Here is a 57,671-nt window from a genome sequence, read left to right as displayed (position 1 = left end):
GAATTAAGGGATGGAAATTTCGTACTGAATCCGAACACCATTATGGATGACGAAACCTCAGAATATAAGGACTCGGACATAGAACGTTTTTCCGAAATAACATTCGAAAATCTGATTGCCGACCCGGGCGGTGAATATTTTAGGCAATGGCGCCCCGAAATCAATTCTCCCGATGATATTTGGAACGAAATCGTAAGCGTAACCCGATTGCCGGGGGTAACGTCCGCACCCAAACTACAGCCTATCGAGACCCGCTTGGTCATGCTCCAGACGGGAATGCGGGCACCCATGGGCATCAAGGTCAAAGGACAGGATCTACGTCAAATCGAGGCTTTTGGAATCCAACTGGAAAATATTCTAAAGGAAGCGGAAGGGGTAAAAGATGAGGCCGTATTTGCGGATAGAATAGTTGGCAAACCGTATCTCCTCATCGATATCGATAGGGAAGCTTTAGCAAGATATGGCATCCTCATCGAGGACGTGCAACGGATTTTGGAGGTGGCCGTTGGCGGGATGACCCTTACCCAGACCGTTGAGGGAAGGGAACGCTACGGCGTTCGGGTTCGCTATCCAAGGGAACTTCGGGAAAATCCGACAGACATCAAGAACATCTATGTTCCGGTATCAAAAGGAAGTCCCGTCCCGTTGAGTGAATTGGTCTCGATACGCTATGAAAAAGGCCCTCAGGTCATCAAAAGTGAGGATACGTTTTTAGTCGGGTATGTACTGTTCGATAAATTGGATGGTTTTGCAGAAGTGAACGTGGTTGAAAACGCCCAAGCCCTGATTCAAGAAAAAATCAATGAAGGCGAGTTGGTCGTACCCAAAGGTATTAACTACCAATTTACGGGTACTTATGAAAACCAGTTACGGGCGGAAAAAACATTATCGGTGGTTGTGCCTTTAGCCTTGTTCATTATCTTTTTGATTCTATATTTCCAATTTCGTTCCGTATCCACTTCGTTGATGGTCTTTACGGGAATAGCGGTAGCCTTTGCGGGGGGATTCCTAATGATATGGCTCTATGGTCAAGATTGGTTCCTGAATTTTAATTTTTTCGGAGAGAACCTTCGTGACCTATTTCAAATGCACACTATCAATTTAAGTGTAGCCGTATGGGTAGGATTCATAGCGCTCTTTGGTATTGCAACGGATGATGGCGTGGTCATGGCCACCTATCTGACGCAAACTTTTGACCGGAACCAACCAAATACTTTGGAAAAGATTAGGGCTTCGGTTGTTGAAGCTGGGGAAAAACGGATTCGTCCATGTTTGATGACAACGGCCACAACCATACTGGCCCTGTTGCCCATTTTGACCTCCACGGGAAGGGGAAGCGACATTATGATTCCCATGGCCATTCCGTCTTTTGGGGGAATGTTGATTGCGCTGATCACCTTGTTTGTGGTTCCCGTACTGTACAGTTGGAAAAGCGAATGGCAACTTAAAAGGATAAATCAATGAAGAAAATAGGAAGCATACTAATTGGGCTGATGATGGGCATTGTAAATGCCCAGGATTTGGAATCGTATATCCTAGAAGCGGAAGCTAATAATCCAGAGGTGCAGGCATTTGAAATACGCTACAACATTTCCAAAGAAAGAGTGGGCGAAGCGAATGCATTGCCCAATACAGAAGTAAGTGCTGGGGTCTTTGTTAGCGAACCTGAAACCCGTACAGGGGCACAGAAGGCACGGTTTTCGGTCAAGCAAATGCTTCCTTGGTTCGGCACGATAACCGCTAGGGAAAACTATGCCAATGCTGTGGCCGAGGTCGATTATTTAGATATCGCTATTGCGAAACGAAAACTACGGTTATCTGTTTCCCAATCATACTACAGACTATACGCTATCAAGGAAAAGCAGAAGGTTCTGGACGAAAATATCCAATTGCTGGAAACCTATGAACGCTTGGCTTTAACCTCGGTGGAAGTGGGCGACGCCTCCGCAGTGGATGTATTGCGATTGCAAATCCGTCAAAATGAACTGCAAGAGCAAAAGGAGGTATTGATGCAGGAATATTTATCGGAGCAAAGTGTTTTTAACAACCTTTTGAACCGAAAGGAAACACTTGCCATTGACCTTATTGATAGCCTGGCGATTACCAATGAAATGGAACAAATAACCATGGAATTGGAACCGCATCCCGAACTGGAAAAGTACGATAGACTCTACGAATCCGTAGCTGAATCGGAAATACTGAACCAAAGGGAGGCCAATCCCAATCTAGGTTTCGGCCTCGACTATATCCCTGTGGCGGAAAGGGCCGGAATGGATTTTAGCGATAACGGTAAGGACATTTTGATGCCGATGGTATCGCTCTCGATTCCCATTTTCAGCAATAGATACAAATCCCGTTCGGTGCAAAATGAATTACGTCAAGAGGAAATCAATGCGCAAAAGACCAATCGAAAAAACCGATTGGAAACTGTTTTGAATACCTCCATCAACAAGAAGGAAGCGGCCAAAATCAAATTCAACACACAAAAGAAGAATTTAAAACAAGCTAGGAACGCAGAGGAAATCCTGATTAAAAATTATGAAACGGGAACCATCGACTTTAACGATGTGCTCGACATTCAGGAACTACAACTGAAGTTTCAGACGACTCAAATCGAGGCCGTAAAAAGCTACTATTCGCAAATGGCGGTCATCAACTACTTAACGAGTCAATAAAAAAGAAAATGTAATTAATAGAAAATCAATGTTTAATCTAATATCTAGAAAAATGAAAATCAGTGAAACAAACAGTTTGAATCAAAACAAGATGCTAGTGGTAACCGCAGCAGTCATTATGACCTTGTCATCCTGTGGAGAAAATAAAAACAAACAAGATGCGAAAATCGGCACACAACAGGAGATAGAACAAGCAAAAAATCAAATGGCGGATATCGCAGACGCCTCCTTCTCCGATGAAATGACCGGAAAGGTCTTCCATAACTACCAACAAGTACGGACGGCACTGGTCAATTCCGATTCTGAGGAAGTACGAACCGCCGCTGGAAACCTTGCGGAAAGTTTTTCCGAAGAACGGGAAGACATGAAAGCAACGGCTATGGCCATGGCCGAAGCGACGGATATTGAAAAACAGCGCGAACTCTTCTCCGGCTTCACGGAAAAGGTCGAACCCATGTTGAAGGAATCCATATCCGAAGGAACGATTTATAAACAATTCTGCCCAATGGCCTTTGATGGTAAGGGTGGATATTGGATTTCCAATGTGGATGAAATTCGAAATCCCTATTACGGCGAGAAGATGCTCAAGTGTGGTAAGGTGGTAGCGACAATTGAAAAATAATGAGATTTAAAAAGTATTTGATTTTAATTGGCTTTATAACTGCACTCCTATTCAGTTCTTGTGAAGGCACATCTGATTACGAAGTGAGGCATTCGGGTGCATTACGGCAGATGATGTTTGGAGATTTAAAGGCTACGATATCATTGGATACATTAAAGCGCAGACAAAACCTATATGCGATTGGGGCTGTGGAGGACTTAAAAGGCGAGATACAAATATTTAAAGGTGACCCACTGAATACAAGTGTAGATTCAGACGAAATTGTACTGGACCGAACATTCAACAAAAATGCCGCTCTGTTAGTATATGCTGAAGTGGAGAACTGGCAAATCGTCGAAATACCTAAAAAAATGACCATGTCGAAAGAGTTGGAGGATTTCATAGAAACGAAAGCTAAAGAGAAGGGTTTGAATATGGAAAAACCATTTCCCTTTTTGATTACAGGAGAGGCCAAGTCTTTGAAATGGCATGTTATCGATTGGGTTGAAGGGGATTCGGTTCATACACATCAAAAACATCAGCAATCGGGGATAAGCGGTATTTTGAAAGATAAGGATGTAGAGATTATTGGCTTCTATTCTAAGTCACATAAGGCCGTTTTTACCCATCATACAACATTTGTTCATATGCACTTCAAGGATACAGAAGAAGAAAAAGCAGGGCATGTAGATGAACTACGCTTAGGCCCAAATATGAAATTGAAGTTGCCTAAAATCTAGGAGATGAAACACACCTATCACATACACGGAATGACCTGCGACGGCTGCCGAAAGCATGTAGCCGAGACACTTTCAAAAGTGGAAGGTGTGACCGCGGTTTCCGTTGATTTGGAAAAAGCCGAGGCGACCGTTCAAATGGAGAAGCACGTTCCTATCGAAAAGCTCAAGGAGGCACTGCAGAATGATGGAGGCACATACAGCATTCGTATGCCTGGGGAACATTATGACCATGAAAAGAAAGAAGAAAAACCAAAGAGCACCGTAACAGGCACTTTCTATTGCCCGATGCGGTGCGAAGGCGACAAGACCTACGACCAACCCGGCGATTGTCCTGTATGCGGAATGGATTTGGTCGAGGAACAAAATCTTTCAAAAAGCTCGGAGACACAATATACCTGTCCTATGCATTCCGAGATCGTCGAAGACGAACCGGGAAGCTGTCCTATTTGTGGGATGGATTTGGTACCCATGGAACCGGACGTTTCCGCAGAGGAGAAGACCTATAAGAAACTCCTCAACAAGTTTTGGATCGCTTTGGTGTTTACGCTGCCCATCTTTCTGGTTGCGATGTCCGAAATGTTGTCCGATAATCCACTCTACGATCTCATGGAGCAGAAAAACTGGAACTGGATCCAGTTCGTACTTTCCATTCCGGTCGTCTTTTATGCTACTTGGATGTTCTTTGAAAGGGCGTACAGAAGTATCAAAACATGGAACCTGAATATGTTTACGCTTATCGGAATCGGGGCGGGCGTGGCATGGCTTTTTAGCGTTTTTGGAATGTTCTTCCCGGATTTTTTCCCCACCCAATTCAAATCGGAATCAGGAAGTGTCCATGTCTATTTTGAAGCGGCAACGGTCATCTTGACCCTTGTGTTATTAGGGCAGGTCTTGGAAGCACGGGCACATAGCAAAACAAATTCCGCCGTAAAGGAACTGTTAAAGCTTGCGCCCAATAAGGCTGTCCGCGTAAAGGATGGGGTAGAGGAAGAGATCTCTATCGACAAAATCGAATTGGGCGATATACTTCGTGTAAAGCCTGGGGATAAAATTCCCGTGGATGGCATATTGACGCAAGGACATACTTCTATTGATGAATCGATGATTACCGGTGAACCCATCCCGATATATAAATCTGAAGGGGACAAAATCAGCAGTGGCACCATCAACGGCAATCAGTCCTTTTTGATGAAGGCCGAAAAGGTAGGTTCCGATACGCTGCTATCACAGATTATTTGTATGGTCAATGATGCCAGCCGCAGCAAGGCTCCCATACAAAATCTGGCAGATAAGGTTTCCGGGTATTTTGTTCCCGCAGTGGTACTGATCGCCATTGTCACTTTCGGTGTCTGGGCTATTCTGGGACCGGAACCGGCCTACGTCTATGCCCTGGTCAATGCGATTGCCGTATTGATCATCGCTTGCCCCTGTGCGTTAGGTCTGGCAACTCCCATGTCTGTCATGGTCGGTGTGGGCAAAGGCGCACAAAACGGAGTGCTCATCAAGAATGCAGAGGCCTTGGAGAAGATGGAGAAAGTAGACACGCTTATCGTCGATAAGACAGGAACCATTACCGAAGGAAAACCAACCGTTGAAAAAGTAGGTGCTTCCGGAGGAGCGTATTCAGAAATGCAAGTGTTACAATATATAGTTTCGTTGAACCAAATGAGCGAGCATCCTTTGGCCGTAGCTACCGTCAACTATGGAAAGGAACAGGGAACCGAATTGTTAAAGGCCGATGGGTTCAATGCGGTAACCGGAAAGGGAGTGGAGGGCACCGTGAACGGGGAGGCGATCGCCCTTGGTAATATAAAAATGATGGAATATGCCAAGGCCATGGTGTCAACCAACCTGAAGAGTGAAGCACAGACCTTTCAAAAGCAGGGTAAAACGGTCTCTTATCTTGCTGTTGGCAATGAGGTGATCGGCTACGTTGTCATTGGGGACAAAATCAAGGAGACCAGTAAAAGAGCCATTAATACGCTACAGGGCAAAGGCATCGCCGTGATCATGTTGACAGGCGATAATTATGATACCGCACAGTCCGTGGCCAATGAACTCAATCTGGCCGATTTTAAGGCCGGAATGTTGCCCGAGGATAAATTAAAGGAAGTGGAACAACTTCAGAAAAACGGAAAAACGGTGGCTATGGCAGGCGACGGCATCAACGACGCTCCCGCTCTGGCAAAAAGTGATGTCGGAATCGCCATGGGCACCGGAACCGATGTCGCCATCGAAAGTGCGGCGATAACCCTGGTGAAAGGTGATCTGCACGGCATTGTCAAAGCACGTAACCTTAGTGATAAAGTAATGGCGAATATTAAGCAAAACCTGTTTTTTGCCCTTGTTTACAATACCCTAGGCGTACCTATCGCCGCGGGTGTGCTATTTCCATTTTTTGGAATATTGCTTTCCCCGATGATCGCTGCGACCGCTATGAGCTTTAGTTCCGTTTCGGTCATTGCGAATGCCTTGAGATTAAGGACCACGAAAATAGATTGACAAAGAATTACTTATCTGAAAACATAGGATAATGGGAAATAAAAACGAAACGGATGATGATAAAATGAAAAAAGGCAGTTATGTGAAATTCGGCCTTATGTTGGCAACGTCCATTGTCATTATGTATGGGGTCCTGTTTCTAAACGCGGACGTTTCTGACCACGTAATGTCAAGCCATATACGAACCTATATGACCATTTTGATGATAGCACCCATGGCCTTTACGATGCTACTCTTCATCTGGGGTATGTACAAGAACAAGAAAACGAATTTCATCATTCTTGGTGTTTCGGTTCTTGTATTCATCGCAACCCTTATGGGATTACGTCAACAGACCTTCATGGGAGATACCCAATGGATGAAAGCGATGATACCGCAGCATTTGTCCGCCATCATGACAAACTGGAAAGGACATCTAAAGGACCCCGAAGCGATCAAGCTTGTAGAAGATACTATTGAGGCACAGGAACGAGAAATTGCCCAAACGAAAAAGATGAGGTATCGGCTTGAGCCGCAAAAGGACTAATTTGTAACCGTAATGGACAAAACGATTTTCAAAATAGCAAAGATGGATTGCCCTTCCGAAGAATCCATGATACGGTTGAAACTGGACGGATTATCGGGAATCAAGAAGATGGTTTTCGATATTCCTAACCGAAAATTAACGGTTTATCATGAAGGGAATCTTGAAAAAATACGTGCGACGATACAAGGGTTGAAATTTAACGACGAACTTATTTCATCGACCAAAGCCGAGGAACCGATAGTGTTCGAGGAGTCAAATCAACGTACATTATTGTGGGCGGTACTACTGATTAATTTTGCATTTTTTGTCTTGGAGATGATTACCGGATGGTTGTCGAAATCAATGGGCTTGGTAGCCGATAGCCTTGATATGTTAGCCGATTCGTTTGTTTACGGCCTCAGCCTTTTTGCCGTTGGAGGTTCCATGGCTAGGAAAAAAAACATTGCCACCATAGCCGGATATTTTCAGATGATATTGGCGGTCATAGGCTTTGTGGAAGTGGTACGACGGTTTTTTGTATCTGACGAAATACCTGATTTCAAAACCATGATCGCAGTTTCAATCCTTGCATTACTAGCCAATTCCATCTGCCTGTATCTACTACAAAAATCCAAGAGCAAGGAAGCCCATATGCAGGCCAGTATGATTTTTACTTCCAACGATGTTGTTATCAACACGGGTGTAATCGTTGCGGGTCTATTGGTTCTTTGGTCGCAATCAAGGATACCCGACCTAATTGTCGGTGCGATTGTGTTCGCCATTGTAATTAGAGGAGCCTTCAGAATATTAAAATTGGGTAATTAACATTTTAAGAATTGAACATGAATAGAAATATCATTTACATCGGATTGGCGGTTATTGCCGGATTATTGGCCGGATACCTAATTTTCGGGAATAACGCTGACGAAAAAATAACCGAGGAGCACGACCATAGCCAAGAAATGGAATCTGCCCAAATGTGGACATGCTCAATGGATCCGCAGATAATGCAGCCCGAACCGGGTGATTGCCCCATCTGCGGTATGGACCTGATTCCCGCCGAATCAACCGATGAAGGCATGGCTACGGGGCAGTTCAAAATGACCAGGAATGCAATGGCATTGGCCGATATTCGAACCACCAAAGTGGGTTCTGGTATTTCGGGAGACAATACCCTAAAACTTTCGGGGACTATTGAGGAAAACGAAAAAGCGGTCGCTACCCAAGCCTCTTATTTTGATGGTCGTATCGAAAAGCTCTTTATCAATTTTGAGGGAGAGGAGGTAAGGGTCGGGCAACAATTGGCAACCATTTATTCCCCAGAACTGATTGCTGCCCAACAGGAACTGATCACGGCCACAAATTTAAAGGAATCGCAACCAGAATTGTATATAGCGGTGCGCAATAAATTGAAGCTTTGGAAACTCTCGGAAAAGGAAGTTGAACAAATCGAAAAATCAGGTAAGGTACAGGAGAACTTTCCGGTATATGCGAACGTTTCCGGTACGGTTTCCGAAATCATGGTCGAAGCCGGGGATTATGTAAAGAAAGGGTCACCTTTATTTAAACTAGCCAATTTGGGAACGGTATGGGCGGTTTTTGATGCTTACGAGAACCAGGTTTCATTACTAAAGGAAGGACAGGAAATCGACATCGTTACCAAATCCTATCCCGATAAAAAATTCAATGCCAAGATATCCTTTATAGACCCCATTCTTAATTCCTCGACAAGAACTATTGAAGTTCGTGCCGTTTTGAATAATCCAAGTGGTCGGTTCAAACCGGGAATGTTCGTGGCAGGTTCCTTGGCAGTGGCGTCAAATAAACGGCACGATACGATGGTCATACCTGAAAGTGCCGTATTATGGACAGGGGAACGCTCCGTAGTATATATCAAGACCGACCCCGATAATCCGACATTTGAGATGCGCGAGATTACTGTTGGCGATGCCGTCAATAGAGGCTACATTGTTCTTTCGGGCCTGGAATATGGGGATGAAATCGTTACCAATGGTACTTTTACCATAGATGCCGCTGCACAGTTGAAGGGTAAAAAGTCTATGATGAACGAAGAGGGAGGAACGACCACTACCGGTCATGAAGGGCATGATGGCATGTAAATGGAATCTGGAGGCCCATGATGTCGCGAATTCAAGTTTCAATTGCTGCGAGGACGAAACCGATGATAGTGTCGGACATTAATAGGCCTTTTCTAAAGGCATCGGCTCCTTACCTTGGAAGCGGCTTTTTTCTTGGAGAACAAAGAAGAACCTTTAAAATAGAATAGATGGTAAAAAGAAAAACAGCTCTTGGAATAAGGAAGGCACACCGCTATTTGGGACTTATTCTTGGAATACAGTTCCTACTATGGACGATTAGCGGACTCTATTTCAGTTGGACGGATATCGATGAAATCCATGGGGATCATTTTCGCAACGAGGAAGTGACTCCCACCGGTTTTAAAGAGTTACGAAGTCCGACAAAGACTGCAACCCAATTAACGATTACCTCTTTGGAATTGAGGGAAATTGCGGGGAAACCTTATTATTGGATCAATGAATCGCAATTAATCGATGCAAAAACGGGCAAAGTGAAAGACGCAATCAGTAAGGAAGAGGCGCTGCTCGTGGCCGAAAAGAATATATTACCCCATTTAAATGTCAGCAAGGTGGAATATATCGAGGAGGTGGGAAGCCATCATGAGTATCGGGGGAAGCCTTTGCCGGCTTACGTGATTTCCTATGACACCCAGGAAAATTTGAAAGCCTATGTTTCGCTTGCAGATGGTTCTTTTCAGACCGTACGGCACCGGGACTGGCGCTGGTTCGATTTCCTGTGGATGACCCATACAATGGACTATCAAGGAAGGGACAACTTTAACACTTTTGTGCTGCGGGCTTTTTCGTTATTCGGATTGATTACCGTACTGAGTGGCTTCACTCTTTGGATAGTAAGTTCTCCTTCGCTGAGAAAAATTTTGAAACGAAGCTAGGGTATTTTCTAAAATCCAATCCCTCATTTTTATCGCATTTGTAAGGGTGGCTATCTTTTTCGCACTAAGGGTATAGCCATAAAAAAGAGAAGTGCGGGTAATCACCATTATATTTCTTTCCTTTTTGACCGGGCAGCATTTGTATTCGCAAACCTGTTGTTCCGGTGGCGTACCTTTATCCAACAATCTGGGTCTGCCCAATGAAGGGAAAGGCTCCCTTATAATCGGGCTCAACTATGATTATAACAATCTAAACACCCTAAACGCCGGAACGGAAAGATTGGAAGATGACTCGAGATTGCGAATTACCAATTCAGTGCTTTTGAATACAGGATATTCCTTTACGGACCGTTTTTCGGTGGAAGCCCTTTTTAGTTGGGTCAACCAAAGCCGAACCATACGTCAGTTTGGAAATGAAAATCTTACGGAAACCACTGGGATTGGCGACGCGGTCATCCTTATAAAATATGCCATGCCTGATATACTCGGACAACAAACGGTATTGAATATAGGTTTGGGAACCAAAGCTCCCTTAGGGCGATCAGATCTTACTACCGAGGAAGGTTTTCAACTGACGGCAGACCTACAACCGGGAAGCGGTGCCTGGGATGCCTTAGGTTGGGTGTCGATATCCAAAGGAGTGGGATTTAGGCCATCGGCCACGATGTCGGCCAGTGCCACCTATCGGTTCACTGGAAAGAACAAGTCGTATTTGAACAATACCTCCGTGTATGAGTTTGGCGATGTTCTACAGGCCAATGTGGGTTACACCGATCAGTTTTTGTTATTCAATACCATCTTCAATCCCGGGGTGGTCTTAAAGTATCGGAAGGCGTTTGTTGACCAGGTAAATGCTTCCGAGTTACCGAATACTGGGGGTCGGTGGATTTTTATCAGGCCAGAGCTAAGTGTAAAAGTAACTCCCGATTTTACACTAAATACAAGAGTGGAAATTCCCGCCTATAGCAATGTTGTAGGCACCCAATTGACCCCCACCGTGCGATTTACGGCAGGTATTTCCTATAATTTGCTTAAAAATCCGTTGAATACCTTAAATTAGAATGCTATGAAGAAGATATTGCTTGTATTAAGTTTTGCCATGGTAGGCTCCTGTAGTTCCTCGAGTACTCAGGAATCTACAGTAAACCCGCAAGAAGTCGAGAACACCTCGACTGAATGGAGCATTCCCGTAACTGAGGTTCTGGACGGTGGCCCGGGAAGGGATGGAATCCCAGCGTTGGAAAACCCGGTGATGGTCGCGGCCGATCAGTCCTCTATTCTTTTGGACGGGGACCTGGTTTTGGGCTACAAGAACGGTAACGACATCCGCGCCTACCAACATATCGTATTGGATTGGCACGAAATTGTAAATGACAAAATCGGTGATGTCTCCTTGGCGGTCACCTATTGCCCCCTTACTGGAACAGGTATCGGTTGGAACCGGATAGTAAATGGTAGGGAAACTACTTTCGGGGTCTCCGGACTGCTATATCAAACGAACCTGATTCCGTTCGACCGGGCTACAAAGAGCAACTGGTCCCAATTATTGAACGAGTCGGTCAATGGCGACAACATTGGGGAAAAAGCGGATTTGATTCCCTTGGTAGAAACCGATTGGAAAACATGGAAAACGATGTTTCCCGAAACCAAGCTACTCAGTTTGAATACCGGCTTTAGTAGAACCTATGGGGTATATCCCTATGTCGACTACAAGACCAATCAGGATAATTTTCTGTTTCCCGTCCCGAAGGATAGTAGGCTTCCCTTAAAGGAAAGGGTTTTTGCAATTATCGATGGGGAGAAGGCCAAGGTCTATCGTTTTAGCAATTTTCGTGCGACCAACGTTTTTAAGGATGCCTTTGAGGGTGGGTCCTATCTCATGGTCGGAAATACGAACTTTATGGTTTCCTTTGCCCTGACGCCCGCGCAGGAAGGCTTGGTATTCGATTACCTTTTCGACGGTACCTCTGTTGCGGTAGTCCGTGATAGCGATGGCAACGGATACAATATTTTCGGAGAGGTGATTTCCGGTGCAGGAAACAACGGACCACTACGACCCGCAGATGGTTTTATGGGCTATTGGTTTTCGATTCCCGCATTTTACGAGACGGAGATTTATAGCAATTAAAAAAGTCTCTTAAAAGAAAAGTAAAAAACCGTCCCGAATCATATTCGGGACGGTTTTTAATTTGTAGGTAATAGGTAAACCGATTGCTTACATCATTCCGGGCATACCGCCGCCGCCCATTGGGGGACCGGCCGGAGCTTCTTCCTTGATGTCGGTCAAAGCACATTCGGTAGTCAGGATCATTCCCGCAACCGAAGCGGCGTTTTCCAATGCCACCCTGGTAACTTTCTTCGGGTCGATGATACCTGCCTTCATCATCTCTACATACTTTTCCGATTTGGCATCAAATCCAAAATCTCCTTTCCCTTCCAAAATTTTGGCGACCACGACAGAACCTTCACCACCTGCATTTTCTACGATAATGCGCAATGGGGACTCAATGGCTCTTGCCACGATGTGCAAACCGGTTTCCTCGTCGGCATTTTCTACACTTACTTTGGAAAGAACCGACTTGGTACGTACCAAAGCAACACCACCGCCTGCAACAATACCTTCCTCAACAGCGGCCCTAGTGGCATGAAGGGCATCGTCGACACGGTCTTTCTTCTCCTTCATCTCGACCTCGGAAGCGGCACCCACGTACAACACGGCTACCCCACCGGCCAGTTTGGCCAAACGCTCCTGCAATTTTTCCTTGTCGTAATCGGAAGTAGTGGTTTCGATTTGCGATTTGATTTGGTTCACGCGGGTCTTGATATCCTTTGCGACCCCACCACCATTAACAATGGTCGTATTGTCTTTGTCGATACTCACTTTTTCACAAGTACCCAACATATCCAAGCTCGCATTTTCCAATGAGAAACCGCGCTCCTCGGCAATAACGGTCCCTTTTGTCAAAATAGCGATATCTTCCAACATCGCTTTTCTACGGTCACCGAAGCCAGGGGCCTTTACCGCGGCAATTTTCAAGGAGCCTCTTAGTTTGTTCACTACCAACGTGGCCAACGCTTCGCCATCGACATCCTCCGCGATGATCAATAAAGGCTTTCCGGATTGTGCTACCGGTTCCAACACAGGGAGCAAATCTTTCATGGAGGAAATCTTTTTGTCGAATAACAAAATGTAAGGGTTCTCCAACTCTGTTACCATTTTCTCCGAGTCGGTAACGAAGTAAGGGGAAAGATAGCCACGGTCGAACTGCATTCCTTCTACCACATCAACGTAGGTATCGGTTCCTTTGGCCTCTTCGACGGTAATAACACCTTCTTTGCCCACCTTTTCGAACGCTTGCGCGATCAAGTCCCCAATGGTTTCGTCATTGTTGGCGGAAATGGATGCTACTTGTTTGATTTTTTCAGAGGAATCCCCGACTTTCTTGGACTGCTTGCCCAAGTTTTCCACGATGGCTTCGACGGCTTTGTCAATTCCTCTTTTCAAGTCCATTGGGTTGGCCCCTGCCGCGACGTTTTTCAAGCCTTCCTTGACAATTGCTTGGGCGAGCACGGTAGCGGTAGTGGTGCCATCACCGGCGAGGTCGTTGGTTTTCGAAGCAACCTCTTTTACCATTTGTGCCCCCATGTTCTCAAGCGGGTCGACCAACTCTATTTCCTTTGCTACGGTAACTCCATCTTTTGTTACTTGTGGCGCCCCGAATGATTTGCTAATAATAACGTTTCTTCCTTTCGGCCCTAGTGTGACTTTCACCGCATTCGCCAGGGCATCGACTCCTTTTTTGAGTCCGTCACGTGCGTCTATATCAAATTTTATATCTTTTGCCATAATGTTGATTTTTATTTTCTTTCCCGTAAAGACGGGAGACTTCTATATTGTTCTCTAAATTATTGATGATGGTTCCCACTTATGAGGGAACGACCTAGGTGGTTTTTAGATGATTGCCAAGATGTCGCTTTCCCGCATCATTAGGTAATCGACACCTTCCAACTTGAGCTCGGTGCCGGCATACTTGCCGTACAAAACCTTGTCACCTACCTTCACCGTGATATTTTCATCTTTGGTGCCTGGCCCTACAGCGACAACTTTTCCCTGTTGTGGTTTTTCTTTTGCAGTGTCTGGGATGATGATTCCCGATGCTGTTTTGGTTTCAGCTTCCATCGGCTCGATAAGTACCCTATCCGCCAATGGTTTAATGTTCACTTTAGCCATATTTTTAAGTTTTTAAAATTGGATTTTATAATTCTGGTTTTAGTAGGCAGAAATTATGCCATGGCATAAAAACTGACACATTGTAAAACAAAAATGCCAGCTTGTCATTTGTGCTGGCATTTTGTGATTTGATATTTGTTTTATTGGGTGCTGTCATTCGGGACCGCATCCTCGGAAACGGGTGTTGGCAGTTCTTCCGGTATTGATTCGGGAACCGTCTCAGGTACCGTGGTTTCAATATCGTCCCCATTTAGCAATTTTGATTCTGCATCCCCGAATCGACCGGGCAATGCGATATTGGATGCCAATATTAAAAGGACCAAGACTCCCGCAAGTGTCCATGTACTCTTATCAAGAAAGTCACCGGTCTTTTTCACTCCACCGACAACCTGGCTTCCGCCACCTCCAAAGGAAGAGGAAAGTCCGCCACCCTTGGGGTTTTGAACCATAACGACCAAAACCAAAAGGAAGCATACTACGATGATTAAAATCAAGAATATGGTAAACGTACTCATGGGGCTTTATCTGTTTTCTTGCTGTATTTTTTTGACTGCTTTTATTCGGTCTGCAAAGAAACCACTTTTTTCCGGATATTTCAAACTTAAAATTTTGTAGGCCTGAATGGCTTTTTTATACTTTTTTTGCTCCAAATATACCCTGGCCAACGTCTCTGTCATCAACTCCTTTCTGTCGATTTTTGTCGATTCTGAAATATTTATTTTCGGGATATCTTTTTTCGGGACAATTTTGGGATTGGAGGCTATGAATTTATCGATCAATTCAGACTTCTTGTTTTTTAGTACGGCTTCTTCCAAAGGGAAATTGATCGGTTCCATGTTCCCTTGGATTGGACGGTCTTCCCGGTTGATTGTTTTCAGGGAAGCTAATTGTAACCATTCCCCGAAGGAGTGTTTTTCCTTTTTAGTGAACGACAGGGGCTCCCCTAGTCCAAGACTGTCGGATTTCTCCTTGGTCTTGTGGATAAGCTTTTCTTCTTCGTCTGTATTTTTGGAAGTAAATAAACGTGGGTCTAAGATAGCGTCAGCATCTTTGATATTCTGTGGCAACGGTTCATCTTCGGAGTCTGCTATCATATTCATTTTTGGCTGTTCGGCCATGGGTATTTCTTCCGATAGGATCTCCAATTCGTTCAAGGGTGTAGATTTTCCCGAAATAGTATCGGCAATGGCATTTTGAAGAAATTCCTTTGAGGTAATGTAATCAAAAAGAACCTCCCTGTCGGCAGTATGGGCCGCAGCGACTTTCAAGGCAGCGTTATATTTAAAACTGTTGAGATTTTTTAATCCTTTAAGGTGTAAGGCTCTGGCTGCCTGGAAATAGGGGTATTCGTCAAGTACCTCCTTTAATTGGTGGGTCTGGACAGGTGTTACGACCTTATTCGGATGTTGAAGTAAATATGTGAAGTCCTGTACGTTCATATTTTTTGCCAAATGGTTTACTGAGCAAGTAAAATCGTTGTTTTAATCCATCCAAAGCGGAAATACGAAATTCTCTGTTTCGAATTTGTGTACAACTCCTATGCATTGTGCTACCAGTCGGCCAATGAGGCATTGAAAATATCTTGGGTAATACGCTCAAAAATCACCTCATGGGCTTCGCTCTTGACTGCGGATAATTGTTGGTTGGCCGGATAATCATAAAAAAAAGAGAATCGTTGATCAAAGTCGGAATCCTCCTTAGTATTGTTATAAAACCGCACCTTTACCGATATGGTCAGACGGTTCTGGGCCGCGGTCGATTGGGCGGTTGCGCTCATAGGCGATATGCGGTATTCCACAATCTCCCCTTCGTAAATTAAATCTCCCCCACTACCTACTAGTTGAAGATTTGACTGGTCCTGTATCCTGTTTTGGAGCGCTTGGGTCAGGTCCCTATCCACCCCCGGTTCAAAGGTAGATCCAGGACTTTGGGTAGCATAGTTCTGAAAGTAGTCTACCTGAAATGTTTCGGCCGTACCGGGATTGCCCCCCGTGAAATTGTAAACGCCGCAAGCACTAAGGCTTAGTGTCATTGCAATAAAGAGAATTTTATATTTCACTGAACTGGTAATTTAAATTTTCGGAAGATAGGGAAAAGAACAAACTTTTAGGACCGGGCTTCAAAAGTCTCCAACACAGGAATCGGTCCTTTCCAATTGTTCTTTGTTCTCTCTTTTTTAAAGGTCATACTGCTTTATCTTACGGTATAAGGTTCGTTCCGAAATACCCAATTCCGCAGCGGCGGCTTTCCGTTTGCCCCGGTTCCTTTCCAAGGATTTTTTTATTAATTCAATCTCCTTTTCCTGTAAGGAGAGGGTTTCCTCCTCTTCAATTTCCTCCGCAAAATGATATTTATCCTCCGCAGGTGGGTGGTATGCCTGTTGTTCTTTTGGAGGCTCCGGCAGCTCCAAAACTTCTAGGGCATCTTCCTCCTCCTTGGAGACCTCTTCGCCATTGGTGCCATAGATTTTCTGGATGAGTGTTTCGTTTTCTTCCTGTACTTTCTTGCTATCGTTGGTTTTTAAAAGTTCCAGGGTAAGCTTCTTAAGGTCGTTGAGATCTCCTTTCATGTCGAACAATACCTTATACAAAATCTCACGCTCGGTACTAAAATCGGATTCTTTTTTACCACCCGCTACCACGGCCGGTAAATTGGAATCCCCAGTGGTAGGAAGATAACCGCTAAGGGTGGCCGATGAGATGTTCCTGCTTTTTTCCAGGACCGAAAGCTGTTCCGCAATGTTTCGAAGCTGCCGTATGTTACCTGGCCATCGGTATCTCAAGAGCAATTGAATGGCGTCATCGTCCAAGCGTATGGTAGGCATTTTATATTTCTGTCCGAAGTCGGAGGCGAATTTTCGGAATAACAGGTGAATGTCGTCCTTGCGTTCCCGCAAGGGAGGAAGATTAATTTCTACCGTGCTGAGTCGGTAGTAAAGGTCTTCCCGGAATCTTTCCTTTTTAATGGCCTCGAACATGTTGATGTTGGTTGCGGCAACGATACGGACGTCGGTTTTCTGAGTCTGGGAGGAACCTACTTTTAAGAACTCCCCATTCTCCAATACCCTAAGCAAACGCACTTGGGTGGTCAAGGGTAGTTCACCGACCTCATCCAAGAATATGGTGCCCCCATCGGCCACCTCGAAATATCCACTTCGTGTTTGGGTAGCTCCGGTAAAGGCCCCTTTTTCATGACCGAAAAGCTCACTGTCTATAGTACCTTCTGGAATGGCGCCGCAGTTGACAGCGATATATTTCGCATGCTTGCGATGTGAAAGGGAGTGGATGATTTTTGGAATCGATTCCTTACCGACCCCACTCTCCCCAGTGACCAATACCGAAATGTCGGTAGGTGCCACTTGAATGGCCTTCTCAATGGCACGATTAAGCTTCACATCGTTCCCGATGATTTCAAAGCGCTGTTTTATCGATTGAATATTTTCCATTTTCTTTTTATCCCCTCAAATTGGGAATTGATGCTTTGTGAGACAATTCCATTTTCGGGGACCGTACGAATTTTCAATTGTTATCCGAATAGCCTACAACCTCGCCGATTAAGGTAGCCGAGGTGCAACTATGCATTTTTACATTGACGAAATCGCCCACTTTATAATGTTCCTTCGGAAAAACGGCCACGGTGTTCTGGGAGTTCCGCCCCATCCAATGGTCTAATGACTTTTTCGAAGTCCCTTCGATCAGTACTTCCTGCACCTTACCGACATACTGTTCTGTTCTTAACCGGCAATGCTCCCGTTGAAGCCCAATAATTTCGTTCAACCTCCTTTTTTTGATGTGAAGGGGAACATCGTCTTCCAATTTTCTGGCTGCCATTGTACCGGGTCGTTCCGAGTAGGCAAACATAAAGCCGTAGTCATACTTAACGTACTCCATCAGCGAGAGGGTGTCCTTATGGTCTTCCTCCGTCTCTGTGGGAAAGCCGGCGATCATATCCTGCGAAATACCACAATCGGGTATGATCGCACGGATGTTGTCTATCAATTCGAAATACTCCTCGCGGGTATGAAGGCGATTCATGGCCTTTAAGATACGGTTGCTTCCACTTTGTACCGGAAGGTGGATATTTTTACAGATGTTGTCATACTTGGACATGGTATGGATGACATCCAAGGTCATGTCCTGAGGATTCGAAGTTGAAAAGCGAATGCGCATTTTCGGTTGGGCCAACGCAACCATTTCCAAAAGTTTGGCGAAGTTGACCGAGGTGGCTCGCTGTATTTCCGAAGCCTTTGCAAAATCCTTTTTCAGTCCGCCGCCATACCATAGATAACTATCCACGTTTTGTCCCAAAAGAGTCACTTCCTTATATCCTTTCTCCCAGAGTTCGTCAACCTCCTGAATAATCGATTGTGGTTCGCGACTTCGTTCCCGGCCACGGGTAAATGGGACCACACAGAAGGTGCACATATTATCGCAACCTCGTGTGATCGACACAAAGGCGGTAACTCCGTTAGAATTCAATCGAACGGGGGCCACATCCCCATAGGTTTCTTCCTTGGAAAGAATAACGTTCACCGCACTACGGCCTTCGTCAATTTCTTGTATAAGATTGGGCAGGTCTTTGTATGCATCGGGCCCTACCACCATATCGACGATCTTCTCCTCCTCGAGCAACTTGCTTTTAAGACGTTCGGCCATGCAACCTAAGACCCCAACTTTCATATGGGGCTTGGTCGCTTTTATAGCATTGAATTTTTCCAAGCGCTTGCGAACGGTAAGTTCCGCTTTCTCTCGGATTGAACAGGTGTTCACCAGCACCAGGTCGGCATCTTCCAAGGTATTGGTCGTATTGAACCCTTCATTTGCCAAAATGGAGGCCACGATTTCGCTGTCCGAAAAATTCATCTGACAACCATAACTCTCAATATACAGTTTTCGGCTATTATCTTTCTTCCCTTCCAACGATAGGGCCTTTCCCTGAACGGATTCATCTATTACTTTTTCCATATATTACCAATCCCCTACTAATAAACAGGAGGGCAAAGATAGTATTAAATCCAGCTTTATGACAAATTGACAGGTATAAAATTATGATAAAACGCAACCAGAATTCGAATTCGGCATCTGAAAGACATAACCAATAAATAGTGCAACAATGAAAAAGATAACGATGGGCCTGCTTTGTCTGGCCATTTTCGCCTTCACTTCCTGTAACGATGACGAAGCACCCGAAGGTTATGCCGATTATGTCATCGCCACGCCCTTAAAAGCGGATTTGGTAACCTTTAAGGCAGAGGCGGTAGATGTGACCGAGCCGATTCCCATTTCTGACTCGGGAAAGATTTATGCCTATAAAGACTACATCTTTGTCAATGATGTGGGCAGGGGCTTTCATGTATTGGATAACAGCGACCCTGCTGCCCCGAGCAACATTGCGTTTATTAAAATGGAGGGTAATTTTGACATTTCAATAAAAAGCGATCGTCTATATGCCGATAGCTATGGGGATTTGGTGATACTGGATATCTCCGATATCAATAATATCGGAAATGCAAAGCGAATCGAAAACGCTATTTATCAGGACTTCTGGTGCACCGTCGGTACCGATGTGGAATGGCCACAAGCCGATTATTACGACTATGCCGATTTCGATTATACCAGAGAGGCCATCATTGGTTGGGAAGTCGAGACCAGACGCATGTTGGTTTCGGAATTTAATGAAAAGTACGGGGGATATTATGCATTGGAAGACGTGGCATCCTTTAATGAGGCTGCGGTACCTACTTCTTCCGATACGGGACAAGGGGGCTCATTGGCACGTTTTAAAATCGTAGGGGATTATTTATATGCGATAGAATCGTTCAGCATCAATGTTTTTGATATATCGAACCTAGATGAGCCAAAGATACTTGATGAGGTATATACCAATGGGGTCATTGAGACGATTTTCAATCAAGGGGATATATTGTTTTTAGGAGGAACACAAGGAATGTACATCTATGATATTACTTCCCCAGAAACTCCTAGTTATGTTTCTGAATTTGTTCATGGCACCGCCTGTGACCCTGTGGTGGTCGATGGCAATTTTGCTTATGTCACCCTACGAGGCGGTAACGCATGCGGCGGGATAGAAAGCGGACTTTACATTATAGATGTTACGAATTTGGCCGATCCCAAGCTTAGGAAGTTCTATGGGTTGAAAGAGCCATATGGCCTCGGTATTAAGGATGAGAAGCTCTTCATTTGTGACGGTTCGGCAGGTTTAAAAGTATACGACAAATCAGATGTGGATAATCTGCGGTTATTGAATCATTTTGAAAACATCATCACGTATGACGTGATACCGTTGCAAAATTCGTTGTTAATGATCGGTGATAATGTATTATACCAGTACGAGTATCTCGAAGATCAAATACAGTTGCTAAGCACGTTTGACCTTAATTAGGGGAGAAATGATCTTAAAAGTTGATGTCTTCAGGTTTTTATATTGTCTGGTTCTTTTTTGTCTATTCGCTTGTAACGGCGATGGGGAATTGCCCTTAAGATGTTCCTTGGCTCCCGAAGTGGGTCCGTGCGACGCATTAATTCCCAGGTATTATTTCGACTCAAAAGAGAATGAATGTAAGCAATTTGATTGGGGCGGATGCGACGGTGTGGTACCCTTCGACACCTTGGAGGAATGTGAGGAATGCGTATCGTCCGGCGGCTAAAAACATAGGGTGCATGGCGCTAGGGTTTATTTAAAAAATGCTTCAAAACGTCCCTTTTGAAAGGGGCGTTTTTTTATACCCTATATATAAGGTGTAAGTCGAAATTAAAAAATTCAACTACTTTTGTTTTTTCAAAAACGACTACATGGCAAAGAATTTGGTAATAGTTGAGTCCCCCGCGAAGGCGAAAACCATCGAGAAATTTCTGGGAAAGGATTTTAAGGTAGAGTCTAGTTTTGGCCATATTGCCGATTTACCGTCAAAAGAGTTGGGCGTAGATGTAGAGAATAACTTTGTTCCTAAATATGTTGTTGATGCAGACAAGAAGGCGTTGGTCAAAAAGCTGAAGGATCTTGCCAAAAAAGCGGAGACCATCTGGCTCGCAAGTGATGAAGATCGCGAAGGGGAGGCCATTTCCTGGCACTTGGCCGAGACCTTGGATTTGGATAAGTCAAAGACGAAGCGCATCGTATTCAACTCGATTACCAAATCGGCCATACAAAAGGCTATTGAAAACCCGCGGGAAATCAACTATGATTTGGTGAATGCCCAGCAGGCGCGTAGGGTGTTAGATCGCCTAGTGGGTTATGAACTCTCTCCGGTTCTTTGGAAGAAGATCAAACCAGGACTTTCCGCAGGGCGGGTACAGTCGGTGGCCGTGCGATTGATCGTAGAGAGAGAAAGGGAAATAGAGGCTTTTACGCCAGTAGCGTCGTTTAAGATTTCTGCGGAATTTAAGACGGCTGGCGGTGGTGTTTTTTCTGCCAAAATGGGAAAAAGTTTCACGTCCCGGCAAGAGGCAGAGGCCTTCCTAGAACAAAACATCGGGGCGAATTTCTCGGTTGGGGAGTTAGACAAGAAACCGGCAAAAAAATCACCACCTGCCCCCTTTACAACTTCCACCCTTCAACAAGAGGCATCCCGAAAACTCTATTTCTCGGTCGGTAGAACCATGCAGGTGGCACAACGTTTGTACGAGGCGGGTCTGATTACCTACATGAGGACGGATAGTGTAAACCTATCGGGAGAGGCAATTGCAGCCGCAAAAGAGGCCATTATCCAAAACTACGGGGAAGCATATAGTACGGTGCGTAACTTTAAAGGAAAATCGAAGGGCGCCCAAGAGGCGCATGAGGCCATCCGTCCGACCAACATATTGAACCAATCCCCCTCTTTGGAGCGCGACCAATCAAAGCTTTATGAGCTAATTTGGAAAAGGGCCATTGCCTCTCAAATGGCCGATGCCCAGTTGGAGCGCACCAACGTAAAAATAAAGGCGAACACCCATAACGAACTGTTTTCGGCCAATGGGGAAGTGATTAAATTCGATGGCTTCCTAAAGGTATATATGGAAGGTTTGGACGAGGAAGACATTTCCGAAGAGCAGGAAGGGATGTTGCCTGCCATGAAAGTAGGCGATTCCCTTGTCAATAATTTCATTACCGCCACCGAACGGTTTACACGACCTCCTTATCGGTTTACGGAAGCCTCGCTGGTCAAAAAATTGGAGGAGTTGGGAATTGGAAGACCTTCTACTTATGCTCCTACCATTTCTACGATTCAAAATCGCGGATACGCCGAAAAGGGGACCATCGAGGGTGAAGAACGAAAGTACGTTCAACTGGTCTTGGAAGCTAATGAATTAAAAGAAAGGAATTTGAGCGAAATGGTGGGTTCCGATAAAGGCAAGTTGGTGCCTACCGACATTGGAATGATCGTCAACGATTTTTTGGTGAGCAACTTTGCGAATATCCTGGATTATAATTTTACCGCCAAGGTAGAGGAAGATTTTGACGAGATAGCCGAAGGTTCCGAAGATTGGCAAAAGGTCATGAAGGACTTTTATAAAGATTTTCATCCTACCGTACTCGATGTGGAGGAAAATGCAGACCGGGCCAGCGGTGAAAGAGTGTTGGGAACCGATCCCAAGACGGGCCGACAGGTATCCGTTCGTTTGGGCCGTTTCGGTCCCATGGTTCAGATAGGAACGGTCGAAGAGGAAGAAAAACCATTGTTCGCAAGCCTTTTACCAGAGCAGTCGTTGAATACGATTACCTATGAAGAGGCCATGGAACTGTTTACCCTTCCCAGAAAGTTGGGAGTCTATAAAGGGGAAGAAGTTGAGGCAAATGTAGGTCGGTTTGGGCCCTATGTACGTTATGGTAAAAAGTTTGTCTCCTTGGGCAAGGGTGAAAGTGCCTTTGATGTTGATATGGATCGGGCCATAGAACTCATCGAGGAAAAGGAAAAGGCCGATGCTCCCATAACCACCTATGAGGGCAAGGATGTGACAAAAGGGAAAGGTCGTTTCGGGCCTTTTATCAAATGGGATGGGATGTTCATCAATGTGAACAAGAGATATGATTTCGACAATCTTTCGGAAGCGGATATTGCCCAACTGATAGAGGATAAAAAGCAGAAGGAAATCGATAAGCTGGTCCAGGAGTGGCCGGAGGAAGGTATCCGTATCGAGAAGGCACGCTGGGGAAGGCATCATATCATAAAAGGAAAGATCAAGGTAGAACTCGCAAAAACCGTTGATGCGACCAAGGTTTCCTTGAAAGAAGCAAAGGACTTGATCGAAAAGAAGGCCCCAAAAAAGAAAAGCAAAAAGTCCAAGGCAAAGAAATAACTGTATTTGGAGAGGGGTACTAATAGCTATTGTCGTCCTCTATTGGCCAACCATAGCTTTCGCCCAAAAGTAAAACCGTTAACGTATAACCGACCCTGAATGGCATTTGATTTTTTGGTCCCTGTTGCGGACAAGGTGCTGGCCCATTGTGAACTACTTCCACCTCAGGCACTTGGAAAGAACATCTATATGCACACCGCACGAAAAGGCCTCCCGGTCCTTGCCAATGCCTCGGTTGCCTTAATAGGGGTGAGGGAATCCAGAAATGCCTTTGAAAAAAAACGCGAAAAGCTCGATGTAACTGCAATTCGATTACAGCTCTACAAACTGATGCTGGGTAATTGGAATACGAGCATTATCGATATGGGCGACATCGAGGAAGGGGAAACGGTAGAGGATACGTATTTTTTGGTGAAGGAAATCGTTGCCGGACTTTTGGAGGAAAAAGTAATTCCTGTCATTATAGGTGCGACCCAAGACATCACATATCCGGTGTACCGTTCTTTCGATGGCATTCAGGATATGATCAATATCGTGGCAATCGATAGTCGGTTCGATTTTGGGGCAGATGACGAGCTGATATCCTCGCATTCCTATATGAGTAAAATCATTACCGATAAACCCAATAATCTCTTCAATTTTTCAAACATTGGTTTTCAAAGCTACTTCAATGCCCAGGAAGAAATAGACCTGATGGAGCGGCTATTCTTCGATGCCTATCGTTTGGGTGAAGTAGCCAACGATCTATCGCTCGCAGAACCTGTATTGCGAAATGCCGATATGGTAAGTCTCGACGCCCGGGCCATCAAGGCAAGTGAATTGGGGCACTCCGATAACTTTTCGCCAAATGGTTTTACCGGAAGGGAGATATGCGCCATCGCACGATACGCCGGAATCAGCGAGAAAGTTACCGCTTTTGGCATCTATGAAATGGAGAATTCCGTGCAGTCATCCCAGTTGATGGCACAAATTATCTGGTACTTCATAGAGGGTCTCAATTTCAGGATGAACGAAATTCCCGATGCCAATAACACAGACTTCACTAAATATACGGTACCGACCGACAGCGAACAATTGGTCTTCTACAAAAGTCATCTGACCTCCAGATGGTGGGTCGAGGTGCCTTCGATTCTTTCCCCGCATACTAAAACAGATTCACAGGCGTTATTACCATGCACCGAAAAGGACTATCTGGACGCATGCGATCAGAACATTCCCGAAAGGTGGTTCAAAGCCTATAAGAAAGGTTTTAATTAATCAATTTTTTTTTACAGGATAATTGCGTTGAATACAATAATTTGCCCAAAACGTAGTTTTAGAGTGTAGAATAAAATAATTGTTTTCGCAGTTAATAACCAGAATCGAAATTTAACCTAAAGTATGAAAAAGCTATTGTTATCATCTATAGCGTTTGTTTTTTTGCTCACGAGTTGTGGGTCGAGGACAAAGGGAGAGCTAGTAGGAGCCCAAGGAAAAAAGTGGTATCCCGAAAAACCCTATGGAATGGAATTGATCCCACGGGGATCTTTCATCATGGGTAAAAGCGAGGAAGACCAAGCCAAAGTGCTCAACGCTCCAACGAAGACAGTGACAGTGCGGTCGTTCTATATGGACGATACCGAAATTACTAATAGTGAATATCGTCAGTTCGTAGAATGGGTCCAAGACTCCATTGTAAGGACCCGCTTGGCCATACTTGCCGATGAACTCGGTTTGGGACCGGATGATGGGGGAATAGGGGAATATGCATTTAAGGATGCCGATACTACCAAAGCCTCCGCCTACCAAAAGTACATGTTGGACAATTACGCCGGGATGGGCGAGACTGGTTATGAAGGACGAGCCTTGAATAAAGACGAAGATTTGGTCTGGGATGTTTCTGAATATCCCGATGAATACTATGTCGAGGTAATGGATTCATTGTACATCCCTGAAGAAGAATCGTACAATGGGCAAAGAACCATCGACGTTACCAAGTTGAAATACAAGTACAGCTGGATGGATATCGAGGCAGCGGCCCGCTCCAAGACCGGTCGAAGGAAAGACTTTATCCGCCAGGAAGAGTTGGAAATCTATCCGGATACCACTGTTTGGATCCGTGATTTCGAATACTCGTACAACGAACCGATGCACAACGATTACTTCTGGCATGACGCCTACAGCGATTATCCCGTGGTCGGCGTGAATTGGAAGCAGGCGAGGGCGTTCTGTAACTGGAGAACCAAGTTCAAGAACGACGACCAGAAAGAACGGGGAAAACAATTCGTGAACAAGTTCCGATTGCCTACCGAGGCTGAATGGGAGTACGCTGCAAGAGGAGGTATCGAAGGTGGTACCTACCCATGGGGTGGCCCTTACGTGATCAGCGATACCGGGTGCTTTATGGCCAACTTCAAGCCACAACGAGGGGATTACGCGGCAGATGCGGCCTTGTATACCGTCGAGGCGAAGTCCTACGAGCCAAATGACTTTAACCTCTACAATATGGCGGGCAACGTGTCGGAATGGACCAATTCAAGTTACGACCCGAGTACCTACGAATATGTTTCTACCATGAACCCTAACGGCGGGGATGGTAACAATGCCCGAAAAGTAATCCGAGGTGGTTCTTGGAAAGATGTTGCCTACTTCCTACAGGTGAGTACCAGGGACTATGAATATGCTGATTCGGCACGTAGCTACGTAGGTTTCAGAACCGTTCAGGATTATATGGGAGAGGAAGATTCGACCAAAGGAAACAACGGATTGTAAGAAACCAGTGGAAAACCAGTAGAAAAGAATAGAACTTTTTGGGTATTTGATGTCAACCTTTAGATACCTAATTTTATAAAAGAATCGAATACACTTTTAAATACCAAAATCCAAATACAAATTTCAAACGTTAAACCAAATACTTATTAACATTAAACCTAAAATTAAATCTTAAATTATGGCACAGTCAAAATCAACAAAGAAATTATTCAACATGGCCTATGGCCTTGGTGCATCGGTAGTAATTATTGGTGCATTGTTCAAGATCCTTCACTGGGAGTTCGGACCCCTTACAGGTGGTTTGCTTCTCGCGATCGGTCTTATTACCGAAGCACTTATTTTCGCGATCAGTGCATTCGAACCAGTAGATGACGAATACGATTGGTCTTTAGTATATCCAGAATTGGCCGGTGGTGCATCTATGGGTAAAAACAATGAGTTGGCCGAAATCAAAGAGGCTGAAACTTCCTTGTCGGCCAAATTGGACGAGATGTTGAAGGAAGCCGGTGTAGATGCCAACTTGATGGAAAGTCTTGGCGATAGCATCAGAAACTTCGAGGGTGCTGCCAAAGGTATCGCTCCTACGGTGGATGCCATGGAATCTACCAAAAAGTATTCTGAGGAAATGGTTCAGGCCGCCGCTCAAATGGAATCCTTGAACAGCCTGTACAAGGTTCAATTGGAGAGCGCTAGCAAGCAGGCTTCCGTAAACGAAGAAGTTGTACAGAACGCATCCGCCCTGAAAGACCAAATGGAATCCTTGGCTACCAACCTTTCTTCATTGAACGGTGTATACGGTGGAATGCTTTCCGCAATGAACAGAAACTAATTAGTTTTAGTGAATACCCCAAATCAAATTATTAATTAAAAAAACTAATTAGAAAACATGGCATCAGGAAAACAAACGCCACGTCAGAAGATGATCAACCTTATGTATTTGATCTTCATCGCGATGTTGGCACTGAACATGAGTAAGGAAGTACTCGCCGCGTTCGGTATTATGAACGAAAAGTTAGAGGCTTCCAACGACAAAACGATAGAAAGCAACGAAGCTTATTTGGCCAATTTGGAGACCAAAGCGTCCGAAGACGCCGCCAAATATGAGAAGTTGTATCAAGATGCTCAGAAGATAAAAGCGTTGTCCAAAGACTATTATGACTATTTGGAGAACCTCAAGACTGAGATGATGGCCGATACCGAAGATCCTAGGGATTATGCGGTAATGGACAAGTCGGACTTTTTAGACCAGAAGTTCTTTCAAGGCGACAATCTTGCCGAGGGTGGCAAGGAATTCATGAAGCGTCTTGTGGATTACCGTAGCCAAGTATCGGCTATTGTTCCCGAAGGAATCAAATCTTCCGTAGAGGCTCGATTCGAGACCGGCGGGGAAGATGGTAAGGTCGAAAAACGCGACGGTACCAAACAAGATTGGATCAACTACCACTATGAAGGTTTCCCACAGGTAGCCTCCTTGGCGAAGTTGACGGCCCTTCAGGCCGATATCAAAGCCACTGAAGAGTCTGCTTTGAAGGCAATGTTGGAAGGAGAATTGAGCAGCCAGGTTTCCTTAAAGAATTTCAAGACGGCCTTGTTTACCGAAAAGTCAGCCTATTACGCTGGTGAGAAATTCGACGGGAAAATCGGTATCAGCAAAACGGATACCTCTTCTAAGCCTGTAAAGGCCGAATTGACCTTGGACGGTAGAAAGCTTTCCGAAGGATCCGATTACCGACTGGAAGAAGGTGGTGTACAATTATTGATCGGTGCCGGTTCTGCCGGTGACCACGAGATCAAAGGTACCCTTTACTTTCAGCAGGATGGTAATGAGATCGAAGTGCCCGTAAGCAACTCGTTCGCGGTCATCAGTAAGCCAAATGCGGCCCTGATCGCTGCCGATAAGATGAACGTAGTTTATCGTGGGGTTGCGAACCCAATGTCGATTTCGATTCCCGGTATCCCGAATAATAAGGTGAGCGCTTCCGCTCCCGGATTAAAGAAGGTAAATGGTAGCAAGTATATCATGAACCCAGGAAAGGGTAGAACCGTAAAGATCGTTGCCTCAGGTGTATTGCCTGACGGACAGCGAATTTCAACGCCGGCCGAGTTCCGTATCAAGGATATTCCACGACCTGCAGGTTCTGTAAGCAAACAGACCGGTAGTGTTAAAATGCCACGGAAAAACTTGGAGATTGCCACCATCGGTGCAATGTTGGAGGATTTCGATTTTGACTTGAACCTTGCCGTTAGCGGATTCAAATTCAAAGTGCCAGGGCAGCCTACGGTTGCTGTTAGTGGCGGACGATTGGATTCAAGGGCTAAATCTGCCTTGAAAAGGGCCAAAAGAGGAGATGCCGTTCAGATATTCGATATCAACGCCTACATCACCAATAACAAAACCTATAAGTTGAAGAAAGTATCTCCAGTAGTTGTGGAGATCACAAACTAATACTAATTAAACCGGGCGGCGCTAATCGTCGCCCGGTATTATTAAATTGACTTAAACATGAATTGGAAGAATGTTTTATTAATCGGAGCAGTAAGCTTACTACCCATTTCTATGGCTGCCCAGGCGAACATTTTGAACGCCAAGAAGCCGGAAGAAATCGGTCAAAAGACCGAGGCCCAAAAAGCCCTGGACAACGATGCTCCCCTTGAGTACGGATACGTCGATGATAGGGATATTCTTTGGTCAAAGACCGTTTGGGAGGTAATCGACCTTGACGAACGTGTGAACTTTCCACTGTACTATCCTACCGATACTATCGATATAGGTGCAGATCGAAGATCATTATACGATGTCTTGTTGAAGAACATCAAAAACGGTAAACTGGAAGATGTGTATGTAGATTCCTATTTCACCGAAAAAAGGAAGTTCAGCGATCTGTCCGCCACGCTACGAAAAGTAGATACCACTGATTATGGATATGAGCAGATAAACGCCGGTGAGGAACTTTCCCCTGAATTCGTGATGGAAAGGGAATTGACCGCTGCCGATATCGAGGAATATCGCATCAAAGGAATCTGGTATTTTGATAAGCGTCAGGGCGAACTAAAGTACCGCCTTTTGGGAATCGCTCCAGTAGCGCCCGATGTGAACTTTATCGACGATGAGTCGATGGACCCTGCCGATTCCAAGGTAGAGTTGTTCTGGGTATGGTACCCAAGTGCTCGACAAATTTTGCACGACGCAAAGGTTTTCAACCAACGCAATTCGGCCCAGCCGATTTCGTTCGACATGCTTTTGAACGCCAGAAGGTTCAATGGTGTTATCTATCGTGAGGACAATGTGCACGGTGACCGCGAAGTAAAGGACTATATCGCGGACAACGCCTTGTTCCAATTACTGGAGGCCAAACGGATCAAAGAGGTCATTCGGGATAGGGAACAGGATATGTGGGCCTATTAGTGAATACATAGCATTCCAATTCAAACCTATAGAAACGTCCCGCTTTGCCGGGACGTTTTTTTTTGTAGCGTAGGCGGTCACATGCAAGATTCCGTTTTCACTTAGAGATCGCTTCTTTGATTCCCGCTCGTAATCCCAGCCGTGATTTACTATTTTTACCCCATGGTAGATTATATCGTAGTCGGGTTGGGTTTGGCAGGCGTCGCCTTTTGTGAGACCTTGGAACGGCACGGCAGGAGCTTCAAGGTCTTTGACGATCGTTCGCAAAAATCATCACGGATCGCCGCGGGCATGTACAATCCGGTTGTTCTAAAACGTTTTACGTTGGCCTGGAATGCCAAGGAACAGCTCGAGGAAGCACTTCCGTTCTACGCCGCTCTTGAGAAGAAATTGGGAGTGTCATTGAACCATCGGTTGCCGGTCTTTCGAAGGTTTGCTTCGGTTGAGGAACAGAATGGCTGGTTCGAAGCTTCGGACAAACCGGGTTTACGCGATTTCCTATCCCCCGAAATCCATCCAAATAAAAATCCATCGATAGATGCCCCATATGGCTATGGAGAGGTTTTAGGTACCGGAAGATTGGATACCCAACAATTGATTCCGGCCTATCAGGAATACCTCGAGAAAATAGATTGTCTGTATGTCGAAACCTTCGATTTTGATAAATTACAACTTGGGGAGGGGATGGTGAGCTATCAATCGATCAAGGCCAAACAGGTTATTTTTGCAGAGGGTTTTGGAATCAAGCGCAATCCGTTTTTCAGCTATTTGCCCCTTAATGGGACCAAAGGGGAATACCTAGTTATCAAAGCTACTAAACTCCAACTTGACCGTGCCATTAAAGCGGGCATTTTTGTAATTCCCATCGGGGAAAACCTTTACTTGGTAGGAGCGACCTATAAATGGAAAGACAAAACAAATGAACCCACCCCGGAAGCGAGGGCGGAACTGCTTCAAAAACTGGAAGCTTTTATCCAATGTGGGTATGAGGTCATTGACCAAACGGCAGGCATACGCCCGACCGTCGTCGATAGGAGGCCCTTGGTTGGCAGGCATCCGCAACACCCCAATCTATATGTACTGAACGGTTTTGGCTCTCGAGGCGTTATGATCGCGCCAATGGCCGCACGGCGACTGTACGGACTCGTGGAGAACCAAGAGCCCCTGCCTCCCGAAATGGATATTCGGCGTTTTATGAGGAAGTACTTTCAAGAGGGGTCCTAGCGGCTTTCGGATCGTAGGATATGAAAAAGTTGATCCAGATATTGCGGGAGAGCCGTATGATCACAGGCATAAATATCACCAGGGTCGCCACAATGGCTATAAAAGTGTTGATCAAGCTAGTACCGACAACTAATTTTGCGATTACAAAAGCTGCTACGGCAAAAGCAATACCGACCGCATAGCTCACATACATCGCCCCGTAAAAAAAGGAAGGTTCAATTTTGTATTTTGTCTGGCAATGGGAACAGCGTTCGTTCATTTTAAAAAGATGTCCCGGTTTGTACGGGTTCTTGGCCACATACATACTTTCTTCGTGGCATTTCGGACAACTTCCTGTTAAAATGCTGTAGAGTTTGTTTCCTTTTTTTAACATTTGCAAAATCTTTCTGTAAAGGTACTGGTTTGGGTGTTTTTCAAGTGTAACGATTGTCACAAAATAATGGTGCAAATCAGGTAAACCTTTAAGTTAGGTTAGTGGGTGGCAATTTTCGATGCTGAACACCCGGTCTTTATAAGTTAGGAAACCCATATGTAAAATACTTGGTACTGAGTACTGTTAAAGATGCTAAACGTTCACAATCTTTCCGTTTCTTTTGGAGGCGAATATTTATTCGAGGAAATATCCTTTCGCTTAAATGCGGGTGATCGGGTAGGGCTGATTGGAAAAAACGGTGCAGGAAAATCGACCTTGCTGAAATTACTCTCCAAAGAGATGTCTTTGGACTCCGGTACCATCGCCATGGAAAAGGACCTAAAAATAGGTTTTCTACGACAGGACATCGATTTTGAACAAGGCCGAACAGTGGTTGAAGAGGCGTATCGGGCATTTACCGAAATCAAGCAGCTGGAGACAAGGCTCGAGGAAATCAATCAACAATTGGCGGAACGAACCGACTACGATAGTGAAGGCTACCACCAATTGATGGTAGATTTGAACGATGTAACACATCATTATGAAATCTTGGGTGGCTATAGCTATCAAGGCGAAACCGAAAAGATTCTTTTGGGATTGGGATTCAAAAGGGAGGATTTCGATAAAAAGACAACTACCTTTTCAGGGGGATGGCGAATGCGGATTGAACTTGCCAAGCTCTTGCTTCAACACAATGATGTACTGTTGCTCGATGAGCCGACCAACCACTTGGATATTGAATCGATTTTATGGTTGGAACAATTTCTCAATGGCTATCCCGGAGCCGTGATGATCGTCTCCCACGACAAAATGTTCCTTGATAATGTGACCAACAGAACCATCGAAATTTCTCTTGGAAGGATATATGACTATAACAAACCCTATTCCAAGTTCCTAAAACTAAGAACCGAGATCAAGGAACAACAACTGAACGCCCAGAAAAATCAAGAGAAAGAAATACAACAGGCCGAACGCCTCATAGAACGGTTTAGGGCGAAAAGTACCAAGGCCTCCATGGCCCAGTCGCTCATGAAAAAATTGGATAAAATGGAGCGGATCGAGGTCGATGAAGACGACACTGCCACCATGAACCTACGGTTTCCGGTCTCCGTTACCCCAGGAAAGGTAGTGGCCGAGATCGAAGGCTTGTCAAAAAGCTATGGGGACAATCACGTTTTAAACGACATCAACCTGTTGCTGGAAAGGGACAGTAAGACGGCTTTTGTGGGTCAGAACGGACAGGGGAAATCGACTTTGGCCAAGATAATGATCGGGGAGCTTGATCATGAGGGCAAGGTGAAACTGGGCCATAATGTGCAAATCGGATATTTTGCCCAGAATCAGGCAGAATATCTCGATGGCAATAAAACCATCTTGGATACGATGATCGATGCGGCCAACGAAAAGAATCGGAGCAAGGTGCGCGATATCCTGGGTTCCTTTCTTTTTCGGGGCGATGAGGTCGAAAAATATGTAAAGGTGTTATCGGGAGGGGAGCGAAACCGACTGGCGCTGGCGAAGATGTTGTTGCAGCCCTTCAACGTGTTGGTCATGGACGAGCCTACAAACCATCTCGACATTCAATCGAAGAATGTCCTGAAACAGGCCCTGCAGAATTTCGAAGGTACCTTGGTGGTCGTTTCCCACGATCGTGATTTTCTTCAAGGTCTAACCAACAAGGTATATGAGTTTAAGGATAAAAAAATCAAAGAGTATTTAGGGGACATCGATTTCTTTTTGGAGCAACGAAATGCCGAGAATTTTCGGGTCATTGAAAAACAGCGGGAATACAACGATGTTGTGCCCCCACGAAAGAAGACAGGAAATAGTTTTGAAGATCAGAAAAAAATAAAATCACTCAAGAACAAGCTTAGTTCGGTAGAGGCCAAAATCTCCAAACTCGAAAAGGAAATCGGCGAAATAGATCATGACCTTCTTATGGATTATGATGCGACCATTGCAAAACCAAACTTTTTCGATACCTATCAAGGCAAAAAAAAGGAATTGGAACAACTGATGGAGCGTTGGGAAACCCTCTCTACGGAACTGGAGGCCTCGGCAAAATAGTCAATTTACCCCCTCCCGATTTTGTTCACCACAAAATAGCGGGCTTTCACAACAAAATAGGGCATTTTATCGATATTTTTTGCCACTCCCCCTACTTTTGGCGTTATTTGTAAGGCAATTCTTTCGGTTTTTTAAAAACTGTAGGAAACCCAATATCTTGACCAAATTAAGTTGACTATGAAAAAGTATTTCTATGCCTTCTTGCTAAGTTGTTTCCTGATGCATTCCGCGTTCGCCGATATCTCAAAAGAGGAGAAGAGCGCGCTCATTGACCTTTATACGGCGACCAATGGAAGTCATTGGACGAAAAAATGGGACATGGACGAGCCCGTATCCCAATGGTTCGGGATAAAGGTTATCGACGATAAGGTCGTCGAGATCAGTCTTTTTAGGAACAATCTACAAGGGCCGCTACCGGAAAGTATCGGAAAACTGGAAAATCTACAGGTGTTGAATCTGGCATTCAACAAGATTACGGGAACGATCCCTTCAGAGCTCGCGAAATTGGTGAATCTCAAGGTGTTGAAACTGGAAATGAACAGGATAAAGGGAAGCCTGCCCGAAGATATAGGGAATATGGTCGGTTTGGAAGAATTCACCGCCTTTAACAACTTTATTACAGGCACTATACCCGGGAGTATCGGGGAAATTAAAAGTTTAAGGGTTTTGAACCTATCCAGTAACAATTTGAAGGGAGAAATACCCGATTCCCTGGGAAGTCTCGGAAGCTTGGAAAGCTTAGGACTTTTTGAGAACGGATTGGAAGGCTCGATCCCCAGGGAAATGGGGGCACTGACAAACTTGAAAGAGTTGGTCTTGGCCAATAACCAATTGGGGGGTGCTATCCCAAAGGAATTCGGCCAGTTGGCAAGCCTGAGAGTGTTGCAAATTCAAAACAACAAGTTCGATTCGTTCAAGAACTTACAGTATTTGGATACCAAGGGAATGTTGGTACTCGATTTTGACAAAGGAAACGAAAAACTCGACTTCAAGGATATCGACTTTAGCAAAACACGCATGGCCGATACAAAGTTCGAGGAAGGCGTTGATGACGATAATGAGTAATTCTTACTTATAGTTAGTTAGTTTGGTTGAAAGGGGATGCGGTTACGCATCCCTTTTTTTATTTGGAAGCCCCTACATTCGGTACTGTTTGTAGTAAATTTTCCAAGCATTCCTCACGAAAGCAGCCAAGGAAATAGTGCAGCTTTTTACTCGATAAAATCGAGATTTAAACGCTCCGAGACCTGGTCTCGAAGTTATGTGCAAAAGACCCTTTTTCTTTTGGCTTAATCGACCACGGCTATCTTTCCACCAAACACCTTATCACGATCTACCTGTTTTGGACTGCCATAAATGTAGATATACCCCCCCGCACGAACTTTGGCCTTTACATAATCGGAGGCTTTTACATCGGCCCGACCCCCGGCATTCACCACTACGACTGTTTCTTTGGTATTGAGTTCCCTGTTCCTGATTTTCCCACCAGTGTTTACCATGACCTCCTGCTTGGTAGCGGATCCCGTCAGCTCGATGCCGCCCCCGGAAACCGACTTGGTGTATAGGTCCTCCAAATCGATTTCAAGGTCTATTTGACCGCCTTCCTGTGCTTTGATCTCTACGCGACCTCCTTTTAAGGTTTCGTCAGAACGTATTTGGGCATTTTCGTTGGCATCGATAAGGGTAAGGGGTTCGGTATAATAGAGTGTTGCCTTGGCTTCGTCGCCATCCAAAAAATTATCGAACTCCATTTTTACCTTCAATACACCATTCTTGTTGCTAATATTTATTTCGTCCTGGTCGTCCCCTGTAATAACGATTTTATTCTCATTACTTTTCACCAAGCTCACGATAATACGGTCGTACGCCTTCACTTCGGTAAAAGGTTCCAATTCTTTGGTGGTGGCTTTTTGGGCGATTCCATTCCAGGCAAACAGCAGCAAGAGGGTGGTAATGGTTGTTCTCATTTTTTCATTTTTAATGGTTCTTGAAAGTGTTCTCGCGGGGGGAATTCAAATGTACTATTTTTCGGGAAAATGGAATATAAGTGGGATGATCTTCAAACTATTTGCACGTTTCCTGCCAAAAATCATTTTAGGAAAGCGATAGAATCGATATATTTAAGACTTCTATAGTACGCTCTATAACCTGGAAAATAAGCCGTATGCCTTCAGTAATCACCAAAAAATCCTATTTCCCTTCGCTTTTGATGCTATTGACGTTGCTTTGTTTCTTAAGACACACTAACGGATGGGCACAGGAGGCCGTTACCCAAAATGATAGCATTTCGATTTCGTCATTGGGGTATACCGAGCAAATCCCCGCAACGGAGATTAGTTTTGATATGGTGCTGGTGCCACAGGGTGAGTTTACCATGGGCAGTCCCGAGTCGGAGCCCGATAGAAAAGCGGATGAGGGCCCCCGGCATCAGGTACGGGTCGACTCTTTCTATATGGGCAAATACGAGCTTACATGGGAGCTTTTCGAACTCTTTTTTAAACAGAACAAGGAGTTGTTCGTAAAGTTGGATGATGAGCGCGTGATGAAAATCGATGCCATTACCAGGCCCAGTCCGCCTTATGAGGACCCTTCCTATGGAATGGGAAAAGATGGTTATCCGGCCGTCAGTATGTCGGCCTATTCGGCTTTGGTGTTTTGTAAATGGCTCAGTACCATTACTGGAAAGTTCTATCGTTTGCCTACGGAGGCCGAGTGGGAATATGCTGCGAGGGCCGGAAGTGACACCGCGTATAGCTTTGGGGATTCGATTCCCGACCTGGATGCCTATGCGGTTTACTACAAGAATTCTGGAAATGCCTATGCAAAAGTCGGAAGCAAGCAACCCAACGCGTGGGGATTGTACGATATGCACGGGAATGTCGCGGAATGGACCTTGGATGAATATAAGGAGGATGCATATGCCACCATGGAAGCGGAGAATCCGTGGATTACCCCCACCGTTATCCATCCCAGGGTAATACGTGGAGGTTCTTGGGACGATGATGCGGACGCCTTGCGCTCGGCGGCAAGAAGGGCATCTAGCCTCAAGCTTCAAAAGCGGGACCCACAGATTCCAAAAAGTTTTTGGTGGTTTACCGATGCGAATTTCGTCGGTTTCAGAGTGGTGAGTCCTGCAAAGCAACCTACTCCCGAGGAACAGCAAAAGTTTTGGCAGTTGGTCCTTGATGAATAGGGTAAATAGCTGCATTCAACCGAGATGAACATTGATAAAGACAGTACTATGAAAAAAATTGGGATGGTATTATTTCTTCTAAGCGGAACGATGGTTTGTGGGCAGGGCTCGTACACTTTGGGTTCCGAAAGCACCTTGACCATCGATGGCACATCGACCTTACACGATTGGACCGTTACTGCCAATACCATGGAAGGCACCATCAACGAAGAGGGGCAATCTATCAAGGCCATTACCTTCGAAGTTGCGGTGGCCGATATCCTAAGTGATCGGGGGGCGACCATGGACAAGAAAATGCACGATGCCCTGAAAAAGGAAGAACACCCCAAAGTATCGTTTTCGGTGACCGATGCCCGGCTGTCGGAAGGAGAAAGTCAAGATATCAACGGACATTTAACGATTGCCGGGGTAGGTAAGGACGTAAAGGTACCCTCAAAAATCTCAAAAACCGACGGTACGCTTCGCATCGTCGGAGAAAAGAAAATTGTACTGCAAGACTACAATATGGAGCCGCCGACCGCCATGTTCGGGTCCATTGTGGTAGGGGATGACGTCATTGTAAAGTTCGATTTGGTTTTCGAACGGAACTAACAAACATTATTTCTTAGGTTTCGGAAGGTTTGGCCGGGGTTCTTTCCCGTGGTGTCGCTGTTATACTTTCAAATAATGATGGTAAAACGACAAAATGCATCCACAGCCGTTTTCCTTAAATTCGCTAACTTTAACAGGGCAGAGTATCCACTCGATCATCGAGATTTAAATGTTCCGGGGTTTGCCCGCCTTCTATAGCCGTTTTGGCGGTCAAAGGCCCTGAGCTGGTTTACTATATCGATAAGCTTGTTACACATGAAGCAGCAAATAGGCATTATGGTCATTCTAGGAATATTGATCGCCTTTCTGTTCGCTTTCAAAAAGGGAGTCTTTACTTCCCCAGGAGGAATCTATGACGATTTGGAAGTCCCCGAAACGGTCGATTACAACTTTCATATTAAGCCGATACTTTCCGACAATTGCTATACCTGCCACGGTCCCGATGCCAATAAACGAAAAGCGGGGCTGCGGTTGGATCTGGAAGAAACGGCTTTTTTGGAGTTAAAGCAGCGACCAGGGGAATACGCTTTGGTGCCGGGCAAACCGGGGGAGAGCTTGTTGTACCATCATATTACCACCGATGATCTGGAGGAGTTGATGCCGCCTCCGGATTCGAAATTGGCCTTGAATTCCTATGAGAAAAAACTGATTCATCGATGGATCCGGCAGGGAGCAAAATTTGAACGGCATTGGGCCTTCCTTCCTCCTCTGAAGAAGGAAGTGCCAAGGTTTGAAACCACGGATTGGGCGCAAAATGAAATAGATGCCTTTATTCTAAGAAAACTCCGGGAAAAGGAGTTGCTTCCGTCGGAAAGGGCTTCCTTCGAGACCCTTATTCGGAGAATGAGCCTAGATCTCACCGGGCTTCCGCCACGACTGGATCAGGTTCAGCGGTTGATGGAGAATCCACCCAACAAGATCCTTTCCGAGGCCATCGATCTATTTCTTGCTGCTCCAGCCTACGGGGAACGGATGACGCAGTCTTGGCTCGACCTGGCACGCTACGCCGATTCACACGGATACCAAGACGATAGCTATCGAACCATGTGGCCGTGGCGCGATTGGGTTATCCATGCCTTCAATCAAAATGTACCCTACGACGATTTTCTGACCTGGCAACTGGCAGGGGACTTGTTGCCCAATGCCACCAAAGAGCAGGTATTGGCCACGGGCTTTAACCGAAACCATCCGATTACACAGGAGGGCGGTGTGATACAGGAAGAATACCGGACAAACTATGTGATGGATCGCACCAACACCCTAGGCAAGGGTATTTTGGGCCTTACGCTGGAATGCGCCCGCTGCCACGACCACAAGTACGATGCCATTTCCCAAAAAAACTATTTCGAGCTATTTGCCTTTTTCAACCAAGTGGATGAAAAAGGTCTCCAGATGGATGCGGTCCAGGCCGCCAATGAAAAATTCTACGCCGATCCCCCTTATCTGGAGCTGACATCCGTCGAGACCAAGGGGGTACTGTCTTTTGTAAATCTCAACGGTCAAAATAGTGTCAAGGTAATGGTCATGAACGACGCAGCGCCCAGGGAAACGATGCTACTCAATCGAGGCAATTACGACGAACCTACCGATACGGTCCAAGCAAACACACCCGCTTCTATCCATGCGTTCCCCGACACCTTCCCCAAAAACCGACTGGGGCTGGCGAAATGGGTAACCGATGCCAATAATCCTTTAACGGCGAGGGTGTTTGTGAACCGCCTCTGGGGAATGCTTTTTGGTCGAGGTCTAGTGGAAACTATGGAAGATTTTGGAGTGCAGGGAAGCCTTCCCACCCATCCCGAATTACTCGATTGGTTGGCTGTCGATTTTATGGAAAACGGATGGGACATAAAGTACCTGCTCAAGAAAATTATGCTCTCGGCTACGTATCAGCAAAAATCGGAACTCCGGGACGATCTTAAAAGAGTGGACCCCGAGAATAAATTACTGGCCCGTGCCCCTCGATTTCGAATGAGCGGCGAAATGATCCGTGACTATATATTGGCTTCCAGCGGCTTGTTGAGTACCACCATCGGTGGACCCAGCGTAAAACCATATCAACCAGCCGGACTATGGGAGGAGACCAATGCGGGGGGCAATCGCGGTATTTTGACCACCTATGTTCCCGATAGCGGCGAAAACCTGTATCGCCGTTCGCTCTATACCTTTTGGAAACGAACCTTGCCACCACCCAGCATGACTATTTTTGACGCCCCTACCCGTGATTTTTGTGAGGTACGTCGGCAAAAAACAAACACTCCTTTGCAGGCACTGGCGTTGCAGAACGATGTACAGGTGTTGGAAGCGGCCCGGGTATTGGCGCAAAACACCATTGCCGATAAGGAAAAGCATTCCGATCTGGTAGCGCGGATTTTTAGCCGCATCTTGATTCGCTCTCCAAAGGAAGAAGAGCTTTCCACCCTACACAACTACTATCAGGATGCATTGACATCCTATAAAAGTCAACCCGAAGAGGCGCAACGATTGGTGGCTGTCGGGGAATATGAACAACTACCGGTCGATCCCATCCAAACAGCGGCCCTCATGCTTACGGCACAGGTCATTTATAATTTGGATGAGACGATTACCAAAGAATAGCTATGGAAGAGAACAGGAAAACAAAGGAAAACCCATTGAAAGTGAACCGTCGGCATTTCTTTTCACAGCTGAGTGTGGGGATTGGTTCGTTGGCATTGGGGTCTTTGTTGATTCCCGACCTTTTCAATGGTACAACAAAGGGCTCGCCTGTAACTAGGTTGGGAGTCCCACATTTTGCACCCAAGGCGAAAAGGGTTATTTATCTTTTTCAAGCAGGTGCCCCTTCACAGTTCGAGACCTTCGACCACAAACCTACCCTCCGCAAACGAATGGGGGAAGACCTGCCCGAGTCGGTTCGTAAAGGACAACGGCTAACAGGTATGACGGCCGAGCAGGAAAATTTCCCCTTGATGCCGCCTGCGGTGAGATTCCAACAATATGGCAACAACGGCACCTGGATCAGTGATTTCTTTCCACATATCGGGAAAATTGCCGATGAGATATGCGTCATCCGCAGCATGCATACCGAAGCGATCAACCACGATCCCGCCATTACCTTTTTTCAAACGGGAAGTCAGATTTCTGGGCGTCCCAGTATGGGTTCCTGGATGAGCTACGGACTTGGGAACGAGAACAAGAACCTTCCCTCTTTCGTAGTGCTGACTTCACGCGGCAAGGGAAATAGCCAAGGACTGTACTCTAAATTATGGTCGAGCGGATTCCTGGATTCCAAACACCAGGGAGTATTGCTTCGCTCTGGCAAGGATCCGGTGCTGTATCTGAACGATCCCGAGGGGCTCTCCCGATCCGATAAGCGACATTTGTTAGACCATGTGTCCGCCCTCAATAAGTTACACCATGTAGAAACGGGCGATGACGAGATCGAATCACGAATCGCCCAATACGAAATGGCATACCGCATGCAAATGTCGGTACCCGATGTCATGGATATTTCCAAGGAACCGGAATCGATCATCAAACTCTACGGGGAAGACTGCCAAGTGCCCGGCACCTATGCCGCCAATGCCCTACAGGCCAGGAGATTGGCGGAGAACGGGGTTCGTTTTATCCAACTGTACCATCAAGGTTGGGACCAACATGGGAACCTGCACAACGAAATGGCCGGGCAAGCAAAGGATGTAGACCAAGCATCCGCTGCCTTGATCATTGATTTAAAACAGCGGGGCATGTTGGAGGATACCTTGGTCGTTTGGGGGGGTGAATTTGGAAGAACGAACTACTGTCAAGGAAAGTTCGACCCGATGAATTATGGGCGGGACCACCATCCCAGGGCGTTTAGCATCTGGATGGCCGGCGGCGGTATCCAACCGGGGATCAATTATGGTCAGACCGATGAATTTGGGTATAACATTGTTGAAAATCCGGTGCACATCAATGATTTTCATGCCACCATGATGCACCTTCTGGGCCTTGATCATGAGCAACTGACCTATAAATACCAAGGACGCCGTTTTCGATTGACCGATGTGGCGGGCGATGTGGTAAAAGACATCTTAGTGTAAGTATGGGAAATAGCGCTAACATACGATGGGTCGATTACAGCATTTTTGGGCTTAGTCTTTTTTTGATTTTCTGCTTGTTGTTCGATTCCTTTATCCAACTCCCCGATTTGGTGGCTTGGTTGGGAAAGTGGCATCCTCTGATACTGCATTTTCCGATAGTGCTATTGCTCATTGCGGTTTTTTTGGGCCTCAGCGGAAAGGATATTCCCAAAAAACTGTTAACGGTGGCGGTATTTGCCGCCTTGCTCACTGCGATTTCGGGATTCTTTTTGGGAAAAGAGACCGGAACAAAGGGTGATTTACTGGTCTGGCACCAATGGTTGGGAGGGTCCTTGGCCCTGGTTGCCGTCATATGGTACGTAGTGGAAGGAAGGCAATGGGCAAAGAAAGGGGTTGCCAAAGGGCTTCAAATAGTGCTGATCGGGTTGGTTGGTTTTACGGGCCACTACGGGGGAATGGTCACCCACGGGGAAGATTTTTTGGCCCTTCCAAAGAAAAAACGCTCCGATAAAATTCCCGAAAATCCGCTGATTTATGAGGATGTTGTTGGAATGATTTTGGAGAATAACTGTGTGAGCTGCCACAACACCAATAAACGAAAAGGAGGCTTGTTAATGACCAGTTTGGAAGGTCTCCTCAAAGGAGGGGATGTGGGAAACACGGTGGTTCCCGGAAACCCTGAAAATAGTGAACTGATTTTGAGGTTGCAGCTGCCCAAAGATGACAAGGAGCATATGCCCCCCGATGGTAAAAAGCCTTTGAACGATTCCGAGATACAAATCTTGGAACGATGGATCGCTTTGGGCGCCTCGGATACCGTGCGTTTGAATCAGTTGGAAAAAAGCGAGCCCTTGGTCGCCTTGGTGGAGGGGTTAATGCAACCCGACCCCATGGAAAAATGGGCGGCCCTTCCTGCAGTCGCCGACAGCACTTTGCAGCAATTGAATTCCGACTATGTGACCGTCAATCGGGTGGCTGCCAATTCGAATGCCCTTAGCATTTCGGTATTCATGCCGCCAGACTACGATCCTGGGTTTATTACCGGTCTGAAGATAGTGGCCGGGAACGTTGTGGAGCTCGATGTGAGTGGACTGCCATTGGAATCCGTTGAGTTTGATGTCATTGCCGCGATGGTGAACTTGGAATGGCTGGAGATCGATGGCACCCCGGTAACCGACGCCGAGATGAAAAAACTCGGGGCACTACGTAATTTGAAACTCCTGAAAATTTATCAAACACCAATTGGTGACCAAAGCCTCGAAGTCTTTAAAAACCTGCCAGACCTAAAAAGCCTTTACCTTTGGCAAACAGCCGTATCGAAAGCCGCTTTGGCGGTATTCCGCAGCGATAGGCCCGAAGTATCCATCAGTACCGGCATCGACGCGGAAACCCTGCGGTCGTTTGCGGCAACCGATTCCATATCCAAAACAGCGAAAAAATGAAGTTTGATCTTAAAGATAAAAGGGCAATCGTTACCGGCGGGGGCAGTGGTATCGGTAGTGCCATTAGTAAGACCTTGGCGGCCAACGGTGCCCAACTACATATTTTGGACATCAACAAGGAAGCGGCGGTGCTGCTAGTCGATGAAATTCAAGCCGCAGGCGGTAAGGCATCGCCGTATCGCTGTGATGTAGCCAACCAGGAGGAGGTGTTGAAAACTATTGGTGAAATCGGTAAATCGACCCCGATCGACATCTTGGTGAATAACGCCGGTATCGCCCACGTCGGAAATGTGGAGCAGACCACGGCCGGTGATTTCGATCGGGTATTCGCCATCAATGTCAAGGGGGTGTATAACTGTATTTTAGGGACAGTCCCTTTTATGAAGGATAAGGGCGGGATCATCCTTAATATGGCCTCTATTGCCGGGTCGATGGGTATTAACAATCGTTTTGCCTATTCGGCCTCAAAAGGGGCCGTACTCACTATGACCTATTCGGTCGCCAAGGACTATATCGGATATGGTATCCGGTGTAACAGCATTTCGCCCGCTAGGATCCATACCCCGTTGGTCGATGGATATTTAAGGAAAAATTTTCCGGGGGAAGAAAAGGAAATGTTCGAAAAGCTTTCGAAGACCCAACCGATCGGGCGTATGGGCACGCCCCAGGAAGTAGCCGATCTGGCCTTGTTCCTATGTTCGGACGAAGCAGCTTTTATAACAGGGACCGATTTTCCCATCGACGGGGGTTTTATCAAATTGAACGGGGATTAAAAATGGAGGTGCACTGCCGTGCCGGCTATAGTAGAAGTTAGCTACGTTGAATTAACAAACGGATTTCTGTTTTTAAGGAAATGAAATAAATAATGATATGAAACTAATACGATTTGGTGCCATTGGAAACGAAAAACCGGGCGTGCAACTGGAAGATGGCACACGATTGGATGTTTCGGCCTTTGGCCAGGATTACGATGAGCATTTCTTTGGCGGGGACGGACTCGAACAGCTAAAAGAATGGTTGGATAGCCATGCGGAAGCCTGCCCGAGGGTCGATACGTCCATCAGACTGGGCGCACCCCTTTGCCGTCCGTCAAAGATCATCTGCATTGGCCTGAATTATGCCGAACACGCCCAAGAGGCCGGTATGGATATCCCGAAGGAGCCGGTGCTTTTCATGAAGGCGACTTCCGCCATGGTAGGGCCGTATGATGAGGTCGTGATTCCAAAGGGTAGCACCAAGACCGACTGGGAAGTAGAGTTGGCCATCGTCATCGGAAAGAAGGCTTCCTATGTTTCAAAGGAGGACGCCCTGCAACACGTAGCCGGCTATGTTCTACACAACGACTACAGCGAACGGGAGTATCAGATAGAGCGCAGTGGCCAATGGGTGAAGGGGAAGAGCTGTGATACCTTTGCGCCTTTGGGACCTTTTATCGCGACCCCCGATGAGCTGGAGGACCCGCACAATCTCAACCTTTGGTTGAAGGTGAACGGGGAAATGCTGCAGAACAGCAATACCTCCGATTTTGTTTTTGACATCCCTACTTCCATCAGTTATATCAGCCGGTTCATGACCTTGCTTCCTGGGGATATTATTTCTACGGGAACCCCCTTTGGGGTCGGGTTGGGGTTTGATCCCCCCAGATACTTAAAGCCGGGCGATGTGGTCGAGCTCGGGATCGATGGTCTGGGAACTTCAAGACAAGTGGCAAGAGCTTACACGTAGGGATTCCCTTGCTTCAGAGCTATAAACTTGCCTACTACTACGAAGTCGAGATTGTGGTTCGGGCTTTAAATGGGCGAGGACACTATCCCATATCAATTTTGTGCGGAATGTAGGCTTGCATCCATACTTAGATCTATCTCACGCTGTTTACCCTGGGTATCGGTTATGGTTATTTTTTGCATCATCGGTTTGATTTCAAGGAACCTGGAGCTCTGCGAATAATATCCCGAACCGTAGGCAAATTCACGTAGCTCGATTCGACCGTCTTGGTAAACAATCTTGGCGCGGTGATCCAAAGGTCTAAGTTCGAGGGTTTTTAAGGGCTTTTGCCTCGGAATGCCAAAGACTTTAAGACTATCGTCGTTCACGGAAACCAAGTTCAAATAGGAACCGTCGAAGTATCTAAGACTGGCCAACGCCTTGGCATCGCCATCAATGTAGAAATTACTCGTATCAAAATCGGAAACTTGAAAGCTTCCGTCTCCATTGCCTATTAAAAGTGTTCCAAAAGAAGCGTCTTGCCATCCGGAAAAGACTTCGGGACTGTGGGAGTTTCCTACGGCTAGGATATCGGGAATGCCATCTTCATTAAAATCTTGTATCAGCGTTCCGTAGATAGGTGCGATTTGGGCCTGATAGGGTAGCGGTACCAATTCGAAACCTTTATCGCCCTTATTGATTAAACAGGCACTATAGGAATAGTTCCAAGAAAACACCTTCGCCTCTTGAAGCACACCGGACGGTACAATATCCGTTATGCTAGCAGAAGCATAATCCTGGTAGGTAGGCAACGTTTTTTTTAATGCGGTGAGTTGCTTGTACAGGTCGTCCCGTAAATGTACCGGAACCTCACGTCCGTCACGGTAATGGGTCATAATGGGATCTATGACTCCATTTTCATCAAAGTCTTTTGCATAGATTCGTATGGGCTCCCCCTCTGTTGGACGGAATCTGGAATTCAATCCAAAATTTCCCAGAACATAATCCATATCACCATCTTGGTCTAGATCGTAACCGTTAATACTATTCCACATCCCTTTTATTTCGGATAGGGATTTCGTATCTATTTTTTCCAATTTCCCTTTTCGGTTTTTGAAAATAGTAAGGGGCATAAATTCACCTACCACCAGGAGATCTTGCCAGCCGTCATTGTCATAGTCGGACCATACCGCACTTCGAACGATACCCAAGGTCTTCAGTTCTGGCAACATCGTATCTGCAAGATTGGTCAGAATAGGTTCATGTGTTCTTTTGGTGTCGTTTTGCAGCAGCATGCTCTGGGCGGGCAAGGGGTATGCTTCCGGTTGTGAGGCGCCTCCAACAAAAATATCTAGGTCCCCGTCCTTATCGTAATCGGCAGCGACCGCACATGAGCCGTTTACTTTGGGAAAATCAAGAGCGGCCTTCTCAAATATTCGATTACCGAGATTCAGCAATAAACGATCGGCGTAAAATCGGCTCTGTCTTCCGTTCTCAACACCACCACTAACAATATAAACATCAAGGTCATTGTCGTTGTCGATATCAAGGAGCAAGCTAGCCTGATCTTCGTATAAAGGCGTATCTTCGATCAACTGATCTGTAAAGGCGCCACTTTTGTCTTGAAAGAATAGCTTGCCTAATGAGCCCTTTGCGCCACCGACATAAAAATCTTCAAGGGTATCTTGATCTATATCGCCAATGGACAACGACGGCCCTAATTTGGAGAGTTTATGGGGAATCAAGATCTGGTAATCAAAATCGTTGAAGGGCGTTTCCTTGTGAACATAATCAAGACCCTTTATGTTGGCCGGCTCGAAAAGCTTTTCAGCCAACGATGACCTGTCCGAACCTGTGGAAACCCTTGAACCGACCTCTTTGGAAATGATGATTCGTTGATTGGGTTTAACATCGTGGAGCATTTGGTTTGATCCGTCTGGCCAGGTAACATCGATCTGATCTACTATCGAATCGCTACCAAGTCCAAAGGTGGCTATGGAGCTCACGGAAGACATAAAGCCTTTCGTCGGGTAATTGATATGTGATACAATGCCCTGGGAGGTTTTAAAACTGATTTTGGTGCCTATCGCCGCTGTGTTCGGTTGATTTCCTTGCAAAACCACTTGCAGATAATTGTTTTCTCGATACTTTGATGTTATGGTGCGGTTTTCATAGATATAAGCGGCTTCGTTGATGTTGTTCACGACAAGGTCCAGGTCACCGTCGTTATCAAGATCGGCATAGGCCGCTCCATTGGAAAAACTAGGCCTGGTAAAACCCCACTCCTCACTTTTGTCCTCAAAACGGAGATTCCCCTGATTATGGAACACTCGATTTGGAAGGTGTATGCCCTTCTGGGTTTTTAAGGACTCAAGATAGGCGGCGTCATCCCGTTTTTTTTGGTTGCCAAACGGATCGGTATCATCGTAATTGACAAAATCCAGATCATTCACATCCTTCAGGAAACCATTGGTAATGAAAATGTCTCGCCATCCATCAAGATCTAAGTCGGGCATCAGGGTACTCCAACTCCAGTTCGTATTGGAGACATTTGAAAATCTTCCTATCTCGCTAAACTTCCTGGGGACGGAATCCCGTAAACCGTTGTTGAGTTGTAAGGTGTTTCTTTGATATTGATCCACGTATCCGACTTTTTTCCGTGTATCGAATCCGAAATGATCAATAGACGGATACATCATTTTCATCCTATCATCCGCTTCGGGAAGCATATCAAGCACCATAAAATCCTGCAGGCCATCATTGTTGATATCCGAGACATCGATACCCATGGAGGCAAAACTCGTATGGTTCACATAATCGCGGATGCGGTCGGTAAAAGTCCCGTCGCCATTATTGATATAAATAATGTCGTTTGTGACATAGTCGTTCGCTACGTAGATATCGGGTTTGCCGTCTTGATTGAAATCATGTATCGCCAAACCCAGACTAAAACCTTCCAATGTGATACCCGCCTCTTGCGAAACATCGGTAAAGAGTGGATGGCCGTCGCTACCCAAACCGTCGTTTCGATATAGGCGATCGGTGCGCTCAGGCCTCCCTTGCGGTTTAAGACGGATAATGCGGTTGGCTTCCGACCCGATGTAACCGGTGGGGTGGTTTACGATCATGAATACGTCAAGATCGCCATCCCCGTCATAGTCGAAGAATGCTGACTGTATGGTATGTGTGGTATCATTTAGGTGGTACTGGGCCGCCTTTTCCTCAAAACGCAGTTCACCATTGGTATCAAAGCCTTTATTCAAAAAGAGTCGATTGGCCCTATCCTTACCGGATTTTCCTCCAGAAACACTACAATAAATATCGTCCCAACCATTTTGATCGACATCAACTACTGTTACCCCGTTTACCCAGGAACTCGTTCCGACACCTGCTTCGGCAGTTTTATCCAGAAAGCTGAATGGTTCGATCTTTCCGTTATTAAGATATAACTGGGAGGAAACCAAATTTCCTGCAAAATATAAATCTTCAAAACCATCCTTATTAAAATCAGCAACGGCGACCCCTGCACCGTTGTACATATTCACATAATCGAAGACGTTAACCGAATTATCGTCGATAGTGTTCTGAAACGTTATTCCGGTTTCGGAGGCTTTTAGTAGCTCAAATTTTTTTTGATGATCAGAGGGACCCTGATGACAGCCCGTTAAGAGCAATCCGATACCTATCTTAGCGAAACATCTGGGATTAAACATATAGAAAATGAAAATTTCCCTAAAAAAGGGAACCCACGAAAATATCATGGGTTCCTTAAATTAAAAACTAACTCAAACTAACTTAATCAATATCCTGGTTTTTGATCGGCGGGGGTGAGTGCCGGATTATTATCCATTTCATCCAAGGGAATGGGCAAAAATTCATGTTTAGGCTCATAGTTAGGGCTAGGCGGCCCTACTTTACCGGCCCTAAACCAACGCTTTACATCCCTAGTTCGTGCTTGTTCCGAACACAGCTCTATACGACGTTCGTGTACAATGGCGTCGAACATTTGATCTTTTGTACCTGTTGGATACGCTGCGGTTGGTAAGGGTGGTACCCCGGCACGCTCCCGGACCTGATTTACGTAACCTAAAGCCAAAGCCGTTGGACCGTTTTGCTCATTCTCTATTTCGGCCATCATCAATAAAACGTCTGCATAGCGTAGTAAACGCATGTTAATACCCGAGAACATCTCCGGTACGGACATTTGGTAATCATAACCGTATTTTTTCCAGTGTACGCCATTCTCAATACCTTGGGCGATATCCTCTGGCGTAAAAACATCTTCATTTTCGGGGCCATGCGTATCGCCGTATTCAAGGAAACAAAGTGGATATCTGGGATCACCCTCTTCAAACGCTGCAACCAACTCATCCGACGGTACGACATTGTGCCAAATAAAGGGCGTATATTCTTGGGTCCTATACTGGACGGCTTTTTGAGGTCCACCCCAAACATTGGCCAGGTTACGTTGAAACTGCACCTCAAAAATTGATTCGATATTGTTCTCGTTTTCCTCCCTATGATTGTCTTCGTAATTGTCGACCAAACTATAATCCCCTGAATCGATCACTTTTTGAAGTTCGGTTCGGGCAGCGGCAAAATTGTCAAAGTACATATAGGCGCGCCCTAATAAAGTTTGTGCGCTTCCCTTCGTGACCCTTCCCAAGTTTTCCGTGCCGCGATATGCAGAAACCCGAGGTAAAAATTCCTCGGCTACTGTTAAATCTTCAATGATTTGATCGCGTATGACCTGTTCTGAGTCGGCCAAGGGAACCCCACTGGTAAAATCCTCTACAGGGGTCAACGAGAAAGGTACGTTACCCCAGTAGGTGACGAGTTCAAAATAGGCCCACGCCCTCAAAAACTTTGCCTCGGCTACCAATAGATCAACTTCTGCTTGCGGTAATTCGTCACTAACCTTGTCGGGCAGCGTGTTGATGACTAGGTTGGCGCGAAACACAATCCGATACAAACCTTTCCAAGCCGGTGAAATAAGACCATTGCCCGCATCGATATCATAGTTCAACAATTGTGCCCGTTGCGATTCTAGCTGGGGTCCGGCCGATTTAAGTTCATCGGAGAGGGTATCGACCAACCACCACCATTCACGGGCCACCGATTCGTTTTCTTGCAAACCGGCATAAATGGCAAAAACAGCGGCCCTTGCCTCTTCAACGGTTTCAAAGGAATTTGAGATACTCGGGGCAGAAGGATTGCCCTCTGCCAAAAACTCATCATCACAGCTAAATGTGACCATGGTGGCGCATAACGCAATGGCCACACTCTTCAATGTTGCTAACTTTCTCATTTTTTCTATTTTTATTTTCATAACAAAATTTTAAAAAGCGACTTCCACACCTAAAATAAAAGTTGATGGCACGGGAATAGCACTGTCATCCACTCCATTTGAAAAAAGGGCGTCGTTCGGATTACTGACACGACCCTGCACCTCTGGATTGTAACCGGAATAGCCCGTAAAGGTCAATAGATTTTGTGCCTGCGCGTACAATCTTAGCTTTGAAAACGGACTGTTCCTTAATTCCGGAAATGTGTATCCCAAAGTTACGAATTGTAAGCGTACAAAATCCCCATTCTCGACCCAGCGGTCAGAAAGAACAGCATTTGCTTGTCTTGCCTCTCGTGCTCCCGTCTCTTGGTTGATCCCAAAAGTTCGAGGAATATCGGTATTTGTATTTTCCGGTGTCCAAGCATTGAGCACCTCCGTACCCATATTGAACAAACGGGTCATCCCCTCGGTGTAGTACCGATTGGAATGTAGTATTTCAAAACCAAAAGAGCCCTGCCAGTTCATGGCCAAGTCAAAATTTTTGTAAGACATATTGGTGTTGAGTCCAATGGTAAAATCGGGCAAATAATGACCAATATTGACCCGGTCTTCGCCGGTAACCACCCCGTCGCCGTTGATATCCTGATAGCGAATATCACCAGGGCCTACATCGATTCCTTGCCTTGTCGCGTTGGGGTCTCCAGTTATTTGCGCTGCCCTGGCATTATCGGCATCAATTTCAGCTTGTGTCTGGTAAATACCATCGGTTCGCAGCCCAAAGTAATGTCCGATAGGCTGGCCCACTACAGCCCGGGTTTGAGGGGCACCCGTATTTTGAAAATTTTCCCCAAAGATACTGGCGCTTTCATCGCCACCTAATGACGTTACCTCGTTCTTCACAAGCGAGGCAACCGCGTTGACCGACCATTTGAATTCGTTATCTTGGTTCGTATAGCCCGCTGAAAAATCCCAACCGCTGTTCTCCACTGAGCCCACATTCGCTAACGGACGATTATCCACACCTGTTGAATTAGGTATCGGTACACTAATAATCAAATCGTTTGCCGTGTTTTGAAAATACTCTCCGCTAAAATAGAATTTACCACCAAAGAACTCAGCATCGAGACCTATGTTGATTTTTTCCACTTCTTCCCATTGCAAGCGTGTATTAAAAAGTGCGTTTTGAGTTAAACCGGTAACCACACTACCGTCGCCTAAATTATAGTCAAGATTGGCGACAACGGTGGGATCCCAAGTGTAAGCACCCGTAGCCGTGTTTCCGTTAATACCCCAACTACCTCGTAGCTTTAAATTAGAGATGGTGCCTTTCAAGCCTTCAAAGAAACCTTCTTCGGAAATCGTCCAACCTGCAGAGGCTGAAGGAAAGATACCTACATTATCATCAGGGGCAAAACGCGAAGATTGGTCACGACGAATAGAAGCGCCCAGCAAATACTTGCCTTTATAGTCATAATTAAGTCTTCCAAAATAAGAGATGATGCCTGTTTCTTCGACAACGACCTCAGCCCTCTGGTCTTCTCCTGGCGAAAGGGCAGGATTTCGAACATTTTCGTTCGGAAGCGATGTTGCTTCAGCTCTCACACGCTCATTACGAAAGGTTTGAATTTCGTAACCTGCCAAAACATCAATATTATGATTACCAAAATCTTTATTATAATTTAAAGTAGCGGTGAGAATGGGAGAGACAAAAGTAGTGTTTGTTCTTTGAAAAGTAGCGACAGGATTTTGATTAAACCCTATCTCACCGGCATTATAAGTTGGTAAAAAGAATTGTGACTGAATAAAAGCACTTTCTCCGGCCACGGCCAATTTAGCAAACAGGCCATTGGCCACTTCGTATTGACCAAAAGCGGTCACCAGCACCTTGGTCGAAGTTTGTTCGTCATCGATCAAGACTTCGCGTAGTACGGGTTGAAAAGGGTCGGCGCCATCAGCATTGTCAGTAGCTCGAAACCCACCCGGTCTGCTGGCATCCCGAACCGGTATGTAGGGCATCATCTGCAAGGACCGACGAATTGATATACCTTGGCCTTCGGGTTCGTTTTGACTATTGCGGGACAAAATTATGGAAGAACCCATTTTAAATTTACCCAAGTTTGCCTGAATATTCGCATTAAAATTAATTCGCTTGAAATACGAATTCACAATGACACCGTCTTGCTCAAAATATCCTCCGCCAAGATTGTAGGTCACGTTATCAGTACCCCCGGAAAAGCCCAATGTATATTCTTGAATGGCCCCTACAGGCATGACGGCATCTTGCCAATCGGTCTCTACGCCACGAAACTCCTCGCTTGGGGACCCTATGCGAAAATCCTGGGCGGCGAAATCATAATCATCGAACCTGGCCGGTTCAACAATAAAATCGTCCAATGTAAAATTGATATATTGGTCGGTATTTAAAAGATCGTAGCGTCTTCTTTCGGGAACTTTCTGAATTCCATAATAGGATTTAAAGGTCAATTTACCGGGACCTCTTTTTCCTTTTTTAGTAGTAACAAGTATTACCCCATTAGCGCCTCGTGAACCATAGATGGCGGTACTTGCCGCATCTTTGAGTACGGTGATATCTTCAATGGCATCAGGTGCCACATCGTTCAGACCACCTTGACCGACAGGAATCCCGTCGATCACGAAAAGAGGATCACTGTTTAGTACGGAACCCAAACCCCGTATACGAACCGTCGGGTTGGCACCTGGAACACCACTTTGTGCCACGTTAACCCCACTCACCCTACCTTGCAAGGCCTGCTCGGCTCGAACCACCGGAAGTTCCGCAATTTCTTCACCTCCTAAATTCGACACCGCGGTCGTTACCTTTCTTCTACTTTGGACACCATAGGCTACGACCACGACTTCATCCAATTGCGAAGTACTCGGTTGTAGGGTAACGTCGATCGTAGTTTGACCATTCACGGGGATCTCCTGAGATTCGTAACCAAGGTAAGATATAAGCAGTACCGCATCGCTTCCTACTTCAAGGGTATAATTACCATCGAAATCGGTCTGGGTACCGTTTGTAGTACCCATCTCCACGACACTGGCCCCTGGCAACGGTACCCCGTCCTGATCGACGATGGTACCCGAAACCCTGGTGTCCTGAAATGCGACCGAGGTCGGGGTGGCCACCGTTCGGGCCGCGACCGTTATCGGCATACACAGTAAAACGGCCATGCCGAGCGCGACTAAAAAGGTTCGATACAACCGATCGTGGCATCCGAGGGACAGTGCAGGACTTGTAAATAGTAGTTTGTTGGTCATTGTGAAACGGAATTAGTGTTAATATGTTCGTAAATTTTCGATTCCTATAAAGACAAGATAGACATGGTTAGGAAAATAGTGCGCAGTTGTTGGTTGAGTACAACTGGAATATATCAAGTCAAATATATGATTAATCGTTTAACCATCAAAGAAAACATAATTTTTGATTATTTCCATAATAAAATTGACAAATTCTAACAATACCAAGGTCAAATTTCTATTCTGTGAATAAAAATAGCCAATAAATTATCATAAAATCAACGTATAACAGAAGCGGTCGATTTTGATTCATCAAAAAAATTGAATGTTCAAGGTAGTTCTATTTTAGGTTAAAATCCAATGAATTCCCCTTATGATAGAATAAGGGGGCCATGAATTGATTGCTACAACAGGGTTTGTGCTTTTTAACCTAACTGAAAAACATTGTATACATTTAACGCAATAAGAAGCTTTTTGTCATTAATCCTTGAGAACGATATCCAGTATGCCTAAAGAAAAACGTGCCGTCGTCTTTGGTATTCAAGCTATGAAATCGGCTTGCATAGGTGCGCTTGTTTTGTGCTGTGCATGTACCGACACTTCTAAAACGTCCAGGATTTTCGAGAGGTTGCCGGCGAAGCGGACCGGAGTTGAATTTAAAAATGAAATCATAGAAAATGATTTTTACAATTTTTTAAATTTCAGTAATATTTACACCGGTTCCGGGGTCGGCATTGGTGATTTTGACAAGGACGGCTTACCGGATATTTTTTTTGGTGGATGTATGGAGACCAGTCGCCTTTACCTGAACCGGGGCGATTTCAAATTCAAGGATGCTACGGTAGCGGCCGGTTTGGTCACCGACCGATGGGTCACGGGCGTAACCGTAATCGATATCAATTCCGACGGATGGCTCGACCTATATTTAAGCGTCTCTGGAATCGGACCTCCTGACAAACTTAAAAATCTCCTGTTCATCAGTAATGGCATTCGCGAAGGGAAAGGACAAATTTCGTTTACCGAAAGCGCTGAAATTTATGGTATTGCCGACGCCTCGCCCAGTACCCACGCCAATTTTTTTGATTTTGACAAGGACGGTGACCTTGACCTTTTTGTAATCGTGAATCCGCCGGAATACGAGTTGGAAAAGGTAAATAACATTCGTCCAAAAAAAGTAAGGGGCGAGGCCATCAGTACCGACAAACTTTATCGCAACAATACCGTCGAAAACGAGCTGAAACGAAAAGAAGGTCGATCCGATTCTGCATCAACCGAGGTTCTTCCTTTGTTTACCGACATTTCCAAGGAGGCGGGTATTTTAATCGAGGGCTACAGTCTTGGCCTGAACGTCAGCGACCTGAACAATGACCATTGGCCGGATATTTATATCACCAACGACTTTTTAAGTAACGACATCGCGTATATCAACAACCAAGACGGAACTTTTACCAACCGTGCGGCAGCACTGTTCAAGCATACCAGTTATGCCAGTATGGGGATGGATGTTGCCGATATCAATAACGACGGTTTGCCGGAAGTGTACGTTCTGGATATGCTGCCCGAAGAAAACTACCGTCGTAAAATGATTGTAACTTCAGGTAACTACGACCGTTTTCAGCGCGCCATCGATAATGGATATGAACCATCGTACACGCGCAATACGTTACAATTGAATAATGGCGACGGCACTTTTAGTGAGGTAGGCCAACAATTCGGGGTGCACAAAACCGGGTGGAGCTGGAGTGCGCTTTTGGCCGATTACGACAATGATGGCTTTCGTGATTTATACATTACCAATGGTTTTAAAAGAGACTTAGGGAATCTAGATTATGTCAACTACGGCGAATGGAATCCTTTTGGTACGGTGGAGTCACAAAGGAACAGAAGGTTGGCTTTGATCAACGAACAGCCGGCGGCATCGCTTTTCAACTATGTCTACCAGAATAGAAAAGGGGAGGGTTTTGAAAAAAAATCGAAGGAATGGGGTATCGACGAGCGTTCGGTTTCGAGCGGAGCTGCATTTGCCGATTTAGACCTGGATGGCGATTTAGATCTTGTTGTCAACAACATCGGTCAAGAAGCCTTTATTTATGAGAACAAGGTCAATGAACTATCCAAAAACCGTTACCTGAAACTACAATTGGAAGGAAATCCCTATAATAGTCAGGCCTTGGGGGCAAAGATTTGGTTGTATTACGGGAAAGAAATGCAATTTGCCGAGCACACGACCTATCGTGGCTATCAGTCCAGTGTAGACCCCATCCTCCATTTTGGTTTGGGGAATGTAACCCTTTTGGATAGTATCAGAGTAGTTTTTCCGGATTGCAAAACAGCGGTTCTCAAAAACGTCAAAACCGATACGTTATTGTTGATTAAAAACAGGTTGGCAAGAGAGGGGAGCGCTCCTTTAAAGGAGAAAAGGGAACCCGCTCTTTTCGAAAAAGCCGCGCCCCGGAATCAAGTAAAGTATGTACACCAGGAAGATAAACAGGTCGATTTCAAACAGCAATCCCTCTTACCACACCAACACTCGCAGCTAGGGCCTGCAATGGCGAAAGGGGATATGAATGGCGATGGCTACGAGGATGTATTCATAGGTGGTGCGGCCGGTAAACCTGCCGTTTTGTTTTTTCAAAAAGCTGATGGCACCTTCATTCGAAAGGAGTGGGCCTTGGACAACGCGTATGAGGACACCAATGCCGTGTTTTTTGACTCGGATGCCGATGGGGACCTAGACCTTTATGTGTGTTCCGGTGGCGTTGTGCAACATGGGAAATCCACGATATACCAAGATAGGCTCTACCAAAATGATGGTTCGGGAAATTTTGTACGCAACGAGACCGCACTTCCTGCGATGCCGACGAGTACCAAAGCGATAGCTGCGGCCGATTACGATGGGGATGGGGATATAGACTTGTTCGTTGGGGGCCGTGTGACCCCCCGAGAATATCCTAGAACGCCTCAAAGCTGCTTGTTGGAAAACCAAAAAGGGATTTTTAGAAAATCGACGAAGGCAGCTACTTCAAAATTGAATCGTATCGGCATGATTACCGACGCCCTTTGGACAGATTTCGATACTGATGGGGACAAGGATCTGATTCTTCTAGGCGAGTGGATGCCCATCACTATTTTTGAAAACAGGGAGGGAAGACTAGCCCCCGAGCCGACTATCATTGAAGGTTCAAACGGATGGTGGAACACGATTGCAGCGGGCGATTTCGACAACGATGGTGACTTGGATTTTTTGGCGGGCAATTTAGGCCTGAACACAGATTACAGGGCCAGTATGGAGGAACCCTTTCGTTTGTACGCTAAAGATTTTGATCAAAACGGTAGTATAGACCCGATTTTATCCCAATATATCGACGGGGTAGAGCAGGCGGTGGCCTATCGTGATGATTTAATCAATCAAATCCCTCCGCTTAAGCGACGTTTTAACACGTATCATCAGTATGCTGAAAAACCGTTCAAAGAAGTCTTTACGACGGCCGAGTTGAAAGACGCAGAGGTATTGGAGAGCTATCTCTTTACTAGTAGTTACGTTGAAAATTTGGGGCAAGGAAAATTTGAAATAAGACCCTTGCCCATGGAACTTCAAATAGCTCCGATAAAAAAATTTCTGGTGGAGGATTTTGATGGGAACGGTCATCTAGATGCCCTGGTCATTGGTAACGACTATAGCACCGATGTAACTATTGGGCGCTATGATGCCTTTTCAGGTGCTGTTCTAGAAGGCGATGGAACGGGTAATTTTAAGGTTCCGAGAGGTACCACCTCGGGTTTCTTGGCGAATAAGAACGCACAAAATATGATCCAGGTTCAACTCGGGAAAAATGCCGATAACGGGGAGTATATATGGGTAGGCAATAATTCAGATAGTCTTCAAGTGTTCAAAAAAGTGGATGGCGACTAGCTTTCTCTTTTGCGCGAGCTACCAGGTACTTTCCAAAGGGGCCGTACTCACCATGACCTATTCGGTCGCCAAGGACTATATCGGATATGGTATCCGGTGTAACAGCATTTCGCCCGCTAGGATCCATACCCCGTTGGTCGATGGATATTTAAGGAAAAGTTTTCCGGGGGAAGAAAAGGAAATGTTCGAAAAGCTTTCGAAGACCCAACCGATCGGGCGTATGGGCACGCCCCAGGAAGTAGCCGATCTGGCCTTGTTCCTATGTTCGGACGAAGCAGCTTTTATAACAGGGACCGATTTTCCCATCGACGGGGGTTTTATCAAATTGAACGGGGATTAAAAATGGAGGTGCACTGCCGTGCCGGCTATAGTAGAAGTTAGCTACGTTGAATTAACAAACGGATTTCTGTTTTTAAGGAAATGAAATAAATAATGATATGAAACTAATACGATTTGGTGCCATTGGGAACGAAAAACCGGGCGTGCAACTGGAAGATGGCACACGATTGGATGTTTCGGGCTTTGGCCAGGATTACGATGAGCATTTCTTTGGCGGGGACGGACTCGAACAGCTAAAAGAATGGTTGGATGACCATGCGGATACCTGCCCGAAAGTCGAAGCTTCCGTTCGACTGGGCGCACCCCTTTGCCGTCCGTCAAAGATCATCTGCATTGGCCTGAATTATGCCAAACATGCCCAAGAGGCCGGTATGGATATCCCGAAGGAGCCGGTGCTTTTCATGAAGGCGACTTCCGCCATGGTAGGGCCGTATGATGAGGTCGTGATTCCAAAGGGTAGCACCAAGACCGACTG

General features: G+C 45.7%; 42 protein-coding genes and 2 pseudogenes (1 of these 44 running past the window's edge). 32 read left to right on the top strand and 12 right to left on the bottom strand.

The annotated features are described in order from the left end of the window. From FK220_RS19265 to FK220_RS19215, 11 genes and pseudogenes are all read left to right on the top strand, one after another. On the top strand, positions 1-1,464 hold the final stretch of the coding sequence (locus FK220_RS19265; RefSeq protein ID WP_152575995.1) for an efflux RND transporter permease subunit. The gene continues 2,304 nt to the left of window position 1, outside the view; 1,464 of the gene's 3,768 nt are visible here — the last part of the coding sequence; the start codon falls outside the window, past its left edge; it ends in the stop codon at positions 1,462-1,464. After that, on the top strand, positions 1,461-2,675 hold the full coding sequence (locus FK220_RS19260) for a TolC family protein (RefSeq protein ID WP_152575994.1): 1,215 nt from the start codon (positions 1,461-1,463) through the stop codon (positions 2,673-2,675). The genes FK220_RS19265 and FK220_RS19260 overlap by 4 nt, the downstream gene beginning before the upstream one ends. A 52-nt stretch (positions 2,676-2,727) precedes the next feature. After that, entirely contained in the window at positions 2,728-3,297 is a 570-nt protein-coding gene (locus tag FK220_RS19255; protein ID WP_238719121.1) for a DUF3347 domain-containing protein, read from the top strand. Then, complete coding sequence (locus FK220_RS19250; RefSeq protein WP_152575993.1) at positions 3,297-4,016, top strand: acetolactate decarboxylase; 720 nt, start codon at positions 3,297-3,299, stop codon at positions 4,014-4,016. Before FK220_RS19255 ends, FK220_RS19250 begins: the two co-directional genes overlap by 1 nt. Positions 4,017-4,019: 3 nt before the next feature. After that, a complete protein-coding gene (locus FK220_RS19245) occupies positions 4,020-6,518 on the top strand; it encodes a heavy metal translocating P-type ATPase (RefSeq protein WP_152575992.1) in 2,499 nt (832 codons plus the stop codon). A gap of 31 nt (positions 6,519-6,549) precedes the next feature. Then, the gene (locus tag FK220_RS19240; protein ID WP_317168350.1) at positions 6,550-7,044 is read left to right on the top strand and encodes a DUF305 domain-containing protein; all 495 of its coding nucleotides are present in this window, start codon (positions 6,550-6,552) and stop codon (positions 7,042-7,044) included. Positions 7,045-7,056: 12 nt separating this feature from the next. Continuing rightward, positions 7,057-7,848, top strand: coding sequence for a cation transporter (locus FK220_RS19235; protein ID WP_152575991.1), 792 nt, complete (start codon positions 7,057-7,059; stop codon positions 7,846-7,848). A 17-nt stretch (positions 7,849-7,865) separates the two neighbouring features. Then, positions 7,866-9,140 (top strand): annotated as a pseudogene (locus FK220_RS19230) (efflux RND transporter periplasmic adaptor subunit); the annotation flags it as partial. Between the two features lie 170 nt (positions 9,141-9,310). Then, entirely contained in the window at positions 9,311-10,015 is a 705-nt protein-coding gene (locus tag FK220_RS19225; protein WP_152575989.1) for a PepSY domain-containing protein, read from the top strand. 91 nt (positions 10,016-10,106) lie between these two features. Further along, entirely contained in the window at positions 10,107-11,075 is a 969-nt protein-coding gene (locus FK220_RS19220; RefSeq protein WP_152575988.1) for a hypothetical protein, read from the top strand. A gap of 6 nt (positions 11,076-11,081) precedes the next feature. Beyond that, entirely contained in the window at positions 11,082-12,143 is a 1,062-nt protein-coding gene (locus tag FK220_RS19215; protein WP_152575987.1) for a DUF3179 domain-containing protein, read from the top strand. An 87-nt stretch (positions 12,144-12,230) separates the two neighbouring features. Here FK220_RS19215 and groL read toward each other — a convergent pair whose 3' ends face one another. The 7 genes from groL to miaB all read right to left on the bottom strand — a co-directional run bounded on the left by groL (position 12,231) and on the right by miaB (position 19,210). Next, on the bottom strand, positions 12,231-13,862 hold the full coding sequence (groL, locus tag FK220_RS19210) for a chaperonin GroEL (protein ID WP_152575986.1): 1,632 nt from the start codon (positions 13,860-13,862) through the stop codon (positions 12,231-12,233). 105 nt (positions 13,863-13,967) lie between these two features. Further along, on the bottom strand, positions 13,968-14,246 hold the full coding sequence (locus FK220_RS19205; RefSeq protein ID WP_152575985.1) for a co-chaperone GroES: 279 nt from the start codon (positions 14,244-14,246) through the stop codon (positions 13,968-13,970). 140 nt (positions 14,247-14,386) lie between these two features. Further along, positions 14,387-14,761 (bottom strand): preprotein translocase subunit SecG, encoded by a 375-nt coding sequence (gene secG, locus FK220_RS19200; RefSeq protein ID WP_152575984.1) that lies wholly within the window; start codon positions 14,759-14,761, stop codon positions 14,387-14,389. A gap of 6 nt (positions 14,762-14,767) precedes the next feature. Beyond that, a complete protein-coding gene (locus tag FK220_RS19195) occupies positions 14,768-15,685 on the bottom strand; it encodes a hypothetical protein (protein WP_152575983.1) in 918 nt (305 codons plus the stop codon). Between the two features lie 110 nt (positions 15,686-15,795). After that, positions 15,796-16,278, bottom strand: a complete 483-nt coding sequence (locus tag FK220_RS19190) for an LptE family protein (protein WP_152576026.1) — start codon at positions 16,276-16,278, stop codon at positions 15,796-15,798. Positions 16,279-16,422: 144 nt separating this feature from the next. Further along, positions 16,423-17,691: a sigma-54 interaction domain-containing protein gene (locus FK220_RS19185; protein ID WP_152575982.1), complete on the bottom strand. Its 1,269-nt coding sequence runs from the start codon at positions 17,689-17,691 to the stop codon at positions 16,423-16,425. Positions 17,692-17,764: 73 nt separating this feature from the next. After that, on the bottom strand, positions 17,765-19,210 hold the full coding sequence (gene miaB, locus FK220_RS19180; RefSeq protein ID WP_152575981.1) for a tRNA (N6-isopentenyl adenosine(37)-C2)-methylthiotransferase MiaB: 1,446 nt from the start codon (positions 19,208-19,210) through the stop codon (positions 17,765-17,767). 148 nt (positions 19,211-19,358) lie between these two features. Between miaB and FK220_RS19175 the strand changes: the two genes are divergently transcribed. The 9 genes from FK220_RS19175 to FK220_RS19135 all read left to right on the top strand — a co-directional run bounded on the left by FK220_RS19175 (position 19,359) and on the right by FK220_RS19135 (position 30,926). Next, entirely contained in the window at positions 19,359-20,648 is a 1,290-nt protein-coding gene (locus tag FK220_RS19175) for an LVIVD repeat-containing protein (protein ID WP_152575980.1), read from the top strand. 7 nt (positions 20,649-20,655) lie between these two features. Next, on the top strand, positions 20,656-20,913 hold the full coding sequence (locus tag FK220_RS19170) for a BPTI/Kunitz domain-containing protein (RefSeq protein WP_152575979.1): 258 nt from the start codon (positions 20,656-20,658) through the stop codon (positions 20,911-20,913). Positions 20,914-21,058: 145 nt separating this feature from the next. After that, positions 21,059-23,545: a type I DNA topoisomerase gene (gene topA, locus FK220_RS19165; RefSeq protein ID WP_152575978.1), complete on the top strand. Its 2,487-nt coding sequence runs from the start codon at positions 21,059-21,061 to the stop codon at positions 23,543-23,545. Between the two features lie 99 nt (positions 23,546-23,644). Continuing rightward, on the top strand, positions 23,645-24,802 hold the full coding sequence (locus FK220_RS19160; RefSeq protein ID WP_152575977.1) for a formimidoylglutamase: 1,158 nt from the start codon (positions 23,645-23,647) through the stop codon (positions 24,800-24,802). Positions 24,803-24,925: 123 nt separating this feature from the next. Next, positions 24,926-26,296 (top strand): T9SS ring complex lipoprotein PorK/GldK, encoded by a 1,371-nt coding sequence (porK, locus tag FK220_RS19155; protein ID WP_152575976.1) that lies wholly within the window; start codon positions 24,926-24,928, stop codon positions 26,294-26,296. Between the two features lie 178 nt (positions 26,297-26,474). Next, complete coding sequence (porL, locus tag FK220_RS19150) at positions 26,475-27,125, top strand: type IX secretion system motor protein PorL/GldL (protein ID WP_152575975.1); 651 nt, start codon at positions 26,475-26,477, stop codon at positions 27,123-27,125. 57 nt (positions 27,126-27,182) lie between these two features. After that, positions 27,183-28,742 (top strand): type IX secretion system motor protein PorM/GldM, encoded by a 1,560-nt coding sequence (porM, locus tag FK220_RS19145; protein ID WP_152575974.1) that lies wholly within the window; start codon positions 27,183-27,185, stop codon positions 28,740-28,742. Between the two features lie 57 nt (positions 28,743-28,799). Next, the gene (gene porN / locus FK220_RS19140; RefSeq protein WP_152575973.1) at positions 28,800-29,702 is read left to right on the top strand and encodes a type IX secretion system ring subunit PorN/GldN; all 903 of its coding nucleotides are present in this window, start codon (positions 28,800-28,802) and stop codon (positions 29,700-29,702) included. Between the two features lie 162 nt (positions 29,703-29,864). Continuing rightward, positions 29,865-30,926, top strand: a complete 1,062-nt coding sequence (locus FK220_RS19135; RefSeq protein WP_152575972.1) for an NAD(P)/FAD-dependent oxidoreductase — start codon at positions 29,865-29,867, stop codon at positions 30,924-30,926. Here FK220_RS19135 and FK220_RS19130 read toward each other — a convergent pair. Beyond that, positions 30,895-31,299, bottom strand: coding sequence for a DUF983 domain-containing protein (locus FK220_RS19130; protein WP_152575971.1), 405 nt, complete (start codon positions 31,297-31,299; stop codon positions 30,895-30,897). The two genes, FK220_RS19135 and FK220_RS19130, sit on opposite strands and share 32 nt — an antisense overlap. 189 nt (positions 31,300-31,488) lie before the next feature. Here FK220_RS19130 and FK220_RS19125 point away from each other — a divergent pair, with 189 nt between their 5' ends. Both FK220_RS19125 and FK220_RS19120 read left to right on the top strand, forming a co-directional pair. Further along, the gene (locus FK220_RS19125; protein ID WP_152575970.1) at positions 31,489-33,405 is read left to right on the top strand and encodes an ABC-F family ATP-binding cassette domain-containing protein; all 1,917 of its coding nucleotides are present in this window, start codon (positions 31,489-31,491) and stop codon (positions 33,403-33,405) included. A gap of 177 nt (positions 33,406-33,582) precedes the next feature. Then, positions 33,583-34,470: a leucine-rich repeat domain-containing protein gene (locus FK220_RS19120; protein ID WP_152575969.1), complete on the top strand. Its 888-nt coding sequence runs from the start codon at positions 33,583-33,585 to the stop codon at positions 34,468-34,470. A gap of 224 nt (positions 34,471-34,694) precedes the next feature. Here the strand turns inward: FK220_RS19120 and FK220_RS19115 are convergent, their stop codons facing one another. After that, positions 34,695-35,372, bottom strand: a complete 678-nt coding sequence (locus tag FK220_RS19115; protein WP_152575968.1) for a head GIN domain-containing protein — start codon at positions 35,370-35,372, stop codon at positions 34,695-34,697. Positions 35,373-35,569: 197 nt separating this feature from the next. On the opposite strand from FK220_RS19115, the gene FK220_RS19110 reads away from it, so the two are divergent. The 7 genes from FK220_RS19110 (at position 35,570) to FK220_RS19080 (ending at position 44,417) form a co-directional block, all read left to right on the top strand. Further along, positions 35,570-36,598: a formylglycine-generating enzyme family protein gene (locus tag FK220_RS19110; protein WP_238719120.1), complete on the top strand. Its 1,029-nt coding sequence runs from the start codon at positions 35,570-35,572 to the stop codon at positions 36,596-36,598. A gap of 48 nt (positions 36,599-36,646) precedes the next feature. After that, on the top strand, positions 36,647-37,189 hold the full coding sequence (locus FK220_RS19105) for a YceI family protein (protein ID WP_166205012.1): 543 nt from the start codon (positions 36,647-36,649) through the stop codon (positions 37,187-37,189). A 255-nt stretch (positions 37,190-37,444) separates the two neighbouring features. Beyond that, positions 37,445-39,787, top strand: a complete 2,343-nt coding sequence (locus tag FK220_RS19100) for a PSD1 and planctomycete cytochrome C domain-containing protein (protein WP_166205010.1) — start codon at positions 37,445-37,447, stop codon at positions 39,785-39,787. A 2-nt stretch (positions 39,788-39,789) separates the two neighbouring features. Further along, complete coding sequence (locus FK220_RS19095) at positions 39,790-41,250, top strand: DUF1501 domain-containing protein (RefSeq protein WP_152575965.1); 1,461 nt, start codon at positions 39,790-39,792, stop codon at positions 41,248-41,250. Positions 41,251-41,252: 2 nt separating this feature from the next. Further along, on the top strand, positions 41,253-42,692 hold the full coding sequence (locus tag FK220_RS19090) for a c-type cytochrome domain-containing protein (RefSeq protein ID WP_152575964.1): 1,440 nt from the start codon (positions 41,253-41,255) through the stop codon (positions 42,690-42,692). Continuing rightward, a complete protein-coding gene (locus FK220_RS19085) occupies positions 42,689-43,465 on the top strand; it encodes an SDR family NAD(P)-dependent oxidoreductase (protein ID WP_152575963.1) in 777 nt (258 codons plus the stop codon). Before FK220_RS19090 ends, FK220_RS19085 begins: the two co-directional genes overlap by 4 nt. A gap of 97 nt (positions 43,466-43,562) precedes the next feature. Continuing rightward, positions 43,563-44,417 carry a fumarylacetoacetate hydrolase family protein gene (locus FK220_RS19080; RefSeq protein WP_152575962.1) on the top strand — a complete coding sequence of 285 codons (855 nt, stop codon included), beginning with the start codon at positions 43,563-43,565 and terminating at the stop codon, positions 44,415-44,417. A gap of 92 nt (positions 44,418-44,509) precedes the next feature. On the opposite strand, the gene FK220_RS19075 is transcribed toward FK220_RS19080, so the two are convergent. The 3 genes from FK220_RS19075 to FK220_RS19065 are packed head-to-tail and all read right to left on the bottom strand — an operon-like array spanning position 44,510 to position 52,965. Then, complete coding sequence (locus FK220_RS19075) at positions 44,510-48,157, bottom strand: VCBS repeat-containing protein (RefSeq protein ID WP_152575961.1); 3,648 nt, start codon at positions 48,155-48,157, stop codon at positions 44,510-44,512. Positions 48,158-48,195: 38 nt separating this feature from the next. Next, positions 48,196-49,704: a RagB/SusD family nutrient uptake outer membrane protein gene (locus FK220_RS19070; RefSeq protein WP_166205008.1), complete on the bottom strand. Its 1,509-nt coding sequence runs from the start codon at positions 49,702-49,704 to the stop codon at positions 48,196-48,198. A 30-nt stretch (positions 49,705-49,734) separates the two neighbouring features. Next, positions 49,735-52,965, bottom strand: a complete 3,231-nt coding sequence (locus FK220_RS19065) for a SusC/RagA family TonB-linked outer membrane protein (RefSeq protein WP_152575959.1) — start codon at positions 52,963-52,965, stop codon at positions 49,735-49,737. Positions 52,966-53,449: 484 nt separating this feature from the next. On the opposite strand from FK220_RS19065, the gene FK220_RS19060 reads away from it, so the two are divergent. From FK220_RS19060 to FK220_RS19050, 3 genes and pseudogenes are all read left to right on the top strand, one after another. Next, the gene (locus FK220_RS19060) at positions 53,450-56,857 is read left to right on the top strand and encodes a VCBS repeat-containing protein (protein ID WP_152575958.1); all 3,408 of its coding nucleotides are present in this window, start codon (positions 53,450-53,452) and stop codon (positions 56,855-56,857) included. A gap of 28 nt (positions 56,858-56,885) precedes the next feature. Continuing rightward, a pseudogene (locus FK220_RS19055) lies at positions 56,886-57,197 on the top strand (SDR family NAD(P)-dependent oxidoreductase); the annotation flags it as partial. Positions 57,198-57,294: 97 nt separating this feature from the next. Continuing rightward, positions 57,295-57,671 (top strand): fumarylacetoacetate hydrolase family protein (locus FK220_RS19050; RefSeq protein ID WP_238719119.1); only part of this gene is annotated, 377 nt, incomplete at its 3' end.

This window comes from Pelagihabitans pacificus (assembly GCF_009371985.2).
GTDB classification, from domain to species: Bacteria; Bacteroidota; Bacteroidia; order Flavobacteriales; family Flavobacteriaceae; genus Pelagihabitans; species Pelagihabitans pacificus.
The sequence above is the reverse complement of the archived record's forward strand: the minus strand, read 5'-3'. Positions and strand labels throughout refer to the sequence as shown.

Excerpts from the sequence above, each read along its gene's own strand:
- FK220_RS19260 (WP_152575994.1), top strand. The coding sequence starts at position 1,461 with ATGAAGAAAATAGGAAGCATACTAATTGGGCTGATGATGGGCATTGTA.
- FK220_RS19255 (WP_238719121.1), top strand. The coding sequence starts at position 2,728 with ATGAAAATCAGTGAAACAAACAGTTTGAATCAAAACAAGATGCTAGTG.
- FK220_RS19250 (WP_152575993.1), top strand. The coding sequence starts at position 3,297 with ATGAGATTTAAAAAGTATTTGATTTTAATTGGCTTTATAACTGCACTC.
- FK220_RS19245 (WP_152575992.1), top strand. The coding sequence starts at position 4,020 with ATGAAACACACCTATCACATACACGGAATGACCTGCGACGGCTGCCGA.
- FK220_RS19240 (WP_317168350.1), top strand. The coding sequence starts at position 6,550 with ATGGGAAATAAAAACGAAACGGATGATGATAAAATGAAAAAAGGCAGT.
- FK220_RS19235 (WP_152575991.1), top strand. The coding sequence starts at position 7,057 with ATGGACAAAACGATTTTCAAAATAGCAAAGATGGATTGCCCTTCCGAA.
- FK220_RS19225 (WP_152575989.1), top strand. The coding sequence starts at position 9,311 with ATGGTAAAAAGAAAAACAGCTCTTGGAATAAGGAAGGCACACCGCTAT.
- FK220_RS19215 (WP_152575987.1), top strand. The coding sequence starts at position 11,082 with ATGAAGAAGATATTGCTTGTATTAAGTTTTGCCATGGTAGGCTCCTGT.
- groL (WP_152575986.1), bottom strand. The coding sequence starts at position 13,862 with ATGGCAAAAGATATAAAATTTGATATAGACGCACGTGACGGACTCAAA.
- FK220_RS19205 (WP_152575985.1), bottom strand. The coding sequence starts at position 14,246 with ATGGCTAAAGTGAACATTAAACCATTGGCGGATAGGGTACTTATCGAG.
- secG (WP_152575984.1), bottom strand. The coding sequence starts at position 14,761 with ATGAGTACGTTTACCATATTCTTGATTTTAATCATCGTAGTATGCTTC.
- FK220_RS19195 (WP_152575983.1), bottom strand. The coding sequence starts at position 15,685 with ATGAACGTACAGGACTTCACATATTTACTTCAACATCCGAATAAGGTC.
- FK220_RS19190 (WP_152576026.1), bottom strand. The coding sequence starts at position 16,278 with ATGACACTAAGCCTTAGTGCTTGCGGCGTTTACAATTTCACGGGGGGC.
- FK220_RS19185 (WP_152575982.1), bottom strand. The coding sequence starts at position 17,691 with ATGGAAAATATTCAATCGATAAAACAGCGCTTTGAAATCATCGGGAAC.
- miaB (WP_152575981.1), bottom strand. The coding sequence starts at position 19,210 with ATGGAAAAAGTAATAGATGAATCCGTTCAGGGAAAGGCCCTATCGTTG.
- FK220_RS19175 (WP_152575980.1), top strand. The coding sequence starts at position 19,359 with ATGAAAAAGATAACGATGGGCCTGCTTTGTCTGGCCATTTTCGCCTTC.
- FK220_RS19170 (WP_152575979.1), top strand. The coding sequence starts at position 20,656 with ATGATCTTAAAAGTTGATGTCTTCAGGTTTTTATATTGTCTGGTTCTT.
- topA (WP_152575978.1), top strand. The coding sequence starts at position 21,059 with ATGGCAAAGAATTTGGTAATAGTTGAGTCCCCCGCGAAGGCGAAAACC.
- FK220_RS19160 (WP_152575977.1), top strand. The coding sequence starts at position 23,645 with ATGGCATTTGATTTTTTGGTCCCTGTTGCGGACAAGGTGCTGGCCCAT.
- porK (WP_152575976.1), top strand. The coding sequence starts at position 24,926 with ATGAAAAAGCTATTGTTATCATCTATAGCGTTTGTTTTTTTGCTCACG.
- porL (WP_152575975.1), top strand. The coding sequence starts at position 26,475 with ATGGCACAGTCAAAATCAACAAAGAAATTATTCAACATGGCCTATGGC.
- porM (WP_152575974.1), top strand. The coding sequence starts at position 27,183 with ATGGCATCAGGAAAACAAACGCCACGTCAGAAGATGATCAACCTTATG.
- porN (WP_152575973.1), top strand. The coding sequence starts at position 28,800 with ATGAATTGGAAGAATGTTTTATTAATCGGAGCAGTAAGCTTACTACCC.
- FK220_RS19135 (WP_152575972.1), top strand. The coding sequence starts at position 29,865 with ATGGTAGATTATATCGTAGTCGGGTTGGGTTTGGCAGGCGTCGCCTTT.
- FK220_RS19130 (WP_152575971.1), bottom strand. The coding sequence starts at position 31,299 with ATGTTAAAAAAAGGAAACAAACTCTACAGCATTTTAACAGGAAGTTGT.
- FK220_RS19125 (WP_152575970.1), top strand. The coding sequence starts at position 31,489 with ATGCTAAACGTTCACAATCTTTCCGTTTCTTTTGGAGGCGAATATTTA.
- FK220_RS19120 (WP_152575969.1), top strand. The coding sequence starts at position 33,583 with ATGAAAAAGTATTTCTATGCCTTCTTGCTAAGTTGTTTCCTGATGCAT.
- FK220_RS19115 (WP_152575968.1), bottom strand. The coding sequence starts at position 35,372 with ATGAGAACAACCATTACCACCCTCTTGCTGCTGTTTGCCTGGAATGGA.
- FK220_RS19110 (WP_238719120.1), top strand. The coding sequence starts at position 35,570 with ATGCCTTCAGTAATCACCAAAAAATCCTATTTCCCTTCGCTTTTGATG.
- FK220_RS19105 (WP_166205012.1), top strand. The coding sequence starts at position 36,647 with ATGAAAAAAATTGGGATGGTATTATTTCTTCTAAGCGGAACGATGGTT.
- FK220_RS19100 (WP_166205010.1), top strand. The coding sequence starts at position 37,445 with ATGAAGCAGCAAATAGGCATTATGGTCATTCTAGGAATATTGATCGCC.
- FK220_RS19095 (WP_152575965.1), top strand. The coding sequence starts at position 39,790 with ATGGAAGAGAACAGGAAAACAAAGGAAAACCCATTGAAAGTGAACCGT.
- FK220_RS19090 (WP_152575964.1), top strand. The coding sequence starts at position 41,253 with ATGGGAAATAGCGCTAACATACGATGGGTCGATTACAGCATTTTTGGG.
- FK220_RS19085 (WP_152575963.1), top strand. The coding sequence starts at position 42,689 with ATGAAGTTTGATCTTAAAGATAAAAGGGCAATCGTTACCGGCGGGGGC.
- FK220_RS19080 (WP_152575962.1), top strand. The coding sequence starts at position 43,563 with ATGAAACTAATACGATTTGGTGCCATTGGAAACGAAAAACCGGGCGTG.
- FK220_RS19075 (WP_152575961.1), bottom strand. The coding sequence starts at position 48,157 with ATGATATTTTCGTGGGTTCCCTTTTTTAGGGAAATTTTCATTTTCTAT.
- FK220_RS19070 (WP_166205008.1), bottom strand. The coding sequence starts at position 49,704 with ATGAGAAAGTTAGCAACATTGAAGAGTGTGGCCATTGCGTTATGCGCC.
- FK220_RS19065 (WP_152575959.1), bottom strand. The coding sequence starts at position 52,965 with ATGACCAACAAACTACTATTTACAAGTCCTGCACTGTCCCTCGGATGC.
- FK220_RS19060 (WP_152575958.1), top strand. The coding sequence starts at position 53,450 with ATGCCTAAAGAAAAACGTGCCGTCGTCTTTGGTATTCAAGCTATGAAA.